General features: G+C 72.6%; 53 protein-coding genes, 1 tRNA gene, 1 pseudogene and 1 riboswitch. Of the genes and pseudogenes, 42 read left to right on the plus strand and 13 right to left on the minus strand.

Annotated features, from left to right (window positions below; all coding sequences use genetic code 11):
• Positions 1-74 precede the first annotated feature (74 nt).
• The 3 genes from ABZ899_RS33815 to ABZ899_RS33825 form a co-directional block, all read right to left on the minus strand.
• Positions 75-2,462: a Tex family protein gene (locus ABZ899_RS33815; RefSeq protein WP_361353927.1), complete on the minus strand. Its 2,388-nt coding sequence runs from the start codon at positions 2,460-2,462 to the stop codon at positions 75-77.
• Positions 2,463-2,563: 101 nt separating this feature from the next.
• The gene (locus tag ABZ899_RS33820) at positions 2,564-2,695 is read right to left on the minus strand and encodes an LPFR motif small protein (RefSeq protein WP_361353930.1); all 132 of its coding nucleotides are present in this window, start codon (positions 2,693-2,695) and stop codon (positions 2,564-2,566) included.
• A 104-nt stretch (positions 2,696-2,799) separates the two neighbouring features.
• Positions 2,800-3,669, minus strand: a complete 870-nt coding sequence (locus ABZ899_RS33825; protein ID WP_361353933.1) for a hypothetical protein — start codon at positions 3,667-3,669, stop codon at positions 2,800-2,802.
• A 113-nt stretch (positions 3,670-3,782) separates the two neighbouring features.
• Between ABZ899_RS33825 and ABZ899_RS33830 the strand changes: the two genes are divergently transcribed.
• Both ABZ899_RS33830 and ABZ899_RS33835 read left to right on the plus strand, forming a co-directional pair.
• Positions 3,783-4,754, plus strand: a complete 972-nt coding sequence (locus ABZ899_RS33830) for a DJ-1/PfpI family protein (RefSeq protein WP_361353936.1) — start codon at positions 3,783-3,785, stop codon at positions 4,752-4,754.
• Positions 4,755-4,780: 26 nt separating this feature from the next.
• Entirely contained in the window at positions 4,781-5,416 is a 636-nt protein-coding gene (locus ABZ899_RS33835; RefSeq protein ID WP_361353939.1) for a DJ-1/PfpI family protein, read from the plus strand.
• Here ABZ899_RS33835 and ABZ899_RS33840 read toward each other — a convergent pair.
• The gene (locus tag ABZ899_RS33840) at positions 5,403-6,158 is read right to left on the minus strand and encodes an enoyl-CoA hydratase/isomerase family protein (protein WP_361353942.1); all 756 of its coding nucleotides are present in this window, start codon (positions 6,156-6,158) and stop codon (positions 5,403-5,405) included. The two genes, ABZ899_RS33835 and ABZ899_RS33840, sit on opposite strands and share 14 nt — an antisense overlap.
• Positions 6,159-6,438: 280 nt before the next feature.
• Here ABZ899_RS33840 and ABZ899_RS33845 point away from each other — a divergent pair, with 280 nt between their 5' ends.
• Positions 6,439-6,954: an ATP-binding protein gene (locus tag ABZ899_RS33845; RefSeq protein ID WP_361354060.1), complete on the plus strand. Its 516-nt coding sequence runs from the start codon at positions 6,439-6,441 to the stop codon at positions 6,952-6,954.
• Positions 6,955-6,982: 28 nt separating this feature from the next.
• On the opposite strand, the gene idi is transcribed toward ABZ899_RS33845, so the two are convergent.
• From idi to galE, 3 genes are all read right to left on the minus strand, one after another.
• Positions 6,983-7,576 carry an isopentenyl-diphosphate Delta-isomerase gene (idi, locus tag ABZ899_RS33850; protein ID WP_361353944.1) on the minus strand — a complete coding sequence of 198 codons (594 nt, stop codon included), beginning with the start codon at positions 7,574-7,576 and terminating at the stop codon, positions 6,983-6,985.
• 198 nt (positions 7,577-7,774) lie between these two features.
• Positions 7,775-8,710 carry a cation diffusion facilitator family transporter gene (locus ABZ899_RS33855; RefSeq protein WP_361353947.1) on the minus strand — a complete coding sequence of 312 codons (936 nt, stop codon included), beginning with the start codon at positions 8,708-8,710 and terminating at the stop codon, positions 7,775-7,777.
• Between the two features lie 165 nt (positions 8,711-8,875).
• On the minus strand, positions 8,876-9,847 hold the full coding sequence (gene galE / locus ABZ899_RS33860) for a UDP-glucose 4-epimerase GalE (RefSeq protein ID WP_361353950.1): 972 nt from the start codon (positions 9,845-9,847) through the stop codon (positions 8,876-8,878).
• Positions 9,848-10,127: 280 nt separating this feature from the next.
• Between galE and ABZ899_RS33865 the strand changes: the two genes are divergently transcribed.
• From ABZ899_RS33865 to ABZ899_RS33960, 20 genes are all read left to right on the plus strand, one after another.
• Complete coding sequence (locus ABZ899_RS33865) at positions 10,128-11,966, plus strand: DUF5941 domain-containing protein (protein WP_361353953.1); 1,839 nt, start codon at positions 10,128-10,130, stop codon at positions 11,964-11,966.
• The gene (locus ABZ899_RS33870; RefSeq protein ID WP_361353956.1) at positions 11,963-12,715 is read left to right on the plus strand and encodes a phosphocholine cytidylyltransferase family protein; all 753 of its coding nucleotides are present in this window, start codon (positions 11,963-11,965) and stop codon (positions 12,713-12,715) included. Before ABZ899_RS33865 ends, ABZ899_RS33870 begins: the two co-directional genes overlap by 4 nt.
• Positions 12,703-13,764, plus strand: coding sequence for an iron-containing alcohol dehydrogenase family protein (locus ABZ899_RS33875; RefSeq protein WP_361353959.1), 1,062 nt, complete (start codon positions 12,703-12,705; stop codon positions 13,762-13,764). Before ABZ899_RS33870 ends, ABZ899_RS33875 begins: the two co-directional genes overlap by 13 nt.
• Positions 13,742-14,521, plus strand: coding sequence for a CDP-alcohol phosphatidyltransferase family protein (locus ABZ899_RS33880; protein WP_361353962.1), 780 nt, complete (start codon positions 13,742-13,744; stop codon positions 14,519-14,521). Before ABZ899_RS33875 ends, ABZ899_RS33880 begins: the two co-directional genes overlap by 23 nt.
• 5 nt (positions 14,522-14,526) lie before the next feature.
• Positions 14,527-15,399 carry a glycosyltransferase gene (locus tag ABZ899_RS33885; RefSeq protein WP_361354064.1) on the plus strand — a complete coding sequence of 291 codons (873 nt, stop codon included), beginning with the start codon at positions 14,527-14,529 and terminating at the stop codon, positions 15,397-15,399.
• Positions 15,400-15,495: 96 nt separating this feature from the next.
• Positions 15,496-16,425 (plus strand): ABC transporter permease, encoded by a 930-nt coding sequence (locus ABZ899_RS33890; protein WP_361353965.1) that lies wholly within the window; start codon positions 15,496-15,498, stop codon positions 16,423-16,425.
• Complete coding sequence (locus ABZ899_RS33895; protein WP_361353968.1) at positions 16,418-17,197, plus strand: ABC transporter ATP-binding protein; 780 nt, start codon at positions 16,418-16,420, stop codon at positions 17,195-17,197. The genes ABZ899_RS33890 and ABZ899_RS33895 overlap by 8 nt, the downstream gene beginning before the upstream one ends.
• A gap of 385 nt (positions 17,198-17,582) precedes the next feature.
• On the plus strand, positions 17,583-18,482 hold the full coding sequence (hpnC, locus tag ABZ899_RS33900) for a squalene synthase HpnC (RefSeq protein ID WP_361354067.1): 900 nt from the start codon (positions 17,583-17,585) through the stop codon (positions 18,480-18,482).
• Positions 18,479-19,429: a presqualene diphosphate synthase HpnD gene (gene hpnD, locus ABZ899_RS33905; protein ID WP_361353971.1), complete on the plus strand. Its 951-nt coding sequence runs from the start codon at positions 18,479-18,481 to the stop codon at positions 19,427-19,429. The genes hpnC and hpnD overlap by 4 nt, the downstream gene beginning before the upstream one ends.
• Positions 19,429-19,680 (plus strand): DUF6380 family protein, encoded by a 252-nt coding sequence (locus ABZ899_RS33910; RefSeq protein ID WP_361353974.1) that lies wholly within the window; start codon positions 19,429-19,431, stop codon positions 19,678-19,680. The genes hpnD and ABZ899_RS33910 overlap by 1 nt, the downstream gene beginning before the upstream one ends.
• Positions 19,677-21,104, plus strand: coding sequence for a hydroxysqualene dehydroxylase HpnE (hpnE, locus tag ABZ899_RS33915; protein ID WP_361353977.1), 1,428 nt, complete (start codon positions 19,677-19,679; stop codon positions 21,102-21,104). Before ABZ899_RS33910 ends, hpnE begins: the two co-directional genes overlap by 4 nt.
• Positions 21,105-21,175: 71 nt before the next feature.
• Positions 21,176-22,240 (plus strand): polyprenyl synthetase family protein, encoded by a 1,065-nt coding sequence (locus tag ABZ899_RS33920; RefSeq protein WP_361354070.1) that lies wholly within the window; start codon positions 21,176-21,178, stop codon positions 22,238-22,240.
• 143 nt (positions 22,241-22,383) lie between these two features.
• Positions 22,384-24,402 (plus strand): squalene--hopene cyclase, encoded by a 2,019-nt coding sequence (shc, locus tag ABZ899_RS33925; RefSeq protein WP_361353980.1) that lies wholly within the window; start codon positions 22,384-22,386, stop codon positions 24,400-24,402.
• On the plus strand, positions 24,399-25,040 hold the full coding sequence (locus ABZ899_RS33930) for a 1-hydroxy-2-methyl-2-butenyl 4-diphosphate reductase (protein ID WP_361353983.1): 642 nt from the start codon (positions 24,399-24,401) through the stop codon (positions 25,038-25,040). Before shc ends, ABZ899_RS33930 begins: the two co-directional genes overlap by 4 nt.
• A gap of 5 nt (positions 25,041-25,045) precedes the next feature.
• Positions 25,046-26,068: an adenosyl-hopene transferase HpnH gene (hpnH, locus tag ABZ899_RS33935; protein ID WP_361353986.1), complete on the plus strand. Its 1,023-nt coding sequence runs from the start codon at positions 25,046-25,048 to the stop codon at positions 26,066-26,068.
• Between the two features lie 4 nt (positions 26,069-26,072).
• Positions 26,073-27,248: a flavodoxin-dependent (E)-4-hydroxy-3-methylbut-2-enyl-diphosphate synthase gene (ispG, locus tag ABZ899_RS33940; protein WP_361353989.1), complete on the plus strand. Its 1,176-nt coding sequence runs from the start codon at positions 26,073-26,075 to the stop codon at positions 27,246-27,248.
• Positions 27,249-27,279: 31 nt separating this feature from the next.
• Positions 27,280-29,265 carry a 1-deoxy-D-xylulose-5-phosphate synthase gene (gene dxs / locus ABZ899_RS33945; RefSeq protein ID WP_361353992.1) on the plus strand — a complete coding sequence of 662 codons (1,986 nt, stop codon included), beginning with the start codon at positions 27,280-27,282 and terminating at the stop codon, positions 29,263-29,265.
• Positions 29,262-30,647, plus strand: coding sequence for an aspartate aminotransferase family protein (locus ABZ899_RS33950; RefSeq protein ID WP_361353995.1), 1,386 nt, complete (start codon positions 29,262-29,264; stop codon positions 30,645-30,647). The genes dxs and ABZ899_RS33950 overlap by 4 nt, the downstream gene beginning before the upstream one ends.
• A gap of 83 nt (positions 30,648-30,730) precedes the next feature.
• A complete protein-coding gene (locus ABZ899_RS33955) occupies positions 30,731-31,363 on the plus strand; it encodes an XRE family transcriptional regulator (RefSeq protein WP_361353998.1) in 633 nt (210 codons plus the stop codon).
• Positions 31,360-31,482 carry a DUF6126 family protein gene (locus ABZ899_RS33960; RefSeq protein WP_062668824.1) on the plus strand — a complete coding sequence of 41 codons (123 nt, stop codon included), beginning with the start codon at positions 31,360-31,362 and terminating at the stop codon, positions 31,480-31,482. The genes ABZ899_RS33955 and ABZ899_RS33960 overlap by 4 nt, the downstream gene beginning before the upstream one ends.
• 15 nt (positions 31,483-31,497) lie before the next feature.
• On the opposite strand, the gene ABZ899_RS33965 is transcribed toward ABZ899_RS33960, so the two are convergent.
• Complete coding sequence (locus tag ABZ899_RS33965; protein WP_361354001.1) at positions 31,498-32,295, minus strand: tyrosine-protein phosphatase; 798 nt, start codon at positions 32,293-32,295, stop codon at positions 31,498-31,500.
• A 583-nt stretch (positions 32,296-32,878) separates the two neighbouring features.
• A riboswitch (cyclic di-AMP (ydaO/yuaA leader) is annotated at positions 32,879-33,035 on the plus strand.
• A gap of 4 nt (positions 33,036-33,039) precedes the next feature.
• On the opposite strand from ABZ899_RS33965, the gene ABZ899_RS33970 reads away from it, so the two are divergent.
• A complete protein-coding gene (locus ABZ899_RS33970; protein WP_361354004.1) occupies positions 33,040-33,966 on the plus strand; it encodes a LysM peptidoglycan-binding domain-containing M23 family metallopeptidase in 927 nt (308 codons plus the stop codon).
• A 296-nt stretch (positions 33,967-34,262) separates the two neighbouring features.
• Positions 34,263-35,048, plus strand: a complete 786-nt coding sequence (locus ABZ899_RS33975) for an SGNH/GDSL hydrolase family protein (protein ID WP_361354073.1) — start codon at positions 34,263-34,265, stop codon at positions 35,046-35,048.
• 63 nt (positions 35,049-35,111) lie between these two features.
• Here ABZ899_RS33975 and ABZ899_RS33980 read toward each other — a convergent pair whose 3' ends face one another.
• A complete protein-coding gene (locus ABZ899_RS33980) occupies positions 35,112-35,723 on the minus strand; it encodes a TetR/AcrR family transcriptional regulator (RefSeq protein WP_361354076.1) in 612 nt (203 codons plus the stop codon).
• A gap of 67 nt (positions 35,724-35,790) precedes the next feature.
• On the minus strand, positions 35,791-36,969 hold the full coding sequence (locus tag ABZ899_RS33985; RefSeq protein ID WP_361354007.1) for a Glu/Leu/Phe/Val dehydrogenase dimerization domain-containing protein: 1,179 nt from the start codon (positions 36,967-36,969) through the stop codon (positions 35,791-35,793).
• 276 nt (positions 36,970-37,245) lie between these two features.
• On the opposite strand from ABZ899_RS33985, the gene ABZ899_RS33990 reads away from it, so the two are divergent.
• Entirely contained in the window at positions 37,246-38,439 is a 1,194-nt protein-coding gene (locus tag ABZ899_RS33990; RefSeq protein ID WP_361354010.1) for an MBL fold metallo-hydrolase, read from the plus strand.
• A 57-nt stretch (positions 38,440-38,496) separates the two neighbouring features.
• On the opposite strand, the gene ABZ899_RS33995 is transcribed toward ABZ899_RS33990, so the two are convergent.
• Complete coding sequence (locus ABZ899_RS33995) at positions 38,497-39,174, minus strand: DUF1275 family protein (RefSeq protein ID WP_361354013.1); 678 nt, start codon at positions 39,172-39,174, stop codon at positions 38,497-38,499.
• 602 nt (positions 39,175-39,776) lie between these two features.
• Between ABZ899_RS33995 and ABZ899_RS34000 the strand changes: the two genes are divergently transcribed.
• The 5 genes from ABZ899_RS34000 to ABZ899_RS34020 all read left to right on the plus strand — a co-directional run bounded on the left by ABZ899_RS34000 (position 39,777) and on the right by ABZ899_RS34020 (position 44,138).
• Positions 39,777-42,020 carry an ATP-binding protein gene (locus ABZ899_RS34000; RefSeq protein ID WP_361354016.1) on the plus strand — a complete coding sequence of 748 codons (2,244 nt, stop codon included), beginning with the start codon at positions 39,777-39,779 and terminating at the stop codon, positions 42,018-42,020.
• Between the two features lie 92 nt (positions 42,021-42,112).
• On the plus strand, positions 42,113-42,547 hold the full coding sequence (locus tag ABZ899_RS34005; protein WP_361354019.1) for a roadblock/LC7 domain-containing protein: 435 nt from the start codon (positions 42,113-42,115) through the stop codon (positions 42,545-42,547).
• A gap of 2 nt (positions 42,548-42,549) precedes the next feature.
• Positions 42,550-42,921: a DUF742 domain-containing protein gene (locus tag ABZ899_RS34010; protein WP_055619132.1), complete on the plus strand. Its 372-nt coding sequence runs from the start codon at positions 42,550-42,552 to the stop codon at positions 42,919-42,921.
• Positions 42,899-43,498, plus strand: coding sequence for an ATP/GTP-binding protein (locus ABZ899_RS34015; protein ID WP_361354022.1), 600 nt, complete (start codon positions 42,899-42,901; stop codon positions 43,496-43,498). Before ABZ899_RS34010 ends, ABZ899_RS34015 begins: the two co-directional genes overlap by 23 nt.
• A 61-nt stretch (positions 43,499-43,559) precedes the next feature.
• The gene (locus tag ABZ899_RS34020; RefSeq protein WP_361354025.1) at positions 43,560-44,138 is read left to right on the plus strand and encodes a GAF domain-containing protein; all 579 of its coding nucleotides are present in this window, start codon (positions 43,560-43,562) and stop codon (positions 44,136-44,138) included.
• Positions 44,139-44,248: 110 nt separating this feature from the next.
• Here ABZ899_RS34020 and ABZ899_RS34025 read toward each other — a convergent pair whose 3' ends face one another.
• A complete protein-coding gene (locus ABZ899_RS34025; protein WP_361354028.1) occupies positions 44,249-44,902 on the minus strand; it encodes a GPP34 family phosphoprotein in 654 nt (217 codons plus the stop codon).
• Between the two features lie 237 nt (positions 44,903-45,139).
• On the opposite strand from ABZ899_RS34025, the gene ABZ899_RS34030 reads away from it, so the two are divergent.
• From ABZ899_RS34030 to ABZ899_RS34080, 11 genes are all read left to right on the plus strand, one after another.
• Positions 45,140-46,087 carry a LysR family transcriptional regulator gene (locus ABZ899_RS34030; protein ID WP_361354031.1) on the plus strand — a complete coding sequence of 316 codons (948 nt, stop codon included), beginning with the start codon at positions 45,140-45,142 and terminating at the stop codon, positions 46,085-46,087.
• 131 nt (positions 46,088-46,218) lie between these two features.
• Entirely contained in the window at positions 46,219-46,932 is a 714-nt protein-coding gene (locus ABZ899_RS34035) for an SDR family oxidoreductase (RefSeq protein ID WP_361354034.1), read from the plus strand.
• A 33-nt stretch (positions 46,933-46,965) separates the two neighbouring features.
• On the plus strand, positions 46,966-47,340 hold the full coding sequence (locus ABZ899_RS34040) for an SgcJ/EcaC family oxidoreductase (RefSeq protein ID WP_361354037.1): 375 nt from the start codon (positions 46,966-46,968) through the stop codon (positions 47,338-47,340).
• Positions 47,341-47,539: 199 nt separating this feature from the next.
• Positions 47,540-48,568 (plus strand): L-threonine 3-dehydrogenase, encoded by a 1,029-nt coding sequence (gene tdh / locus ABZ899_RS34045; protein WP_361354040.1) that lies wholly within the window; start codon positions 47,540-47,542, stop codon positions 48,566-48,568.
• A gap of 49 nt (positions 48,569-48,617) precedes the next feature.
• Positions 48,618-49,811 carry a glycine C-acetyltransferase gene (locus ABZ899_RS34050; protein WP_361354043.1) on the plus strand — a complete coding sequence of 398 codons (1,194 nt, stop codon included), beginning with the start codon at positions 48,618-48,620 and terminating at the stop codon, positions 49,809-49,811.
• 98 nt (positions 49,812-49,909) lie between these two features.
• Complete coding sequence (locus ABZ899_RS34055; RefSeq protein ID WP_361354046.1) at positions 49,910-50,809, plus strand: LysR substrate-binding domain-containing protein; 900 nt, start codon at positions 49,910-49,912, stop codon at positions 50,807-50,809.
• A 46-nt stretch (positions 50,810-50,855) separates the two neighbouring features.
• The gene (locus ABZ899_RS34060; protein WP_361354049.1) at positions 50,856-51,440 is read left to right on the plus strand and encodes an XRE family transcriptional regulator; all 585 of its coding nucleotides are present in this window, start codon (positions 50,856-50,858) and stop codon (positions 51,438-51,440) included.
• Positions 51,437-51,970 carry a GNAT family N-acetyltransferase gene (locus tag ABZ899_RS34065; protein WP_361354051.1) on the plus strand — a complete coding sequence of 178 codons (534 nt, stop codon included), beginning with the start codon at positions 51,437-51,439 and terminating at the stop codon, positions 51,968-51,970. The genes ABZ899_RS34060 and ABZ899_RS34065 overlap by 4 nt, the downstream gene beginning before the upstream one ends.
• 30 nt (positions 51,971-52,000) lie before the next feature.
• Entirely contained in the window at positions 52,001-52,360 is a 360-nt protein-coding gene (locus tag ABZ899_RS34070) for an MmcQ/YjbR family DNA-binding protein (protein ID WP_361354054.1), read from the plus strand.
• A gap of 115 nt (positions 52,361-52,475) precedes the next feature.
• The gene (locus ABZ899_RS34075) at positions 52,476-53,795 is read left to right on the plus strand and encodes an MFS transporter (protein WP_361354057.1); all 1,320 of its coding nucleotides are present in this window, start codon (positions 52,476-52,478) and stop codon (positions 53,793-53,795) included.
• 81 nt (positions 53,796-53,876) lie between these two features.
• Positions 53,877-53,950, plus strand: a tRNA-Pro gene (locus ABZ899_RS34080).
• 66 nt (positions 53,951-54,016) lie between these two features.
• Here ABZ899_RS34080 and ABZ899_RS34085 read toward each other — a convergent pair.
• Positions 54,017-54,106: pseudogene (locus ABZ899_RS34085) on the minus strand (chitinase); the annotation flags it as partial.

Here is a 54,106-nt window from a genome sequence, read left to right on the forward strand (position 1 = left end):
TCAGCAAGAGCTTCCGGAAGGTCGAGATCTCGGTCAAATGGGATCCGAGTCCCGCCCGCCCCGGACCACGCCGGTCAGCGCTTGCCGTTCTTCCCGTCGAGCAGGCCCGCCTTGCGCAGGGCGTCCGCCATCGCGCTGTTCGCCGGGGCCGCTGCCTGGCGGGAGTTGCCGCCCTGGCCGCCCCGGCCGCCGCCCTGGCCGCCGCCCTGGCGCTGACGCTGCTGCGGCGGACGTCCGCCCCGCTGGCGTCGCTCGCCGCCGCCCTGGCGGTCCTGCGGGGCGGCCTCGTCGTCCAGCCGGAGCGTCAGCGAGATCCGCTTGCGCGGGATGTCCACGTCGACGACCTTCACCTTGACGATGTCGCCGGGCTTCACCACGTCCCGGGGGTCCTTCACGAACGTCTTCGACAGCGCGGAGACATGCGCGAGACCGTCCTGGTGGACGCCGATGTCGATGAACGCCCCGAATGCCGCCACGTTCGTGACGACACCCTCCAGGATCATCCCCGAGGACAGGTCGGAGATCTTCTCGACGCCCTCCTTGAAGGTCGCCGTCCGGAAGGCCGGGCGCGGGTCACGGCCGGGCTTCTCCAGCTCCTTGAAGATGTCCGTCACCGTCGGCAGACCGAACGTCTCGTCCACGAAGTCGTCGGGCCGCAGCGAGCGCAGCACCCCGGTGTTGCCGATCAGCGCGGCCACGTCCTGGCCCGACGTCTTCACGATCCGCCGCACCACCGGGTACGCCTCGGGGTGGACGCTGGACGCGTCCAGCGGGTCGTCGGCGTCGCGGATGCGCAGGAAGCCCGCGCACTGCTCGTAGGCCTTCGGGCCGAGCCGCGCCACCTTCTTCAGCTGCCCGCGAGAGGTGAAGGGGCCGTTGGCGTCCCGGTGGGACACGATGTTCTCGGCGAGACCGGAGGTGATGCCGGAGACGCGCGCGAGCAGCGGCGCCGACGCCGTGTTGACGTCCACGCCCACGCCGTTCACACAGTCCTCGACCACCGCGTCCAGCGAGCGCGAGAGTTTCACCTCGGACAGGTCGTGCTGGTACTGGCCTACGCCGATCGACTTCGGGTCGATCTTCACCAGCTCGGCCAGCGGGTCCTGCAGCCGGCGGGCGATCGACACCGCGCCGCGCAGCGACACATCCATGTCGGGCAGTTCCTGCGAGGCGAAGGCGGAGGCCGAGTACACGGAGGCGCCGGCCTCGGACACCATCACCTTGGTGAGCTTCAGCTCCGGGTGGCGGCTGATCAGCTCACCGGCGAGCTTGTCGGTCTCGCGGGAAGCCGTGCCGTTGCCGATCGCGATGAGCTCGACCGCGTGCTCCTTCGCCAGCCGGGCCAGCTTGGCGACGGCCTCGTCCCAGCGGTTGGCCGGGACGTGCGGGTGGATGACGTCGGTGGCGACGACCTTGCCGGTGGCGTCCACGACGGCGACCTTGACGCCGGTGCGGAAGCCGGGGTCGAGACCCAGCGTCGCCCGGGTGCCGGCCGGGGCGGCCAGCAGCAGGTCGCGGAGGTTGGCGGCGAACACGCCGACGGCCTCGTCCTCGGCGGCCGTCCGCAGCCGCAGCCGCAGGTCGATGCCGAGGTGGACGAGGACGCGGGTGCGCCAGGCCCAGCGGACCGTGTCCAGCAGCCATTTGTCGGCGGGACGGCCGCGGTCGGCGATCCGGAACCGGTGCGCGATCATCCCCTCGTACGAGGACGGGCCGTCGGTCGGCTCCTCCGGCTCCAGGACGAGGTCGAGGACCTCCTCCTTCTCGCCTCGGAGCATCGCCAGGACGCGGTGCGAGGGCAACTCGGTGAACGGCTCCGCGAAGTCGAAGTAGTCGGCGAACTTGGCGCCGGCCTCCTCCTTGCCCTCCCGCACCTTGGCCACCAGGCGCCCGCGCACCCACATGCGCTCCCGCAGCTCGCCGATCAGGTCGGCGTCCTCGGAGAAGCGCTCCGTCAGGATGGCCCGGGCGCCGTCCAGGGCGGCCTGCGGATCGGCCACCCCCTTGCCGGCGTCCACGAACGCGGACGCGGCGGCGAGCGGCTCGACCGTCGGGTCGCCGAGCAGCCCTTCCGCCAGCGGCTCCAGACCGGCCTCCCGGGCGATCTGCGCCTTGGTCCTGCGCTTGGGCTTGAACGGCAGGTAGATGTCCTCGAGCCGGGCCTTGGTCTCGGCGCCGCGGATCCGCGCCTCCAGCTCCTCGGTCAGCTTGCCCTGCTCGCGCACCGAGTCGAGGATCGCCGTGCGCCGCTCCTCCAGCTCCCGCAGATAGCGCAGCCGCTCCTCGATCGTGCGCAGCTGCGCGTCGTCGAGGGTCTCGGTCGCCTCCTTGCGGTAGCGGGCGATGAAAGGCACCGTCGAGCCGCCGTCGAGCAGCTCCACGGCAGCCTTCACCTGCCGCTCCCGTACGCCGAGCTCCGCGGCGATCCTGCCTTCGATGGACCCTACGAGGGGTGTCGTCACGATCCCGTCCCGCCTTCTGACTGAGGTTGCGCGGCAATTGTGGCAGGTGGCGCCGACAACCGGGGATCAGGGCGGGCCCGGGCCCGTCGTGGCGGGTGGGATCAGGCCGAGCGGCCGCGGGTGCTGCTCGACGCCCCGCCGAACAGCCGGGCGATCGCCCGGAACGGCAGTGTCACCACGGTGGCGACGGCGCCGCCGATCTGGCGCAGGACATCTGCGATGGCACGGAACACGTCGTTCACCTCTTCTCGACGGCCGCCGGTCGGCCGTCACCCGCACGGGTACCGCGCGCGGGTGACGTCATGCACGGCGGGGCGTGCGCGGGGCCGGCTGCTTCTCAGGCCTTGCCGAGCAGATCCGCCGGGAACGCGCCGGCCATGGCCGCCGTGCGCGCGAACCCGGCGCCCAGCTCCGTCAGCCGTGCCACACCCTCCGCCCCGAGTCGCCGGTACGGCGCCGTGTCGAGGCGGTCCGTCTCGGCCTCGATCTCCTTGCGCAGGGCGACCCCCTCGGGCGTCAGCTCGCCGGTCTCGTCCAGCAGGCCGCGCTCGCGCAGCCGGCCGCGGGCGGCGTCCCAGTCCTCCTGGGACCAGCCGCGGGTCGCGAACACCCACTTCGGGGTCATGCCCTTGCCGGTCGCGGTGTGGGTGACCACGGCCTCCAGACCGTCCAGCTCCGCCGCCATCAGGACGGCCAGATGTCCGTCGCCCCGGTGCTCGCGTAGCAGCGTCGTCGCGTGGAAGTACGCGAGGTGCGGCTGTTCGGGCACGGGCAGGTCCGCGTACGCCGAGTACAGCGGCCGGGCGCCGCGGGAGCACCCCTCGGTGGCGCGGAGGGCGAGCCGGGCCGCCTCGGCGATCTCCGCCGACGCCACCGCCTCCTCGCCGAGCAGCCGGCGCAGCGTCCGGTCCACCGCACGCGCGCGGGCCGCGAGAACGGCCTCGGGCGAGGCGACCGACCAGACCGCGGGGACGTGCCGGGCCACCGCCTCGTGCTTGTAGTTGTAGAACGCCGCCGTCACCGCGCCCGCGCCGACCGGGCCCATCGCGGCCGCCCGCACCGCGAAGTTGACGGCCTTGGGATGCGTGATCCCGAGAGCGCCCAGCTCCTCGCCCGTCTCGGGCGCGAAGTACAGGGTCGCGTGCAGGGAGTTGAGCATGGTGTGGCAGCGGCGGCCGGCACGGGGCTCCAGGGCGGCAGTAGTCATGGCCCGAGGTTACCAACCGCTTGGTACGCCGCCAGGGGGGTGCGCCGGCGATGGCAGGAAAGGTGGGGTACCCGTCATTGCGGCCGTCCGTCGGGCCCCGAAGAATCGAAGGCATGGCCCAGCGAACCGTTCTCTTCGTGCTCTTCGACGGCGTCCTGAGCCTGGACGTCAGCGGTCCGCTGGAGGTCTTCGCCGGGGCCGAGACCTACCGTCCGGGCTCCTACCGCATCCGCACGGCCTCCCTGGACGGCGGCCCCGTCCGCACCTCCGGCGGCCTGACCCTCGTACCGGACCGGGCGCTCGGCGACCGGCTCGACGCGCACACCCTCGTCGTCCCGGGCGGCCGGGGCACCCGCGAACCGGACCCGGCCCTCACCGACTGGCTGCGCGCCCACGCCCGCGGCGCCGAACGCCTCGTCTCCGTCTGCACCGGCTCCCTGCTGCTGGCCGGCGCCGGGCTCCTGGACGGGCGCCGCGCCACGACCCACTGGGCGTACTGCGGCAAGCTGGCGCGCGACCACCCGGAGGTCGCGGTCGAGCCCGACCCCATCTACGTGCGCGACGGGCAGGTGTCCACCTCCGCCGGCGTGACCTCCGGCATCGACCTCGCCCTCGCCCTGGTCGAGGAGGACCTCGGCCGGGACATCGCGCTCGGGATCGCCCGCCACCTCGTCGTCTTACTGCGCAGGCCCGGCAACCAGGCCCAGTTCAGCGCCCAGCTCGCCGCCCAGCTCGCCGCCCAGACCGCGCGGCGCGAGCCGCTGCGTGACGTGCAGCGCTGGATCACCGAGCACCCCGAGGCCGACCTCGCGGTGGAGGCGCTCGCCGCCCGCGCCGGCCTCTCCCCGCGCCACTTCGCCCGCGCCTTCCAGCACGAGACCGGCACGACCCCCGGCCGCTACGTCGACCGGGTCCGCCTCGAACACGCCCGCCGCCTGCTGGAGGACACCACCGGCGGTGTCGAGGAGATCTCCCGGTCCAGCGGCTACGGCACCCCCGAGGCGATGCGCCGCGCCTTCGTGCGCACCCTCGGCGTGTCCCCGGCCGAGTACCGCCGCCGCTTCCGCCCGGCGTCCACGCCCTGACCCCCGTCCGACCCGAAAGGAACACCATGCGGATCGCCATGGTCCTGTACGACCGCTTCACCGCCCTCGACGTCGTCGGCCCCTACGAGGCGCTGAGCCGCATCCCGGACGCGCGGGTCGACTTCGTCGCCGAGACCGCCGGACCGGTCCGCGCCGACACCGGCTTCCTCACCCTCGTGGCCGACCGCTCCCTGGCCGACGTACCGCACCCCGACGTCGTCGTGGTGCCCGGCGGCCCCGGGACGTTCACCGAGATCGAGAACGAGACCCTGCTGGACTGGCTCCGGACCGCCGACGCCACGACCGCCTGGACGACCTCGGTCTGCTCCGGCTCGCTGCTCCTGGCCGCCGCCGGCCTGCTCAGGGACCGCCGTGCCGCCTCGCACTGGCTGACCCTGGACTTCCTGCCGCAGTACGGCGCCGAGCCCACCGCCGACCGGGTCGTCACGGACGGCAAGTACGTCACCGCGGCCGGCGTCTCCGCCGGGATCGACATGGCGCTCACCCTGGTGGGCCGGATCGCCGGCGACGAGCACGCCCAGGCCGTCCAGCTGCTGACCGAGTACGACCCGCGGCCGCCCTACGACGCGGGCTCGCCGCTCAAGGCGCCCGCGCACCTCGTGGAGGAGTTCCGCACCGGCAGCCGGTTCACCCTCGTGTAGACACGGTCCAGGTGAAACGGGGCTGCCTGCGCTCCAGGAAGGCGGCGACCCCCTCCGCGGTGTCGCCGCTCTCGCGCGCCCGCTGCGCCCAGTGGCCGTCGCGGTCGGTGCGGCCGTTCGCGAACTCCTTGGCGGCGGCCTGCGTCAGCAGCGACCGCGACGCCAGGACGCGGGTGAACTCCCCGACCCGCTTGTCCAGTTCGCCCTCGGGCAGCACCTCGTCCACCAGGCCCGTGCGCAGCGCACGCTCCGCGTCGATCAACTCGCCGGAGAACAGGAGGTACTTGGCGGTGGCCGGACCCACCAGCGACACCAGCCGCCGGGTGGAGGACGCCGGGTAGACGATCCCGAGCTTCGCGGGCGTCACCCCGAACAGCGCGCCCTCCTGCGCGAACCGCAGATCGCACGCCGCCGCCAGCTGGGCGCCACCGCCCACGCAGTGCCCGCGGATCGCCGCCAGCGTCGGCTTCGGGAAGGCCGCCAGGGCCTCCTCGGCGGCCACGGCCAGCTCCTGCGCCTCCCGCGGGGACCCCCGCAGTGTCGAGATGTCGGCGCCCGCGCAGAAGGTCCCGCCCTCGCCGGTCAGCACCAGCGCCCGGACGGCCGGGTCGGCGGCCAGCGTGTCGAGCAGCGGGGGCAGCGCCCGCCACATCGCGGCCGTCATCGCGTTGCGCTTGGCCGGGTGGTGGACGACGACGGTGGCGACCGCGTCGGCGACGCGGTGCAGCAGCTGGGGCTCCATGCGGCGGATGCTATCCGCCGGCGCCGGGCGGGCCTCCGGAGAGGGTCCACCGCCGGGGAGATCGCCCGTGCTCCACACTCACCCAAACCCGTACAACCCGAATAGTTCGCCAAGTCGGCATCCGGCGGGTCAACAGTGGTCCCACATCTGACCGTGTCATACGCCAACGGTCATAATCGCTCGATACCTGCTGACTTCTGTTCAGTACTCCGGTCCGGACCGATGCGTTCCCAACACTCGACGTGTGGTGACAATCGAGCGCAAGGGTGGCGACCGGACGATGGACAACCACGGGCGCGGGTCCGGCCCACGCCCAGTGGGCGGCGCGGAGGACTCCCTGGACACGCGGCCGCCGGACCCACTGCCGTACGAAGGCGTCTGGCGGTTCACCGCCCCCGCCGTGGAGGCATCCGTCCCGCAGGCACGGCACGCCGTGCGGGACCTGCTGTACCGCCAGGGCGTACCGGTCCCGGACGACCTGGTCCAAGGGCTGCTGCTGATCGTCTCGGAGCTGGTGACGAACGCCGTACGGCACGCGGCGCTGCTGTCACCGATGCTCGCCGTGGAGGTCGCCGTCGGCGCGGAGTGGCTGCGGGTGTCCGTCGAGGACAACCACCCCTACCGGCCGACGGCCCTGGAGGCCGACTACGGGCAGACCGGGGGCCGGGGGCTGCTCCTGGTCCGCGAGATCACCCGGGAGGCGGGCGGCGTCTGCGACGTCGAGCACACGGCGAGCGGCGGGAAGGTGATCTGGGCCGCCGTCCCGCTCGAACCGGTCCGGGACCCGTACCTCTAGGCCGGGCCCCGGGCGGCCTGCGGGGGACTCACCAGCCGGCCGACGGGCCAGTCAGCTCGCGGACGGCGGGGCGGGCCGCGTCCAGCACGGTCATGAACCAGGACGAGAACGGGTCCTTCGCGTGCCGCTCGGCCAGCTCGGCCGCCGTGACGAACGCGGTGTCGCCGACCTCCTCCGGGTCAGGCCGCGGTGCGGCCTGCACCAGGCCGACGAAGAGATGGTTGTACTCCTGCTCCACCAGGCCCGAGTCGGGGTCCGGGTGGTTGTAGCGGACCGTGCCGGCCTCCGCCATCAGCGAGGGGGAGACGCCGAGCTCCTCGAACGTGCGCCGGGCCGCGGCCGTGAAGGGGGCCTCCCCGGGGTAGGGGTGGCCGCAGCAGGTGTTGGACCAGACGCCGGGGGAGTGGTACTTGCCGAGCGCGCGCCGCTGGAGCAGCAGCCGGCCCCGCTCGTCGAAGAGGAACACGGAGAACGCGCGATGCAGCTGCCCGGGCGGCTGATGGGCGGCGAGCTTCTCCGCGGTGCCGATCGTCACACCGTTCTCGTCGACCAGTTCCAGCAGAATCGCGTCAGCGGCGCCCTTCGACGGACTCTGCGTCGAGGTGGCAGGTGTGATCGGCATACCCATCCTTCACATCGGTGTTGCGCCCCAAGTCTGCCGTACGAATCCGGCACTCCCGGCAAGTGATCGTGCCCGGCGCGGCGGGTGGGGAACCGCCCGCCGGGGCGCCGCGGCACGGGGACGCCGGGGGGACCACCGGATCGCTGTACCCACGTTCGTACGGGCGTCTTGTCCGACCGTACGCCTGTTCCTGCCGGGTCAGTGACAGAGCCGGTTCTCGTGCGGCGCGTGGCCGGCCGGCTCCAGCTGGAAGGTGCAGTGCTCCACGTCGAAGTGGTGGCCGAGGCAGCCCTGGAGTTCGTGCAGCACCTTCTCGTGGCCGATGGCGTTCAGGACGTCGGAGCGCACCACCACGTGGGCGGACAGCACCGGCATCCCTGAGGTGATCGTCCACGCGTGCAGATCGTGGACGTTCTCGACGCCGTCCACGGCGAGGATGTGGGCCCGCACCGCGTCCATGTCGACCCCCTTCGGCGCCGACTCCAGCAGGACGTCGAGGGTCTCGCGCAGCAGCTTGAGGGTGCGCGGCACGATCATCACGCCGATGACCAGCGAGGCGATCGGGTCGGCGGCCCGCCAGCCGGTGCCGAGGATCACCGCGGCGGAGACGATCACCGTCAGCGAGCCGAGGGTGTCCGCCGCCACCTCCAGGAACGCGCCGCGCACGTTCAGGCTCTCCTTCTGGCCCCGCATCAGCAGGGACAGCGAGATCAGGTTGGCGACCAGGCCGACCGCGCCGAACACGATCATCAGGCCGCCCTCGGTGTCCGCCGGCGTGAAGAACCGCTCGACGGCCTCGTACAGGACGTACCCGCCGACGCCGAGCAGCAGCAGGCAGTTGGCGAGGGCGGCGAGGATCTCCGCGCGGGCGTAGCCGAAGGTGCGCGTCGTGCTCGCCGGCCGGTTCGCGAAGTGGATCGCGAGCAGCGCCATCCCGAGGCCCACCGCGTCCGTCGCCATGTGCGCCGCGTCCGCGACCAGGGCCAGCGAGTCCGCGGCCACGCCGCCGACGATCTGCACCACCATGACGGCGAGTGTGATCGCCAGCGCGACCCGCAGCCGTCCCCGGTAGGCGGCGGCCGCCGTACCGGTCGGGGGCGCGTGCGCGTGCCCGTGATCGTGCCCAGCCCCCATGGGAAGCCGCCCTTCTGGTCGTACGACGATCGCAACCGTCCGTCCGGGGTGACAGTCAACTACGGGTAGGGGGTATCCGGCAACGCGGCGTTGAATACCGTTGTCATGTGCCGTGACCTGCGGAAACGTTCCGCAGGTCAGCGCCGCGCACCCGGCCGGGGCCGCTCAGCCGCCGTGGTGGTGCCGCCAGCCGGCCCACGCCGACTCGACCATGTCGCGTACCCCGCGCCGGGCCGTCCACCCGAGCTCCCGGGCGGCCAGCTCGGCCGAGGCGACCGCGCGCGGCGCGTCCCCGGGCCGGCGCCCCTCCACCACGGGAGGCCGCCGGTCGCCGGTCACCTCACCGATCACGCCGATCAGCTCGCGGACGGAGACCCCCGCACCGCTGCCGATGTTCAGCGTGAGGTCGCCGCCCGCGTCCGCCGCGGACAGGCGCCGGGCCGCCGCCAGATGCGCCTCGGCGAGGTCGGCGACATGGATGTAGTCACGGACGCAGGTGCCGTCCGGCGTCGGGTAGTCGTCGCCGAAGATCCGCGGCGCCTCGTCGCGGGTGAGCCGGTCGAAGACCATGGGCACGATGTTGAAGACGCCGGTGTCCGCGAGCTCGGGCGCCGCGGCGCCCGCCACGTTGAAGTAGCGCAGGCACACCGTCGCGATGCCGTGCGCCTGCCCCGCCGCCCGCACCAGCCACTCCCCGGCCAGTTTGGTCTCGCCGTACGGGTTCACCGGTGCGCACGGGGTCCGCTCCGTGATGAGGTCCACATCCGGGTTGCCGTACACGGCGGCGGACGACGAGAACAGCAGGCGCCGGATCCCGGCCTCCGCGACCGCGTCCAGGAGCGTGGCGAGACCGCCCACGTTCTCCCGGTAGTAGCGGGTGGGCTGCGCCACCGACTCCGCCACCTGCTTACGGGCCGCGAGATGCACCACACCGGTCACCCCGTGCTCGGCGAAGACCCTCTTGATCAGGTCGCCGTCCAGGGACGAGCCGCGCACCAGCGGCACCTCGGCCGGCAGCCGCGCCGGGTACCCGGCCGAGAGGTCGTCCAGGGCGAGGACCCGCTCCCCGGCGTCCGTCATGGCCCGCGCCACATGTGCTCCGATGTAGCCGGCCCCGCCTGTGATCAGCCATGTCATGGTGGCCCACCCTATGTCGACCCACGGCGGCCTCCCGCAATGCCCCCGGTGCCCCGCTATGTCCGGGCGGGTTTGTGGGCGGCCCCCGCGATCCCCGATGATGATCGCGGCGAAGCACCGGGCGAACCACGTCGATCCTCACGCCGAACGGCCGGTGAACGTCGGCTTCCCGTCATCCGATAGCCTCTGCCGACACGCCGCCCGGACGCCACCGGCAAGGGGCGCCGCCACCATGCACATGACCGGCGCCAGCACGCCGGCACCCAGGGAGTGAGTTCGGTTGCCGACCGCCATCCTCACCGGTCAGCCGGTCCCCGGATCGTCGATCGAGGGCGATCTGCGGTCCCTCGGCTACGACGTCCGGATCGCCTCGGACCCGGCCGACGCCGAGACCCTTCTCGCCCAGGTCCCCGGTGACCAGCGCGTCGCCCTGGTCGACGCCCGCTTCGTCGGGCATCCGCACGCCCTGCGTCTGGGCCTGACCGACCCCCGCTTCCCGCTCGCCGCGATCCCCGGCGCCGTCACCGCCCAGCCCGCGGGACGGCAGGCGCTCACCCGCGCCGTGGCCCGCGAGACGTCCGCCGGCGGCGGCACGGCCGACGGGGGCGCCCCCGCGCGAGCGAAGTCGAGCGTCGTGGACGTCGACAGCCTCGCCGACCGCGTCGCCACCGCCCTCGCCACCGAGGGCACCGACGTCCACCGTCCCGAGCTCGGCAGCCTCGTCGCCGCGGTCCCGGCCGACCCGCAGGCCCGCAACGAGGCCCGGCAGTCCGTCGCCTCCGTCGACGACGAGGCCATACGCCTGAAGTCGGCGGTGAAGGCCCGCGACGGCTTCTTCACGACCTTCTGCATCAGCCCCTACTCGCGCTACATCGCCCGCTGGTGCGCCCGCCGGGGCCTGACCCCGAACCAGGTCACCACCGCGTCCCTGATCACCGCTCTGATCGCGGCGGGCTGCGCGGCCACCGGCACCCGCGGCGGGTTCGTCGCGGCCGGCCTGCTGCTGATCCTCTCGTTCGTGCTCGACTGCACCGACGGCCAGCTCGCCCGCTACTCCCTGCAGTACTCCACGCTCGGCGCCTGGCTGGACGCCACCTTCGACCGGGCCAAGGAGTACGCCTACTACGCGGGGTTGGCACTGGGAGCGGCCCGCGGCGGCGACGACGTATGGGCCCTCGCGCTCGGCGCGATGATCCTGCAGACCTGCCGCCACGTCGTCGACTTCTCCTTCAACGAGGCCAACCACGACGCCACCGCCAACACCAGTCCCACCGCCGCCCTCTCCGACAAGCTGGACAGCGTCGGCTGGACGGTGTGGGTCCGCCGGATGATCGTGCTGCCGATCGGTGAGCGCTGGGCGATGATCGCGATCCTGACGGCGGCCACGACGCCCCGGATCACCTTCTACGCCCTGCTCATCGGGTGCGCGTTCGCGGCGACGTACACGACGGCGGGGCGGGTGCTGCGGTCGCTGACGCGCAGGGCCCGCCGGACGGACCGGGCGGCCCGGGCGCTGGCCGACCTCGCGGACAGCGGACCGCTCGCCGAGCTGATCGCCCGCCACCTGCCGAGCCCGGTGCGCAGGGCCGCGCCGCTCAGCGCCGCCGCCGGCGCGATCGCCGTGGTGCTGGCGGCCTGGCTCTGGGGTCCCGCCTGGCAGGTGGTCCTGCTCGCGGGGCTCTACGTCCTGCTGTCGGCCGAAGCCGTCTCGCACCCCCTCAAGGGCGCCCTCGACTGGCTGATCCCCCCGTTCTTCCGGGTGGCCGAGTACTGCACCGTCCTGGTCCTGGCAGCCAGAGCGGACGTGAACGGGGCCCTTCCTGCGGCTTTCGGCCTGGTGGCGGCCGTCGCCTACCATCACTACGACACGGTGTACCGCATCCGCGGTGGCGCCGGCGCGCCCCCCGCCTGGCTGGTGCGCACCATCGGGGGGCACGAAGGACGGACCCTGCTCGTCACCCTCCTCGCCGCGGTGCTCACCGCGGCGCAGTTCACGGTCGCGCTCACGGCCCTCGCCGTGGCCGTGGCCCTGGTGGTGCTCGTCGAGAGCATCCGCTTCTGGGTGACCGCCCACAAGGGCGGCGCACCCGCCGTACACGATGAAGGAGAACCCGCATGATCGGCCTCGTGCTGGCGGCCGGCGCCGGACGGCGTCTGCGCCCCTACACCGACAGCCTCCCGAAGGCTCTGGTGCCGGTGGGCCCCGCGGGCATAGAGGGCGAACCGACGGTTCTCGACCTCACCCTCGGCAACTTCGCCGAGATCGGCCTCACCGAGGTCGCGATCATCGTCGGCTACCGCAAGGAGGCCGTGTACGAGCGCAAGGCGGCGCTGGAGGCGAAGTACGGCCTCGAGCTCACCCTCATCGACAACGACAAGGCCGAGGAGTGGAACAACGCCTACTCCCTGTGGTGCGGCCGTGACGCCCTCAAGGACGGCGTGATCCTCGCCAACGGCGACACCGTGCACCCGGTCTCCGTCGAGAAGACGCTGCTCGCCGCCCGCGGCGAGGGCAAGAAGATCATCCTCGCCCTGGACACCGTGAAGTCCCTGGCCGACGAGGAGATGAAGGTCGTCGTCGACCCCGCCAAGGGGATGACGAAGATCACCAAGCTGATGGACCCCGCCGAGGCCAGCGGCGAGTACATCGGCGTCACCCTCATCGAGGGCGACGCCGCCCCCGAGCTGGCCGACGCCCTGAAGACGGTCTGGGAGACCGACCCGCAGCAGTTCTACGAGCACGGCTACCAGGAGCTCGTGAACCGCGGCTTCCGTATCGACGTGGCGCCGATCGGCGACGTCAAGTGGGTGGAGATCGACAACCACGACGACCTCGCCCGTGGACGGGAGATCGCGTGCCAGTACTGACCCGGCTCATCCCCTCGCCGGTCGTCGTGGACATCCGCCAGGGTGCCCTCGACGACCTGGCCTGCGTCCTCGCCGACGAGCGCATCTCCCACTCCGGCAAGCTCGCCGTCGCCGTCAGCAACGGCTCCGGCGCCCAGCTGCGGGAGCGGCTCACCCCCGCGCTGCCCGGCGCCTCCTGGTACGAGGTCGGCGGCGGCACCCTGGACGACGCGGTCCGGCTGGCCGGCGACATAAAGGCCGGCCACTACGACGCCGTCGTCGGGCTCGGCGGCGGCAAGATCATCGACTGCGCCAAGTTCGCGGCGGCCCGCGTGGGCCTGCCCCTGGTCGCCGTCCCGACGAACCTCGCGCACGACGGGCTGTGCTCGCCGGTCGCCACGCTCGACAACGACGCCGGCCGCGGCTCCTACGGCGTGCCGAACCCGATCGCCGTCGTCATCGACCTCGACGTCATCCACCAGGCCCCGGCCCGCTTCGTGCGCGCCGGCATCGGGGACGCGATCTCCAACATCTCCGCCATCGCCGACTGGGAGCTCGCCCACCGCGTCAAGGGCGAGAAGATCGACGGCCTCGCCGCCGCGATCGCCCGCCAGGCCGGCGAGGCCGTCCTGCGGCACCCCGGCGGCATAGGGGACACCGGCTTCCTCCAGGTGCTGGCCGAGGCGCTGGTGCTCAGCGGTATCGCCATGTCGGTGTCGGGCGACTCCCGTCCCTCCTCCGGCGCGTGCCACGAGATCAACCACGCCTTCGACCTGCTGTTCCCGAAGCGCGCCGCCGCCCACGGCGAGCAGTGCGGACTGGGCGCGGCCTTCGCCATGTACCTGCGCGGGGCGCACGACGAGTCGGCCTTCATGGCCGGGGTGCTGCGCCGGCACGGCCTGCCCGTGCTGCCGAGCGAGATCGGGTTCACGGACGACGAGTTCGTCCGCGCCGTGGAGTTCGCTCCGCAGACCCGGCCCGGCCGGTACACGATCCTCGAACACCTCGACCTGACCACCGACCAGATCAAGGACGTCTACGCCGACTATGTCAAGGCCATCGGTAGCTGAACTACGCCCCGTCGTTCACCCCGCGGGGGTGAAGGACCGGCGCAGCGGTGAGCACTGGATGGGACGCCTCTACATGCGAGAGGTGTCCCTGCGGGTCGACCGCTACCTGGTCAACACCAGGGTCACACCCAACCAGCTCACGTACCTGATGACCGTCTTCGGTGTGCTCGCGGCCCCGGCACTCCTCGTGCCGGGGATCCCGGGCGCCGTGCTGGGCGTCGTGTGCGTCCAGATGTACCTGCTGCTCGACTGCGTCGACGGCGAGATCGCGCGCTGGCGCAAGCAGTACTCCCTCAGCGGCGTCTACCTCGACCGGGTCGGTGCCTACCTCACCGACGCCGCGGTGCTGACCGGCTTCGGGCTGCGCGCCGCCGACCTGTGGGGCGGCGGCCGTATCGACTGGCTGTGGGCCTTCCTCGGCACGCTGGCCGCGCTCGGCGCCGTCCTGATCAAGGCCGAGACCGACCTCGTCGGCGTCGCCCGCCACCAGACCGGCAAGGAGCCGGTCAAGGAGGCCGCCGCCGAGATGCGCTCCTCGGGCATGGCACTGGCCCGCCGGGCCGCCGCCGCCCTGAAGTTCCACCGGCTGATCCTCGGCATCGAGGCGTCGCTGCTCATCCTGGTCCTCGCGATCGCCGACCAGGTCCGCGGCGACCTGTTCTTCTCCCGGCTCGGCGTCGCCGTGCTCGCCGGCATCGCCCTCGTGCAGACCGTGCTGCACCTCGTGTCCATCCTCGCTTCGAGCAGGCTGAAGTGAGCGGCATGAAGGTCGGCGCGGTCGTCATCACGATGGGCAACCGCCCCGAGGAGCTGCGCGCCCTGCTCGACTCGGTCGCCAAGCAGGACGGCGACCCGGTCCAGGTCGTCGTGGTCGGCAACGGCTCACCCGTCCCGGACGTCCCCGAGGGCGTGCGCACCGTCGAGCTGCCCGAGAACCTCGGCATCCCCGGCGGCCGCAACGTCGGCATCGAGGCCTTCGGCCCGAGCGGCCGGGACGTCGACGTCCTGCTCTTCCTCGACGACGACGGACTGCTGGCCCGGCACGACACCGCCGAGCTGTGCCGCCAGGCCTTCGAGGCCGACCCGGGGCTCGGCATCATCAGCTTCCGCATCGCCGACCCCGAGACCGGGGTCACCCAGCGCCGCCACGTCCCGCGGCTGCGCGCCTCCGACCCGATGCGCTCCTCGCGGGTCACCACCTTCCTCGGCGGCGCCAACGCCGTGCGCACCCAGGTCCTCGCGGAAGTCGGCGGCCTGCCGGACGCATTCTTCTACGCGCACGAGGAAACCGATCTGGCATGGCGGGCCCTCGACGCGGGCTGGATGATCGACTACCGGTCCGACATGGTGCTGTACCACCCCACGACCGCGCCCTCGCGGCACGCGGTCTACCACCGCATGGTCGCCCGCAACCGGGTCTGGCTCGCCCGCCGCAACCTGCCCGCGCCGCTGGTCCCCGTCTATCTCGGCGTGTGGCTGCTGCTCACCCTTCTCCGGCGCCCCTCGGCACCGGCGCTGAAGGCGTGGTTCGGGGGTTTCCGGGAAGGCTGGAGGACTTCGTGCGGTCCCCGCCGTCCCATGAAGTGGCGTACGGTGTGGCGGCTGACCCGACTGGGCCGGCCCCCTGTCATCTGACAGGTTCGGCCCTGAGGAGCACCGGCCCGCACCCCGGCCGCAGGTACATGCCAGACCCGCACAGGCTGCGCATCTCGAAGACGAAAGTTTCAACTGGTGAGTGAGACAACGCACGACGGCCCGGTCGCGGTGAGCGCGCCGCCGTCGCCCGACGAGGGACTCACGGCGGCCGAGCTGGCCGCCAAGTACGGGCTGTCCGTGAGCGGCGCCCGGCCCTCGCTGTTCGAGTACGTCCGCCAGCTCTGGGACCGGAGGCACTTCATCCTCGCGTTCTCGCGGGCGAAGCTGACCGCCCAGTACAGCCAGGCCAAGCTCGGGCAGCTCTGGCAGGTGGCCACCCCGCTGCTGAACGCCGCCGTGTACTTCCTCATCTTCGGTCTGATCCTGCAGGCCGACCGCGGCATGTCCCGCGAGGTGTACGTGCCGTTCCTGGTCACGGGCGTCTTCGTGTTCACCTTCACCCAGAGCTCGGTGATGGCGGGGGTCCGCGCGATCTCCGGCAACCTCGGGCTGGTGCGCGCGCTGCACTTCCCGCGGGCCTCGCTGCCCATCTCCTTCGCGCTCCAGCAGCTCCAGCAGCTGCTGTTCTCGATGGTCGTGCTGTTCGTCGTGGCGGTGGCCTTCGGCAGCTACCCCTCGCTGTCCTGGCTCCTGATCGTCCCGGTGCTGGTGCTCCAGTTCTTCTTCAACACCGGCCTCGCGATGATCATGGCGAGGGCCGGTGCCAAGACCCCGGACCTCGCCCAGCTGATGCCGTTCGTGATGCGCACCTGGATGTACGCGTCCGGCGTGATGTTCTCCATCCCGATCATGCTGGAGGGCAAGCCGGAGTGGATCGCCACGGTCCTGCAGTGGAACCCGGCCGCGATCTACATGGACCTGATGCGCTTCGCCCTGATCGACGGCTACGGCTCCTCCAACCTGCCGGACCACGTGTGGATGGCCGCGCTCGGCTGGGCCGTGCTGTTCGCCGTCGGCGGCTTCGTGTACTTCTGGAAGGCGGAGGAGAGGTACGGCCGTGGCTGAGCAGAAGCCGGGGGAGCTCGTCCCCACCGTCATCGCCGACGAGCTGCACATCGTGTACCGCGTCAACGGCGCCAAGTCCGGCAAGGGCAGCGCCACCGCGGCCCTGAGCCGCATCCTCAAGCGCGGCGAGGAGCGCGGGGTGCGCAAGGTGCACGCCGTGCGCGGTGTCTCCTTCGTCGCCTACCGGGGCGAGGCCATCGGCCTCATCGGCTCCAACGGCTCCGGCAAGTCCACCCTGCTGCGGGCCATCGCCGGGCTGCTCCCGGCCGAGAAGGGCAGGGTCTACACCGACGGGCAGCCCTCGCTGCTCGGTGTGAACGCCGCCCTGATGAACGACCTCACCGGCGAGCGCAACGTCATATTGGGCGGGCTCGCCATGGGTATGACCCGCGAGCAGATCAAGGCGCGCTACCAGGACATCGTCGACTTCTCCGGCATCAACGAGAAGGGCGACTTCATCACCCTGCCGATGCGCACCTACTCGTCCGGCATGGCCGCCCGGCTGCGGTTCTCCATCGCCGCCGCCAAGGACCACGACGTCCTCATGATCGACGAGGCGCTGGCCACCGGCGACCGCAAGTTCCAGAAGCGCTCCGAGAACCGCATCCGCGAGCTGCGCAAGGAGGCCGGCACGGTCTTTCTCGTCAGCCACAACAACAAGTCGATTCGCGACACCTGCAACCGCGTCCTGTGGCTGGAACGCGGCGAGCTCCGGATGGACGGACCGACGGACGAGGTCCTCAAGGAGTACGAGAAGTTCACGGGCAAGTAGTCCACCCCGTGGTGGGCCGTGTGGCCCAGAACGCTTCGCATGGCCCCGCCGGAACTGCTCCGGTGGGGCCGCGCGTCTGCAAAGGAAACGTCAACTCCGGCTGGTGCGAGGAATCTTGGCGCCAATCGGTGTGTTCTTGTGATGTGCAGGACACCCCCAGGAGCCGTGCAGGGTTGTACAACGTAAGCTGTACCGGTACCGAAACACGCAAGTGGGGCGATAACACGTGATGTCTGCCTCCGGGCCGCGGCACGGAGGCCCGGGCGGCGTGTCCGAAATAGTGCGCATCGGGTCTGCGGTGTAGAACGGGAGATGTGACGGCAATGGCTACGGAAACTCCCCAGCTCCACGCAGCGTGCGCCGTCCTCGCGCCGGGCAGTCCGCGGTGACGGGTGCCGACGCGCTCACCGCCGATCCGGAGCGCGCCACCCTCCACAAGGCCGCCGCGGAGAACTTCCCCGTGGCGCCGTTCTTCCTGCCCAGGGCCTGGCGCACCGACCTCATGGCCGTCTACGGCTTCGCCCGCCTCGTCGACGACATCGGCGACGGCGACCTCGCGCCCGGCGGAGCCGACGCCCGCCTGCTCGGCGTGTCCGCCGCGGACGCCGACGACCGCCTCGTCCTGCTGGACGCCTTCGAGGCCGACCTGCGCCGCGTCTTCGACGGCACCCCCCGCCACCCCCTGCTGCGCCGCCTCCAGCCGACGGTCCGCCGCCGCTCGCTGACCCCCGAGCCCTTCCTCCGCCTGATCGCCGCTAACCGCCAGGACCAGCTCGTCGGCCGGTACGAGACCTACGACGACCTCCTTGCCTACTGCGAACTGTCCGCCAACCCCGTCGGCCGGCTCGTCCTCGCCGTCACGGGGACCACCACACCCGAGCGCGTCCGCCGCTCCGACGCGGTGTGCACCGCGCTGCAGATCGTCGAGCACCTTCAGGACGTCGCCGAGGACCTCGGCCGTGACCGGATCTATCTGCCCGCCGAGGACATGAAGCGCTTCCACGTCGGCGAAACCGACCTGGCGGCGAAAACAGCGGGCGCGTCGGTGCGCGCACTGGTTGCATACGAAGCCGAACGCGCCCGGAACCTCCTGAATGAAGGCACGCCCCTCGTGGGTAGCGTCCACGGCAGGCTCAAGCTGCTGCTGGCGGGTTTCGTGGCGGGGGGAAGGGCGGGCGTCGAAGCGATCGCCGCCGCCGAATACGACGTACTCACAGGCCCGCCCAAGGCCGGCAAGCTCCGGCTGCTGCGCGAGGTGGGCGGGACCCTGCGAGGAGAGGGGTGATCCGGACCGTGGAGTCTGCACCACACGTGTCCGCACCGGTACTCGCCGCCTACAGCTACTGCGAGACCGTCACCGGACGGCAGGCCCGGAACTTCGCCTACGGCATCCGGCTGCTCCCCACGCCCAAGCGCCGGGCGATGTCGGCGCTGTACGCGTTCTCGCGCCGGGTCGACGACATCGGCGACGGCGCCCTGCCCGGCGACGTCAAGGCCGCCCGGCTCGAGGACACCCGCAAGGCGCTGACCCGGATCCGCGAGGGCGAGATCGACGAGGACGACACCGACCCCGTCGCCGTCGCGCTCGCGCACGCCGCCGCCACCTTCCCGATCCCGCTCGGCGGCCTGGACGAGCTGATCGACGGCGTGCTCATGGACGTCCGGGGCGAGACCTACGAGACCTGGGACGACCTCAAGGTCTACTGCCGCTGCGTCGCGGGCGCCATCGGCCGCCTCTCCCTCGGTGTCTTCGGCACCGAACCGCACGCGCGCGGCGCCGAACGCGCCCCCGAGTACGCCGACACCCTGGGCCTGGCCCTCCAGCTCACCAACATCCTGCGCGACGTCCGCGAGGACGGCGAGGGCGGCCGTACCTATCTGCCCTCGGACGACCTCGCCAAGTTCGGCTGCTCGGCCGGCTTCCACGGGCCCACCCCGCCGGAGGGCGCCGACTTCGCCGGCCTCGTGCACTTCGAGGTGCGCCGCGCCCGCGCCCTGTTCGCCGAGGGCTACCGGCTGCTCCCCATGCTCGACCGGCGCAGCGGCGCCTGTGTCGCCGCCATGGCCGGCATCTACCGCCGCCTCCTGGACCGCATCGAACGCGACCCGGAGGCCGTCCTGCGCGGCCGCGTCTCCCTGCCCGGCCGGGAGAAGGCCTACGTGGCCGTCCGCGGGCTGTCCGGCCTCGACTCCCGGCACGTGACCCGGCGAGCGGTCAGGAGGCGTGCCTGATGGACCACGCGCTGGGAGGAAAGAGCCTGGGTCGTGTCCGCAAGGTCCCGCCCGCCGTCCGGCCCGCCGGGAGCGCGCACCGGACCCCGCTCGGCCCGCCCTCCGGGCGGACGACGCGCCTTTGCGGACAGGACCGAGGCGGAGAACGGCGGGCAACCCTCCGCGGCCGTACCGCGTCCCTGACCACGACGACCGGCCGAACGGCGTCCGGACGCACGCACGGCGGTCGCACGGGGGAGGGCGCGCGATGACCGACGGCACACGGTCCGAGGGACCGCTCGCCGGCGCCCCGGACCGCTTCGGACGGGACGCCGTCGTCATCGGCGGCGGGCTCGCCGGCGTCACCGCCGCTCTCGCGCTCGCCGACGCCGGTGTGCGCGTCACCCTGCTGGAGGGCCGGCCCCGGCTCGGCGGCCTCGCCTTCTCCTTCCGGCGCGGCGACCTGACCGTCGACAACGGACAGCACGTCTACCTGCGCTGCTGCACCGCCTACCGCTGGTTCCTCGACCGGATCGACGGGGCCGCGCTCGCTCCCCTGCAGGAACGTCTCGACGTGCCCGTCGTCGACCTCGGCAAACCCGAGGGACGGCGGCTCGGCCGGCTGCGCCGCGACCCGCTCCCCGTCCCCCTGCACCTCGGCCGCAGCCTGGCCGCCTATCCGCACCTGTCGCTCGCCGAGCGGGCGAGGGTCGGACGCGCCGCGCTCGCGCTCAAGGGCCTCGACCCGGCCGACCCGGACCTCGACGGCCAGGACTTCGGCAGCTGGCTGGCCGCGCACGGGCAGTCCCCGCGCGCCGTCGAGGCCCTGTGGGACCTGGTCGGCGTCGCCACCCTCAACGCCGTCGCGGGCGACGCCTCGCTGGGGCTCGCCGCCATGGTGTTCAAGACCGGCCTGCTGTCCGAACCGGGCGCCGCCGACATCGGCTGGTCCCGCGTCCCGCTGGGCGACCTGCACGACGGGCTGGCCCGCAAGGCCCTCGACTCCGCGGGCGTGCGCACCGAGCTGCGCACCCGCGCCACCGCCCTCTCCCGGGACGCCGACGGACGCTGGAGCGTCCAGGTGCCCGGCGAGACGCTCCACGCGGACGCCGTCGTCCTCGCCGTGCCCCAGCGCGAGGCCCACGGCCTGCTGCCCGACGGCGCCCTCGACGCCCCCGAACGGCTGCTGCGCATCGGCACCGCGCCGATCCTCAACATCCACGTCGTCTACGACCGCAAGGTCCTCGCCGCCCCCTTCCTGACGGCCCTCGGCACCCCGCTGCAGTGGGTCTTCGACCGCACCGAGGCGGCCGGACTCACCGAGGGCCAGTACCTCGCCGTGTCCCAGTCGGCCGCGCAGGACGAGATCGACGCACCCGTGGCCACCCTGCGCGAGCGGTACCTGCCCGAACTGGAGCGGCTGCTGCCGCGCGCCCGGGACGCCCGCGTGAAGGACTTCTTCGTCACCCGCGAACGCACCGCGACGTTCGCCCCGACCCCCGGCGTCGGGCGGCTGCGGCCCGGCGCCCGCACCAAGGCACCCGGCCTGTACCTGGCCGGAGCGTGGACCGCCACCGGGTGGCCCGCGACCATGGAGAGTGCGGTCCGCAGCGGCGTCGGAGCGGCCGAGGCCGCCCTCGGCGCCCTCGGCCGGCCCCGCCCCGGCCATCTCTTCGCCATCGAGGAGGCGGCCTGATGCTGAACGAGCACGCGGCGGCAGGCTCCCGCACCCCCGGTACCGCAACAAGAGGAGAGACCGTGCCCACTGTGCCCCCGGCCGAGATGGCCGCTCGAGAGACCGCGGTCGACGTGACCGCGCTCCTGGAGCGCGGGAGGACCCTGGCCACACCGGTACTGCGGACGGCGATCGACCGCCTGGCCCCTCCCATGGACACCGTCTCCGCCTACCACTTCGGCTGGATCGACGCCGACGGCAACCCCACGGCCGGCGACGGCGGCAAGGCCGTACGCCCCGCCCTGGCGGTGCTCTCCGCCGAGGTCACCGGCGCCGCCCCCGAGGTCGGCATCCCCGGGGCCGTCGCCGTCGAACTGGTCCACAACTTCTCCCTGCTGCACGACGACCTGATGGACGGCGACGAGCAGCGCCGGCACCGCGACACCGTCTGGAAGGTGCACGGCCCCGCCCAGGCCATCCTCGTCGGCGACGCCCTGTTCGCCCTCGCCAACGAGGTCCTGCTCGAACTCGGCACCGTCGAGGCCGGCCGCGCCGCCCGCCGGCTCACCACCGCCACCCGCGCCCTGATCGACGGTCAGGCCCAGGACATCTCCTACGAGCACCGCGACCGCGTCAGCGTCGAGGAGTGCCTGGAGATGGAGGGCAACAAGACCGGCGCCCTGCTGGCCTGCGCCTCCTCCATCGGCGCGGTCCTCGGCGGCGCGGACGAGCGGACCGCCGACACCCTGGAGAAGTACGGCTACCACCTCGGCCTCGCCTTCCAGGCCGTCGACGACCTGCTCGGCATCTGGGGCGACCCGGACGCCACCGGCAAGCAGACCTGGAGCGACCTGCGCCAGCGCAAGAAGTCCCTGCCGGTCGTCGCCGCGCTCGCCGCGGGCGGCAGCGCCTCGGACCGGCTCGGCGAGATGCTCGCCGCCGACGCCAAGAGCAGCGACTTCGAGAACTTCTCCGAGGAGGAGTTCGCGGCCCGCGCCGCCCTGATCGAGGAGGCGGGCGGCCGCGAGTGGACGGCCGGGGAGGCACGCCGCCAGCACACCATCGCCGTCGAGGCCCTCGACGCCGTCGACATGCCCGAGCGCGTCCGGGCGCAGTTCACGGCGCTCGCCGACTTCGTGGTCGTCCGCAAGAGATGAACACCACCGGGGGAAGAGAGATGATCGGTATCGGTCGAATAGTCCTCGCGTAGTCGCCGGCCGGTGGCGCTGGACGCAGCGCCCCGGCCGACGGCGGACCCACAGCAGACGCACCGCTTGCAGCACTGCACGAAGGGGAAGCCATGACAGCGACGACCGACGGAAGCACCGGGGCCCCGCCGCCCCGGGCCGCCGCGGCCAGTGACATCCACAGCGAGACCCCCCTGGCGGCCGGGGCGCACGAGGCCGCCGAACGCGCCGTCCGCCGCGCCACCGACTTCCTCCTGGCCCGCCAGGACCCCGAGGGCTGGTGGAAGGGCGACCTCGAGACGAACGTCACCATGGACGCCGAGGACCTGCTGCTGCGTCAGTTCCTCGGCATCCGGGACGAGGAGACCACCCGAGCCGCCGCGCTCTTCGTCCGCGGCGAGCAGCGCGACGACGGGACCTGGGCCACCTTCTACGGCGGTCCGGGCGAACTGTCCACCACCATCGAGGCGTACGTCGCCCTGCGGCTGGCCGGCGACGCGCCCGACGCGCCGCACATGGCGAAGGCCTCCGCCTGGATCCGGGCACAGGGCGGCATCGCCGAGGCCCGGGTGTTCACCCGTATCTGGCTGGCCCTGTTCGGCTGGTGGAAGTGGGAGGACCTGCCCGAACTCCCGCCGGAGCTCATCTACTTCCCCACCTGGGTACCGCTCAACATCTACGACTTCGGCTGCTGGGCCCGGCAGACCATCGTCCCGCTGACGATCGTCTCCGCGAAGCGCCCGGTGCGCCCCGCGCCCTTCCCGCTCGACGAGCTGCACACCGACCCGGCGCACCCCAACCCGCCCAAGCCGCTCGCGCCGGTGGCGAGTTGGGACGGCGCCTTCCAGCGGCTGGACAAGGCCCTGCACCAGCTGCGCAAGATCGCGCCGCGCAGACTGCGCAAGGCGGCCATGAACAGCGCCGCCCGCTGGATCATCGAACGCCAGGAGAACGACGGCTGCTGGGGCGGCATCCAGCCCCCGGCGGTGTACTCGATCATCGCGCTGCACCTGCTCGGCTACGACCTCCAGCACCCGGTCATGCGCGAGGGACTGGCGTCCCTGGACCGCTTCGCCGTGTGGCGCGAGGACGGCGCCCGGATGGTCGAGGCGTGCCAGTCACCGGTGTGGGACACCTGTCTGGCCACCATCGCGCTGGCGGACGCGGGACTGCCGGCCGACCACCCGCAACTCGTCAAGGCCGCCGACTGGATGCTGGGCGAGGAGATCGTCCGGCCCGGCGACTGGGCGGTCCGGCGTCCCCAACTGCCGCCCGGCGGCTGGGCCTTCGAGTTCCACAACGACAACTATCCCGACATCGACGACACCGCCGAGGTGGTCCTCGCGCTGCGGAGGGTCCGCCACCACGACCCCGAGCGGATGGAACGCGCGATCGGCCGCGGGGTGCGCTGGAACCTCGGCATGCAGTCCCGCGACGGGGCCTGGGGCGCCTTCGACGTCGACAACACCAGCCCCTTCCCGAACCGGCTGCCGTTCTGCGACTTCGGCGAGGTCATCGACCCCCCGTCGGCGGACGTGACGGCGCACGTCGTCGAGATGCTCGCCGTCGAGGGGCTCGCCCACGACCCGCGCACCCGGCGCGGCATCGCGTGGCTGCTCGCCGAACAGGAGTCTGACGGCTCGTGGTTCGGGCGCTGGGGCGTCAACTACCTCTACGGCACCGGGTCCGTCGTCCCGGCCCTGGCGGCCGCCGGCTTCCCCGGCTCCCACCCGGCGATCCGCCGGGCCGTCGCCTGGCTGGAGTCCGTCCAGAACGAGGACGGCGGCTGGGGCGAGGACCTGCGCTCCTACAAGTACGTCAAGGAGTGGAGCGGCAGAGGCGCCTCGACGGCGTCGCAGACGGCCTGGGCGCTGATGGCGCTCCTGGCGGCGGGGGAGAGGAACTCCAAGGCCGTCGAGCGCGGCGTCGAGTGGCTCGCCGCCACCCAGCGGCCGGACGGCTCCTGGGACGAGCCGTACTTCACCGGCACCGGCTTCCCCTGGGACTTCTCGATCAACTACCACCTCTACCGGCAGGTCTTCCCGCTGACCGCGCTCGGCCGGTACCTGCACGGAGAACCCTTCGCCGGCAAGGCGACCGCCCCCGCGGCCGACGCCGAGGGGAGCGGATGACCTCACAGCCCGCCCCGGCCCCGCTGCTGATCGCCTGCGCGCTCGGCATCGAGCAGATCGCCCTGCGCACCGGCGACCGGGGCGGGGCCGGCGGGCCGGTCACCGTGCTGCGCACCGGCATGGGCCCCCGATCGGCCGAGCGCTCGGTGACCCGTCTGCTGGCCGGTCCGGCGCTGGCCGGGGCCGCCGTCCTCGCCACCGGCTTCTGCGCGGGCCTCGCCCCCGGGATGCACCCCGGCGACCTCGTGGTCGCCGAGGAGACCCGGGATCCGGCGGGAACCGTTCCGTGCACGGGGACCGACCTACTGGTCGAAGCACTCACGCGGTCCATCCCGGGCCGCACCGTCCACACCGGACCGCTCACCGGCTCGGACCATGTCGTCCGTGGTCAGGAACGGTCCGATCTGCTCACGACCGGCGCGATCGCGGTCGACATGGAGTCCGCGGCCACGCTCCTGAGCGCCGTACGCACGGGCGAGCGCCCGGTTGCGGCCGTCCGGGTGGTCGTGGACGCTCCAGAACATGAGCTCGTCCGGATCGGCACATTGCGCGGTGGAATATCGGCCTTCCGCGTTCTTCGTTCCGTTCTGCCCGCTTTCTATGAATGGCACCGTTCCTTGCTGCTCCCCAGGAGGTGAGCCAGATGGCCATGCCGCTGCGCCAGTCCATCAAGGTCGCTACTTACTTGGCCGAACAGAAGCTCCGCAGGCGCGACAAGTTCCCCCTCATCGTCGAGCTGGAACCCCTGTTCGCCTGCAACCTCAAATGCGAGGGCTGCGGCAAGATCCAGCACCCGGCGGGCGTCCTGAAGCAGCGCATGCCCGTGGCACAGGCCGTGGGCGCGGTGCTGGAGTCCGGTGCGCCGATGGTGTCCATCGCCGGCGGTGAGCCGCTGATGCATCCGCAGATCGACGAGATCGTGCGGCAGCTCGTGGCCAAGCGCAAGTACGTCTTCCTGTGCACCAACGCCATGCTGCTGCGCAAGAAGATGGACAAGTTCACGCCGTCGCCGTACTTCGCGTTCGCCGTGCACATCGACGGCCTGCGCGAGCGCCACGACGAGTCCGTGGCGAAGGAGGGCGTCTTCGACGAGGCCGTCGAGGCGATCAAGGAGGCCAAGCGGCGCGGCTTCCGGGTCACCACCAACTCGACGTTCTTCAACACCGACACCCCGCAGACCGTCATCGAGGTGCTCAACTTCCTCAACGACGACCTCCAGGTCGACGAGATGATGATCTCGCCCGCCTACGCCTACGAGAAGGCCCCCGACCAGGAGCACTTCCTCGGCGTCGAGCAGACCCGCGAACTGTTCAAGAAGGCCTTCGCCGGCGGCAACCGCCGCAGGTGGCGGCTGAACCACTCGCCGCTGTTCCTCGACTTCCTCGAGGGCAAGGTCGACTTCCCGTGCACGGCCTGGGCGATCCCGAACTACTCGCTCTTCGGCTGGCAGCGCCCCTGCTACCTGATGAGCGACGGCTACGTCCCGACGTACCGCGAGCTGATCGAGGACACCGACTGGGACAAGTACGGCCGCGGCAAGGACCCGCGCTGCGCCAACTGCATGGCGCACTGCGGCTACGAACCCACCGCCGTCCTCGCCACCATGGGCTCGCTGAAGGAGTCGCTGCGCGCCATGCGTGAGACCGTCTCCGGAAACCGGGAGTGACCCCATGACCGCCATCTCCTTGGGCGTCCCCGAGGTACCGGCCCGGCCGATCGCCGAGCGACGCGCGTCCCGGCAGATCCAGGTCGGCCCGGTGGCGGTCGGGGGCGGCGCCCCGGTGTCGGTGCAGTCGATGACGACGACGCGCACGTCCGACATCGGTGCGACGCTGCAGCAGATCGCGGAGCTGACGGCGTCGGGCTGCCAGATCGTGCGGGTGGCGTGCCCGACGCAGGACGACGCGGACGCGTTGGCGACGATCGCCCGCAAGTCGCAGATCCCGGTGATCGCGGACATCCACTTCCAGCCGAAGTACGTGTTCGCGGCGATCGAGGCCGGTTGTGCGGCGGTGCGGGTGAACCCGGGCAACATCAAGCAGTTCGACGACAAGGTCAAGGAGATCGCGCGGGCCGCGAGGGACCACGGCACGCCGATCCGGATCGGGGTGAACGCCGGGTCGCTGGACCGGCGGCTGCTGCAGAAGTACGGCAAGGCGACGCCGGAGGCGCTGGTGGAGTCGGCGCTGTGGGAGGCGTCCCTGTTCGAGGAGCACGACTTCCGGGACATCAAGATCTCGGTGAAGCACAACGACCCGGTGATCATGATCGAGGCGTACAAGCAGCTCGCCGCCCAGTGCGACTACCCGCTGCACCTCGGCGTGACCGAGGCCGGCCCGGCGTTCCAGGGCACCATCAAGAGCGCGGTGGCGTTCGGTGCCCTGCTGTCGCAGGGCATCGGCGACACCATCCGGGTGTCCTTGAGCGCCCCGCCCGCGGAGGAGGTCAAGGTCGGCATCCAGATCCTGCAGTCGCTCGGGCTGCGGGAACGGCGCCTGGAGATCGTCTCCTGCCCGTCGTGCGGCCGGGCGCAGGTCGACGTCTACAAGCTGGCCGAGGAGGTCACCGCGGGTCTGGACGGCATGGAGGTGCCGCTGCGGGTGGCGGTCATGGGGTGTGTCGTCAACGGCCCCGGCGAGGCCCGCGAGGCCGACCTCGGCGTCGCCTCCGGCAACGGCAAGGGCCAGATCTTCGTCAAGGGCGAGGTCATCAAGACCGTCCCCGAGTCCAAGATCGTGGAGACCCTGATCGAGGAGGCCATGAAGCTGGCCGAGCGGATGGAACGGGACGGGGCCGCATCGGGCGTCCCCACCGGCACGGGGAAACCGGCAGTGACGGTGAGTTGAAGCACGGCACGGACCGAGAGGGGGCCCGAGCATGACGATTCTGGAGAGCATCCGGGGACCACGTGACCTGAAGGCGCTGTCCGAGGCGGAACTCGGTGAACTGTCCGACGAGATCAGGGAGTTCCTGGTGCACGCGGTCGCCAGGACCGGGGGCCATCTCGGGCCCAACCTGGGGGTGGTGGAACTGTCCGTCGCGCTCCACCGGGTCTTCGAGTCGCCGGTCGACCGCATCGTGTGGGACACCGGTCACCAGAGCTACGTGCACAAGCTGCTGACGGGGCGTCAGGACTTTTCCAAGCTGCGGGGAAAGGGGGGCCTGTCGGGCTACCCCTCCCGTGAGGAGTCCGAACACGACATCGTGGAGAACAGCCACGCCTCCACCGCCCTCGGCTGGGCCGACGGGCTCGCCAAGGCCCGCCACGTGCAGGGGGAGAGGGGGCACGTCGTCGCGGTCATCGGCGACGGGGCGCTGACCGGCGGCATGGCCTGGGAGGCGCTGAACAACATCGCGGCCGCCAAGGACCGCCCGCTGATCGTCGTCGTCAACGACAACGAGCGTTCGTACGCACCGACCATCGGCGGCCTCGCCAACCACCTGGCGACCCTGCGCACCACCGACGGCTACGAGAAGGTGCTGGCCTGGGGCAAGGACGTCCTGCTGCGCACGCCGCTGGTCGGCCACACGGTCTACGAGTCCCTGCACGGCGCGAAGAAGGGCTTCAAGGACGCCTTCGCGCCCCAGGGCATGTTCGAGGACCTGGGCCTGAAGTACGTCGGCCCCATCGACGGTCACGACGTCGGGGCCGTCGAGTCGGCGCTGCGGCGTGCCAAACGCTTCCACGGCCCGGTGCTGGTCCACTGCCTCACGGAGAAGGGACGCGGCTACGAACCCGCCCTCGCCCACGAGGAGGACCACTTCCACACCGTCGGCGTGATGGACCCGCTGACCTGCGAACCGCTCGCGCCGTCCAACGGGCCGTCCTGGACCTCGGTGTTCGGCGACGAGATCGTCCGGATCGGCGAGGAGCGCGAGGACGTCGTCGCGATCACGGCGGCCATGCTGCATCCCGTCGGCCTCGGCAAGTTCGCGGAGCGGTTCCCGGACCGGGTCTGGGACGTCGGGATCGCGGAGCAGCACGCGGCCGTCTCGGCGGCCGGCCTCGCCACGGGCGGGCTGCACCCGGTCGTCGCCGTCTACGCGACCTTCCTCAACCGCGCCTTCGACCAGTTACTGATGGACGTCGCGCTGCACCGCTGCGGGGTGACGTTCGTCCTGGACCGGGCCGGTGTCACGGGCGTCGACGGACCTTCGCACAACGGCATGTGGGACATGTCGATCCTCCAGGTCGTCCCCGGCCTCAGGATCGCCGCGCCCCGGGACGCCGACCAGCTGAGGGCGCAGCTGCGGGAGGCCGTGGCCGTGGACGACGCCCCGACGCTGGTGCGGTTCCCGAAGGAGTCGGTCGGACCGTCGATCCCGGCCGTCGACCGGCTGGGCGGGCTGGACGTCCTGCACCGCGGCGGACCCGGGCAGGACGTCCTCCTCGTCGCCGTCGGAGTGATGGCCCCGGTGTGCCTCCAGGCGGCCGACCTGCTCGAGGCGCGCGGCATCGGCTGCACCGTCGTCGACCCCCGCTGGGTCAAGCCCGTCGACCCGGCGCTCCCGCCGCTGGCCGCCCAGCACCGGCTGGTGGCCGTCGTCGAGGACAACAGCCGCTCGGCCGGGGTGGGCAGTGCCGTGGCGCTCGCCCTCGGCGACGCCGACGTGGACGTGCCGGTGCGGCGGTTCGGCATCCCGGAGCAGTTCCTCGCGCACGCCAAGCGGGGTGAGGTGCTGGCCGACATCGGACTCACGCCCGTCGAGGTCGCCGGCCGGATCAGCGCGAGCCTGGCCCTGAAGGAAGCCGCGGGCGGTTCGTCCGACCCGTCCGACGGCGACGGGGCGGCCGGTGGCCCCGCCGACGCCGGCCGCCCCGCCGGCCGTCCCGTCGCGTCAGTCAAGGAGAAGGCTGAATGACCACCGAGTTCGACCTCGGCAGACTCCTCGCCGAGCGCGGAGCCGAGCGCTACGAGCTGCACACCCGGTACCTCAACCACCAGCTCCCGCGCATGCTGCACACCATCGGCTTCGACAAGGTCTACGAGCGGGCCGAGGGCGCCTATTTCTGGGACGCCGACGGCGACGACTACCTCGACATGCTCGCCGGGTTCGGGGTGATGGGCCTGGGCCGCCATCACCCCGTCGTCCGCAAGGCGCTGCACGACGTGCTGGACGCCCAGCTCGCCGACCTCACCCGCTTCGACTGCCAGCCGCTGCCCGGGCTGCTGGCGGAGAGGCTGCTCGCCCACAGCCCCCACCTGGACCGGGTGTTCTTCGGCAACAGCGGCACGGAGGCGGTGGAGACCGCCCTGAAGTTCGCGCGGTTCGTCACGGGCCGGCCCAGGGTGCTGTACTGCGACCACGCCTTCCACGGGCTGACCACCGGCTCCCTGTCCGTCAACGGCGAGTCGGGTTTCCGGGACGGCTTCGCGCCGCTGCTGCCCGACACGGCCGTCCCGCTCGGCGACATCGACGCCCTGGCGCGGGAGCTGAAGAAGGGCGACGTGGCCGCGCTGATCGTCGAACCGATCCAGGGCAAGGGCGTGCACGAGGCCCCGCCCGGCTATCTGCGGGCCGCCCAGGAGCTGCTCCACCGGCACAAGGCGCTCCTCATCGCCGACGAGGTGCAGACCGGCCTCGGCCGCACCGGCTGCTTCTACGCGTACCAGCACGAGGAGGGTGTCGAACCGGACCTGGTGTGCGTGGCCAAGGCGCTCTCCGGCGGCTATGTGCCGGTCGGCGCCACGATCGGCAAGGACTGGATCTTCAAGAAGGTCTACTCGTCCATGGACCGGGTGCTCGTCCACTCGGCGAGCTTCGGCTCCAACGCGCAGGCCATGGCGGCCGGGCTCGCCGTCCTGTCCGTCATGGAGGACGAGCAGATCGTCGCGGGCGTCCGGGCCACCGGCGAGCTGCTGAAGTCACGGCTGGCCGCACTCACCGGCAAGTACGAGCTGCTCGCCGACGTGCGCGGACGCGGCCTGATGATCGGCATCGAGTTCGGCCGCCCGGACTCGCTCAAGCTGCGCAGCCGCTGGACGATGCTCCAGGCCGCGCGCAAGGGCCTGTTCGCCCAGATGGTGGTCGTGCCGCTGCTGCGGCGGCACCGGATCCTCACGCAGGTCTCCGGGGACCACCTGGAGGTCATCAAGCTGATCCCGCCGTTGATCATCGGCGAACGCGAGGTGGACCGGTTCGTCGACGCCTTCACGGACGTCATGGACGACGCCCACAACGGCGGGGGCCTCATGTGGGACTTCGGCAAGACGCTGATCAAGCAGGCGGTCGCCAACAGGTGAGCGCGGGGCGGCCCGCCCCGGACCGGCTTTGCCCCTGAGGCAAAAAATTTGCCCGTGAGGCAAGTCTGCTGCTCAATGGGAGCATGAACGCTCCCGAGAACCAACCCGGTGACGGAGCGACCGGGCCGGCCGAGTCGCTGCCGGCCGTCGCGCCGCAGCTGCGGGCCCTGCGCCGCCGGGCGGCCCTCACCCTGGAGGGCGCGGCCCGCGCCGCCGGGTTGTCGGCCGCCCATCTCTCCCGGCTCGAGACCGGGCAGCGCCAGCCGTCGCTGCCGATGCTGCTGGCGCTCGCCCGCGTCTACGGTACGACGGTCGGCGAGCTGCTCGGCGAGAGGGTCCCGGACCGGGACGCCGTCGTGCGCGCCGCCGACATGGAGCCCACCGCCGCCGGCGGCTGGACGTACTGGCAGGCCGGAGTTCCCGGCCGCGGGATGCAGGCCCTCCGGGTCCATGTGCCGTACGGCTCGCAGGGCGACATCGTGCGCGTGCACCCCGGCGAGGAGTGGCTCCACGTCCTCAAGGGGCGGCTGCGGCTGCGCCTCGGGGACACCACGCACCGGCTCGGCCCCGGGGACAGCGCGCACTTCGACTCGCTCACCCCACACCTGCTCGCCGCCGAGGACGACGGCGGCGCCGAGCTCCTCTTCGTCCACACCCTGTTGCAGAGCCCCACGGCCACCCTGTGCCTGGGCCCCACCTTTGGAGAGACGTCATGACCGACATGGAGGAGAAGTTCCCCCGCGCCCTGTGGGTGCGGCTCATCATCTACATCGCGGTGGGGCACGTCTTCGCCGCCTTCGTCTACTTCCTCTTCGAGGCGGGCGGCGGGAAGTAGGCGCACCCCGCGCCCTCAGTCGAGAAGCCGCTCCCGCAGGCGCTCCCGCGCCTCGGGGGTGAGCCGCAGACCCTGCTCCAGGTAGGTGTCCACGTCGCCCCACGTCTCGTCGATCGTGTCGAAGGCGGCCTTCAGGTACTCCGCCCGTGCGTCGAAGAGGGGGCTCAGCAGCTCCATGACCTCGGGCGAGTAGGCCGAGGGGGCGCTGCTGCCGCGCCGCACCTTGTAGCGGCGGTGCTTCTCGTTGGACTTCAGATAGTCGGCGACGATCGCCTCCCGCTCGACGCCGACGGCGAGCAGCGTGACCGCGATGGACAGGCCGGCGCGGTCCTTGCCGGCCGCGCAGTGCATCAGCGCCGGGACGCTGTCCTCCACCAGGGAGCGCAGCACCTGGGAGTGCTCGCCGGTGCGCTCCGTGACGATGGAGCGGTAGGAGGCGATCATCCGGGCCGCGCCCTTGCCGTCCGCCAGGATCTCCCGCAGCTGGTCGAGGTCGCCGTCGCGGACCATCTTCCAGAACTCCGCGCCGTCCGCGGGGTCGGACAGCGGCAGGTTCACATTGCGGACACCCGGCAGCTCGACGTCGGGGCCCTCCAGCTTCTGGTCCGCCGCGTTGCGGAAGTCGAAGATCGTGTGCAGCCCCAGCGACTCGAGGAAGGCGGCGTCCTCGGGGGTGGCGTGGGCGAGGTGGCCGCTGCGGAACAGCACGCCGTGCCGCACCCGTCGTCCGTCCACGGTGGGCAGACCGCCCACGTCGCGGAAGTTGCGCACACCGGCCAGTTCGGGCTCGGTCGACGGGATCTGCTGCGTCACGGGGGCTCCTCCCGGTGGGCCCCGCCGGCGCGGCTCGGCGGTGAGGCCGGCGAGGTGCGCCTCTGACGATACGACATGACTGTGTGCGCCATTCAGTTGTCCACAGGCGACAGCTCAGGATCAATGGCCCGAAACGGGCAAAGTCGCCGTATGTCATCATCAATGGCGGGCGTTTCATCCCGATTCGACTGCAGTGCGGCGTGACTCCCTCTGGGATTCCGGCCGGATTCGCGCCGAAGGTTCGATGTGCCGGATATCCGTTGACGTCGCATCTAGGCTTTCTGTCCGAATTGATGCCTTCATTCCAACTCGCTCCGGAATAAGGAAACCTGGAGCGACGTCACGTGAGGAGCGTCATACTGGTGACGGTGCGTCGCCCGTCATGTTCACGTAATCGGCCTGCCGCGCATGGGAATTCGAGGGTGGCGACCTCTTCGAAATACACGGAGTGTGACCGGTGGATCCCGTAAGGGATCAAGACGAACGCATTCGGTCGGAACCCCTCACTTGTTCCCATGCGTCTTTCTCGCTTACGTTCGCCACCAATCCGGACGGACGCCGAATCCTGCCGCCGACCGGAATCCGCGCACACTCACCCGTCCACGGCAGGAGCGGGGGACCCACAGGTACATCGCCTGTTCCGGTCCCGGAACAGGCTTGGGGTCAAGTCGCGTCCCGACGCGACCGGGCATCTCCAGCCCGCACCCGACAGCTCACCTCGCAGGCGCCGGAGAGGAATTCGCCATGCCCGCCAAGGGTAAGCATCGCCGTCCCAAGTCCCTGCGCTTCACCCGGACGATCGCCGTCGCCGGAACCGGTGGCGCCGCTCTCGCGCTGCCGCTGATCGGGGCCACCGGCGCCCACGCCGCGACCGGCCAGTCCGTCCCGGAGAAGGCGGTCCAGTCCGTCCAGGTCGCCGCCGAGAAGGCCCCGGCGCAGAAGACCTCCGCCCAGAAGACGCGCACCTACGAGGTGCAGCGCGGCGACTACCTGGCGAAGATCGCCGACGAGCAGGACGTCCGCGGCGGCTGGAAGAAGCTCTACGCCGACAACCGCGAGGCCGTCGGCGCCGACCCGTCGCTCATCCACCCGGGTCTGAAGCTCTCGATCGGCGACAAGGCCGCGACCGCCGCACCCAAGGCGTCGGCCCCGTCCACCTCCCGGTCCGAGCCGTCCGCGAAGCCCGCCGCGCCGAAGAAGGCCACCGCGCCGAAGAAGGCCGCCACGGCCGCGCAGAGCGCCGACGAGGCGAGCACCGTCAACGGCTTCACCGCCCCGGTGTCCACCGCCGCCGTCGGCACCTCCTACAAGGTCGCCGGCAGCATGTGGTCCAGCGGCTACCACACCGGCGTGGACTTCTCCGCCGCCACCGGCACGCCCCTGAAGGCGGTCGGCGCCGGCACCGTCGTCTCCGCCGGCTGGGGCGGCGCGTACGGCAACCAGGTCGTCATCCGGCTCGCCGACGGCTACTACGCCCAGTACGCCCACCTGTCCTCGCTGTCCGTCTCCAGCGGCCAGACGGTGACCGCGGGCCAGCAGATCGGCCTCTCCGGCGCGACCGGCAACGTGACCGGCCCGCACCTGCACTTCGAGATCCGCACCACGCCCGACTACGGCTCGGACGTGGACCCGGTGGCCTACCTCCGCTCCAAGGGCGTCGCCATCGGCTGACCGCCCCACCGCACGGCGCGCACCACCTGCCTGACACGCACGCGCACCACCTGCCTGACACGCAGCCGAAGGCCGGACCCCGATCCCCGGGGCCCGGCCTTCGGTCGTCCCGGGTGTGCACGGGTCGCGTTCCGGCGCTCAACGTCCCGCCCAGAGGCCGTATTCCGGCTTTGGTGAAGGCTTTGGCAGTGGCTTATCTCACCGTTCGTCAACCTCTTCCTACGGTCGCGTAGGTCACATCGGAAGGTGAATCATGTCCCGACGTGGCAGACGATTCGAAGAGTGACAGCAGAGCAGTGATCGGGTCGTACGTCGCGGTGGGGGACAGCTTCACCGAGGGCGTCGGCGACCCCGGCCCCGACGGGGCGTTCGTCGGCTGGGCCGACCGGTTCGCGGTCCTTCTGGCCGACCGGCGTCCCGAGGGCGACTTCCGGTACACGAACCTCGCCGTGCGCGGCAGACTGCTCGACCAGATCGTGGCGGAACAGGTCCCCAAGGCCGTCGAGTTCGCCCCCGACCTCGTGTCGTTCTGCGCGGGCGGCAACGACATCCTGCGGCCCGGCACCGACCCCGACGAAGTGGCCGAACGGTTCGAACGGGCCGTCGCCCGGCTCGCCTCGGCCGCGGGCACGGTGATGGTGACGACGGGCTTCGACACCCGTGGCGTGCCCGTGCTGAAGCACCTGCGCGGCAAGATCGCCACCTACAACGGGCACGTACGCGCCATCGCCGACCGCTACGGCTGCCCGGTGCTCGACCTGTGGTCCCTGAAGACCGTCCAGGACCGCCGGGCCTGGGACAGCGACCGGCTCCACCTCTCACCCGAGGGGCACACGCGCGTGGCGCTGCGCGCGGGCCAGGTCCTCGGGCTGGAGATCCCGGCCGACCCGGACCAGCCCTGGCCGCCGCTCCCGCCCCGCGGGACCCTGGAGATCCGGCGCGACGACGTCCAGTGGGCGCGCGAGTACCTGGTGCCGTGGATCGGGCGGCGCCTGCGCGGCGAGTCGTCGGGCGACCACGTGACGGCCAAGGGGGCGCTGTCGGCGTACGACATCAAGATGCGCATCGCGGCGGTGGCCTGAGCCCGGCGGCACGGCCGGGGGAGCGCGCAGCCGCCCGGGACCGTCATGGTCGCGGGCGGCCGCTCACCGTGATGAGGCGGTCAACGCCGTCCGCTCCAGGCCCAGTTCCCGGGCCAGCGCCTCGTCCACCCACTCCAGGGCCCGCGCGCGGGACAGCGCCCCGGGATACGACGTCAGCTGCACGGCGAGACCGTCCAGGAGCGCGGTCAGGCGCAGCGCGGCGGCCGCCGGGTCCGGGCAGCTGAACTCGCCCGCGGCCGCGCCCTCCGCGAGGACCCCGGCGAGCGCGCTCTTCCACTGCAGGTCGAGCTCACGCGTGACCTCCCGCAGGGCCGTCTCGCGCAACGCGGCCGCCCAGCCCTCGATCCACAGCCGCCAGCCCTTGGCCTGTCCGGTCGGCGCGTACCAGCGCACGGCCGCCCGCAGCCGCCGTACCGCCGTCGTGCGGCGGCCCAGGATCCTGCGCAGCCGCGCCAGGTCGCCCTCGGCGGCGTGCGCGAACGCGGCCGCGACCAGCTTCTCCTTCGTGGCGAAGTGGTAGAGCACCAGCGCGTTGCTCACCCCGAGCGCCGAGGCGACGTCGGCGATCCTGACCGCCGCCACCCCCCGCGCCTCTATCTGCTCCACGGCGGCGCGCAGCAGTTCCGCCCGCCGCTCCGCCACGCTCAGCCGCACTCTCGCCCTCGCCACGCGGTCACCCTACGGCCTGGCCGCACCGCCCCAGGGGGTGCACCCCCGGTCGTCAGCGGTGCCGGCCGAACCGTTCGGTGATCACCGGGAGCAGGTCCGCGGCGATGGCGTGCGCGGCGGCACGGGGAGTCGTCCCGTCGGCCTCCGCGCGGGCCAGCGTGCGATCGGTCAGGGCCCGCATCGCACGCCGCGTGTGGGCGAACGCCTCGTCCGGGTCCGGGCCGATGTCCCCGAACAGCGTCCACCACCACCACGCGTTCGTGGCCGAGTTGACGACGACGTCCGGCAGCACCGTGACCCCCCGCGCGGCCAGCAGCAGCTCCGCCTCCGGCAGGACGGGCATGTTCGCCGCCTCGGCGATCCAGCGGGCGCTGATCCGGCCCTGGTTGGCGGCGTCCACCGCGTACGACACGGCCGCCGGCACCAGGACCTCCGCCTCGGTCGACAGCCAGGCGTCCCCCGGCAGCTCACGGTCGCCGGGGCGCAACGCCGCACGGTCCACCGTCCCGTAGCCGTCCCGCGCCGCCAGCAGCGCCTCCACGTCCAGCCCCGCCGGGTTGGCGATGGTCCCCTTGATGTCGGCGACGGCCACCACGGTGAGCCCCGCGCGCGCGAGGAACCGCGCGGTGGCCCCGCCCATCGTGCCCAGGCCCTGCAGGGAGACCCGGGTCCGCCGGCGGGGCACCCCGGCCCGGTCCAGCGCGGTGAGCACCGACTCGGCCACGCCGCAGCCGCCCACCAGCTCGTCGAGCCCGATGCCGTCGACGTCCACCGCGAACGCCTCGGCCAGCCGGCGACGGGCGGCGGCCTCGTCGTCCAGCAACGGGTACACGGCTTGCACGGACGAGACGAGCCCCGCCTCCCGGGCCGCCCGGTCGACCACGTCCTGGCTGAGCCCCAGGTCCTCACCCGTGGTCCACAGCGTCTCGACGTACGGCCGCATCGCCCGCAGGTAGCGCACCAGCAGTCCGTACGCCTCCGGGTCCCGCGGGTCGCAGTCGATGCCGCCCTTGGCGCCGCCCAGCGGGACGTACCGGGCGTCCGGGTCGTAGTGCAGCGCCTCCTTGAGGGTCATGCCCGCGGCCAGTCCGGCGATCTCCTCCAGCGTGCAGTCCGGCCGCATCCGCAGTCCGCCGCTGGAGACGCCGCGCACCAGCCGGTCCACGACCAGGAAGCCCTGGCGGCCCGTGACGTGGTCGGTCCAGGTGAGGGACAGGAAGGGCGAGGTCATGCGAACTCCGGGGTCGGCGGCGGTCTGCGCGGTCGTCCGCGAGGTGACGGGGCGCCCGGGAGGCCGGGAGAGAGCCGCTTCGCTCCTGAACGACGGGTCAGTATCACGAGGGAGGAAAGGACATGTCAACGGATGCGGCGCGTGCGCCGCCGGACCGCGGGAACGATCGCCGGGGACCCGGCGTTCGGGATGACAGGGGCTGTCGGCCGGTGATCGCGGGGGACCGTCGGTGGGCCGACCATAATGGAAGCCCCACCGACTCCACCTGGAGGTACTGTGGCCGGTTCCCGATTCCCGAGCGCCGGGCTGAGCGCCCTGCGGCCCACGGCCTTCGGCGCGGACCCCAGCGGTGAGCGCATGGCGCGCATCCGCCGATCGCCGCACTTCCGGGACGGCGTGTTCCAGAACCCAGGCGGGACCGCGCGGATCAGACCGTCCGGCTCGATGCTGGAGTTCGCGAAGGTCTTCTTCGACAAGGACACCCGGCCCCTGCGCGTGCCGCAAGGCACCGTCCCGGTACACCCCACCACCTACGCCGACCTCGCGAAGCCGCCCGTCACGGGACTGCGCCTGACCTGGATGGGGCACTCCAGTGTCCTCGCCGAGATCGACGGCCACCGCGTGCTGTTCGATCCCGTGTGGGGCGAGCGCTGCTCGCCGTTCCCGTTCGCCGGGCCCAAGAGACTGCATCCCGCGCCGCTTCCGCTCGCCGCGCTCGGCCCGGTCGACGTCGTCGTCATCTCGCACGACCACTACGACCACCTCGACCTCCCCACGATCAAGGCGCTGGCCGGCACCGGCACCCTCTTCGCCGTCCCGCTCGGCGTCGGCGCCCACCTCGAGCACTGGGGCGTCCCCGCCGACCGGCTGCGCGAACTGGACTGGCACGAGACGACCAGGGTCGGCGGCCTCACCCTCACCGCCACCCCCGCCCGCCACTTCTGCGGCCGCGGGCTGCGCAACACCCAGCACACGCTCTGGGCGTCCTGGGTCGTCGCCTCGCAGGAGCACCGGATCTACCACAGCGGTGACACCGGCTACTTCGACGGCTTCCGCGACATCGGCGCCGCACACGGGCCCTTCGACGCCACGATGATCCAGGTCGGCGCCTACTCCGACTTCTGGCCGGACATCCACATGACGGCCGCCGAGGGCGTGAGGAGCCACCTCGATCTGCAGGGAGGCACCCCCGGCGGGGTGCTGCTCCCCATCCACTGGGGCACGTTCAACCTGGCACCGCACGCGTGGGCGGAGCCGGGGGAGTGGATGAGGGACGCCGCCGAGGAGGCGGGCCAGGCGGTGGCCTTCCCGCGGCCCGGTCAGCCGTTCGAACCGGCGGGGGAGCCGCCCCTGGAGCCGTGGTGGCGGACCGTGTCGGGTCCCGTCCCGCGGACCTGGCAGCCTCCCCGGAGCACCGACGGCGGGACCACGACGGCCACGGGCGGCCTCGACCTCGCGAGCGGGCGCTGACCGCGACCGGGGACGGTGACCCGACCCGGACGGCCTGACCCGAGCGGGCGGCGGGCGTCACGGCCTGGGGCTGCCCGTCCTCGGGAGGGCGAGGATCGCGACGGCGGTGCCGGCGGCCGCCACGGCGGGACCGAGGCGGGCGTCGACCGCCATGGCCCCGGACGCCGCCAGAGCGCCCAGGACCAGCATCACCACGACGCCCACCCGGACGCCCGCATGCCGGGAGCTGCCGTCGGCGGCGTCCTGCGCCAGGCTGGTCAGGGTGCCGGTCACGAAGGTCGTGGTCACACCCGCGCCGTGCGCCGACCGTTTGACGGCGGCGGTCTGGGCGCCCATCGCTCCCGCGGCCGCCGCGAGCATCAGCAGCCGGAGGGCGGTGCCCGGGGTGGACTGCGCCGACCTGAGGATCAGCACCACGAGGTCGAGCGCCACCACGGCCAGCAGCACGGCCCTGATACGGCCCCACCCCGCGCCGGGGCGTCTCGGTGTGGCCTTGGACGCCAGGTACACCGCGATCAGGAAGGCTCCCAGTGCGGTGGCCGCCCCCGCCACCAGGGACCCGTACCCCGGTCGGCTCGTCAGGCCCGACAGGACGAGGCTGCCGGTCATGTTGGCGGTGAACACGCCCCCGAGCTGGACGAACGCGAACGCGTCACCGGCTCCCGCGGCGAACGACAGAAGCACGGCCACCACGGACAGACGCGTCGGTGCCGGCGTCACCGCCGGGGTCGACACGGGTCAGGCTTCCCGCGTCGGAGGAGCCGTCGGCCGGCCGAAGAAGATCATCGATCACCCTTCCCGAACGCCTTCCCTCAAAGGTGGCACGGGGCGTCGTCAGGCGCACAGCCGGGCACTGCGCCGAGCGTGTGAAGGCGCGCGGGGGCGCTCGGATCGCCGAGTGCGCCGCTACAGCCGGTGACGCTCTGGGGTGCGCGCGGTCGGTACGCCGGATGCCTCGACGCTTCGCGGGAGGTCCTCGCGGCGTGAAGGCCGTGACCCCGGCCGGGAACGACCGTCGCGTCGGATGCCTGCGCCCTTGGCCTCGGTGGCTGCTTCTGACCAGCTCTGATCGTTCGTTGTTGCTTTCCGGACGAGTGTCGTGACCGGTTATCGGTCTGTCGTACGAGCCCTCATACCAGAGCGGGACGCCGCCTGCCGGAGTTTGTCAACTGCCCACCGCACATGATGCGGAGGCGACTACTGTGAGTGTCCGTCGGGCGACACGCAGCCGAATCCCCTCGGTTCCGTCGACCGGCACCGAGAAGGCGCACACCCCGGGCCGCGCAGACCGCGTGCACCCCCAGGCCCCCGACCGACGGACCAGTACGAGGACCCCGATGTCTCAACTCCGCGCCCCGGCCCCACGCGCTGACCGCCGTGAGGGCGGGAGGCACGGGCGCCCCGCCGCCCGTACCGCACCCGCGCTGCCCGAGACCCAGATACGGCCCCAACTGCTCCGCCTGGCCGTCCTGCCGCCCGTGGCGGTGTCCCTGAGCGCCAGCGCCGCGGTGCTGTTCGTCGTGCGCTCCACCGGAGCACGGCCGAACCCGGTCCTGTGGGTCGTCTTGGCCGGCGCGCTCTCGGTGACCCTCGCGGGCATCGCCATCGCCGCCGTCGCCGCCGACCGCGCCGCCCGGACCGTGAGCCGGCGGATCGGCGCCCTGCGCCGCGCCAGCGCCCGGGGCGAGGCCGAACTGCGCTCCCTCGTCGAGGCGTTGCGGCGCGGCGACGGCCCGCCGAAGCGCACACCCCGCAACGGACCGCCCGACGACGCCGACGACTTCGACCTCCTCGCCGCCGACCTGGCCCGCGCCCACGACGGAGCGGTCCGCGCCGTCGTGCAGGCCGCCCAGCTGTCCAGCCAGGCCGGCAGCGATCAGAAGCTGGAGGTCTTCGTCAACCTCGCCCGGCGCCTGCAGTCCCTCGTGCACCGGGAGATCTCCATTCTCGACGAGCTCGAGAACGAGATGGAGGACCCGGACCTCCTCAAGGGGCTCTTCCACGTCGACCACCTCGCGACCCGCATCCGGCGGCACGCCGAGAACCTCGCCGTGCTCGGCGGCGCCGTCTCCCGGCGGCAGTGGAGCAACCCCGTCCCGATGACCGAGGTGCTGCGCTCGGCCATCGCCGAGGTCGAGCAGTACTCCCGGGTCAAGCTGGTGCCGCCGATCGACGGCACCCTGCGCGGCCACGCGGTCGCCGACGTCATCCACCTCCTGGCCGAACTGGTCGAGAACGCCACGGTGTTCTCCGCCCCGCACACCCAGGTGCTGCTGCGGGCCAACCTGGTGACGTCCGGACTGGCCGTCGAGGTCGAGGACCGCGGGCTCGGCATGCCCGTCGGCGAACAGGCCCGTATGAACGCGCTGCTCGCCGACCCCGACCAGGTCAACGTCGCCAGCCTCCTGTCGGACGGGCGCATCGGCCTGTTCGTCGTCTCGCAGCTCGCCAAGCGGCACGGCATCCATGTGCGCCTGCAGACCAACATCTACGGCGGCGTCCAGGCCGTCCTCGTCGTCCCGCAGGGGCTGCTGGGCGCGGGGCCCGGTGCCCCCGCCGGGGCGCCCAGGGCCCAGGAACCCCGGACCGCGGAGGCATCGGGGGGCCGGCCCGCCGGTCCCGTCGCACCGGTGCCGCCGCCACCGCGGCCGGGCGTACGGCAGACGGCGGCGAGGCCACCTCAGCACCGGCGGCCCGACCCGGAAACGGCCACGGACGGCGCCCGGGGCGCGTCCGAGCCCGGCCGGACGGCGTCCCACCAGGCGCGCCCGCGCACCAACACGCGGGGCACCGTCCCGGCACCGGCCCAGGGCGAGGGACCGCCGCTGCCCGTGCGCGGCGCCCACCAGGGGCGGGCCAACCCGGCGGAGGCGGTGCCCGGCATCAGCGCCGACGACCGCCGCCAGCTCGCCGAGAACGGCGTCGGACCGCTGACACCACGCAGCGGCGCCGTCCGCGGCACCATGGGCAGACCCCAACTGCCCCGGCGCCGCGCCCAGGAGCACATCGCGCCGCAACTGCGGGACGGCCCGGTGGCACGCCAGGAGTCCGACCAGGTCGCCGGGCACGACCCGGGACTCATGGCGGCCTTCCAGCGCGGCATCGGACTCGCCGAGACCCAGCAGCACATGGAGTCGACGCACACGTCCGCGGCCCATATGGACACAAGCCACCACCTCCCCGTGGTCCACATGGGTTCAGGGCACACAACCCCGCCCCCCATGGAGGCGGCACACGGTCAGGCAGGGCACGGGGACACCTCCCCCTCCGTCCGCCTGACATCGCTGGATGCGCGGCACACAGACGTGCCCCAGATGACCGGCCTGCCGTCCATGGAGGAGACACCCATGGACGCGTCCCCCACCGAGACGTCCCCCCGGAACGCGTCCACCCTGGGCGCCTCCTCCCTGGACAACTCGCCCATGGGCGTCCCACCCATGGGTGCCTCGCCCATGGGCCCACCCTCCATGGACGCGGGCACGTCACCCACCGGCCCGGCCCCGACGGCCGAGACCGACCCCGGACAGCCGTCCGGTACCGACCAGCCCACTTGGCCCGACGGGAGCGCACCGGCCGGATGACCACGTCCCCGCCCCACTCGGCGTCCGCCCGGATTCCCACCCCCGCGCCCAGCGCTCCCGCAGACCTACGTACCTCAAGGAGTCGATCCATCATGGCGAGCGAAGCGCCGACCGCCCATGTGTCCGACCTCGACTGGCTGATGAGCGGCCTCGTGCAGCGCGTGCCGCACACCACCAGCGCGGTCCTCCTGTCCTGCGACGGGCTCGTGAAGTCGGTCCACGGGCTCGACCCCGACAGCGCCGACCACATGGCGGCCCTCGCCTCCGGTCTGTACTCCCTCGGCCGCAGCGCCGGCGTCCGCTTCGGGGACGGCGGCGACGTGCGCCAGGTCGTCGTCGAGCTCGACTCCGCCCTGCTGTTCGTCACCACGGCCGGGTCCGGCACCTGTCTCGCGGTCCTGGCCGGCCGGGAGGCCGACGCGGCGGTGCTGGGCTACGAGATGGCGATGCTCGTCAAGAGCGTCCGCCCGTACCTGGTCACCGCGCCCCGGCAGCACCCCGTCGACCCCTCGGCGCTGAGGCCTTGAACGTGACGGCGGCCGGCGACGGGCCCTGGCTCGACGACGCGGCCGGACGGCTGGTGCGCCCCTTCACGGTCAGCAACGGCCGCACCCGGCCCACCGTCGCGCTCGATCTCATGTCACAGGTCATGGCCACCGGGGCGACCCCCCTCGGCTATCTGGGCCCCGAGCACGAACAGGCCCTCGACCTGTGCCGCGCCCCGGTCTCGATCGCCGAGGTCGCCGCCCACCTGAAGCTGCCGGCGGCGGTCACCAAGGTGCTGCTGTCGGACCTCGTCGACTGCGGGGCGCTCACCACCAAGCCCCCCGAGTTCCACCACAACCCGACAGACCGGGCTCTTCTGGAGGCAGTGCTCGATGGACTACGACGACAGCTCTGATCCGTTCCCCACCGCGTTGAAAATCCTGGTGGCGGGAGGGTTCGGGGTAGGCAAGACCACCTTCGTCGGCGCGGTGAGCGAGATCGCGCCGCTCAGCACAGAGGAGCTGCTCACCACCGTCAGTGCCGCGACCGACAACCTGGAGGGCGTGGAGAACAAGGTCGAGACGACGGTCGCCATGGACTTCGGCCGCATCACCCTCGACCCGGAACACGTCCTGTACCTCTTCGGCACCCCCGGACAGGAGCGCTTCTGGTTCATGTGGGACGAGCTCTCCGAGGGCGCGCTCGGCGCGGTCATCCTCGCCGACACCCGGCGCCTGGAGGACTGCTTCGCCGCCGTGGACTTCTTCGAGCAGCGGGGCCTCGGATTCATCGTCGCCGTCAACGAGTTCGACGGCGGCTACCGGTACGACCCCGAGGAGGTCCGGGCCGCCATCGACCTCGACCCGGAGATCCCGGTCGTCCGCTGCGACGCCCGGATCTCCAGTTCGGGCGTCCAGACCCTGCTCACCCTGGTCCGGCACCTCCTCGCCCACGCGCCGGCCCACGCACCGAGCCACGGCGCCCACAGGTGACATCCGCACACACCCGCACGGAGCCGCATATGACCCGCGTCCACAGCGACGGAATCCGCCCATGAGCTACGGCCCACCGCACCCGGTCGCCCGTCTCCTGCTCACCCCGGAGGACAAGGAGGCCCCCGCCCGCGCACAGCGGTTGCTCGACATGGGCCTCGGGGAGCATCCCGACCCGGCCCTGGACGTGTTCGCGGACCATCTCGCCGAGCTCACCGGGGCGCCGTACGCCATGGTGAACTTCGTGGGGCAGAGCCAGCAGTTCCTCGCCGGACTGCATGTGCGGCCCGCCGTGAGTCTCGCGCGGGCCGGTGACAGCAAGCCGCAACTCGGTCGGCGTATGGGGCGCGACCATGGGTTCTGCCCCCATGTGGTCGTCCGCCGCAAGGCGCTGGTGCTGGAGGACGTCCGCGACTACCCCCGGTTCGCCGGGAACCCGATCGTCGACGAGTTCGGTGTCCGCTCGTACCTGGGGGCCCCGCTGATCGACTCCACCGGCATGGTGCTCGGCACCGTGTGCGTCGTCGACATGGAACCGCGGCCGTGGGGGAAGGCCGGGCTGGAGACCATCAAGGCGTCGGCGGTGGACCTGGTGGCCCGGCTGGAGCGACGGCAGGCGGACGGGCTGCCCCTGCTGTGAGCCGAGCTGGGGCCTTTCGTTCGGATCATCCCGGCGTCGCGGGGTCTGGCACGCGCGGGCACGTCACCATGTCCCGTCGGCCACAGCCGGGCTGATCCAAACGAAAGGCCCTAGAAGCCCCGCCACACGTTGTCGAAGGCGGAGTCCTCGATCGCCCGCCGCTGGCGCACGGCCTCCAGTTCCATCACCGCGTCGCCGAGCGCGGCCAGCACGGTCGCGGAGGTGTCGTCGGCGAGAGCGTCCGTGCTCTCCGAGCCCTTCGACCCCTCCCCGTCGTCCGGTGCCTCCGTCCCGCCCGCCATCGGTTCGGTGCCGACCCCGGCGGCGGCGCCCAGGGCGGTGAGCAGCGGCTCGCGCGACGTCCAGCGCTCCTCGGCCCGCTGCCGGGCGGCCGAGTCGACCGGCACCGTCCGCGCGGCGCGCAGCGAAAGACGGAATCCCCGCGACCGGGACGTGGCCCCCGTCTGCTCCAGGTCCTCGACGTACGCGGCGGACAGCCCGCGCCCGCGCCGCCACAGCCAGTCCTCGACCGACTCGTACGGTTCCTGCCGTATGAGCGAGGAGGCCGCCTCGTCCAGCAGCCGGTCACCCGTGGGGGCCTGCGCGTTCGGGACGATCCGGTCCTCGGCGAGGGTCAGGGCCCCCGCGTCGAGGAGGTCGAACACCTCGGCCGCCGCCAGCGCCAGGGACAGCTCGCCCTGCTCCACGCGGTGGTCCTGCGCCAGGTCCAGGGCGACGATCGCGAGGTCCCGTGCGGTGTTCATGAGCGGCTCCCGGTCGGTCGGCCGGCCGGGGTGCGCGGGCGGGTGCCCGGCACCGGCGGTCGGGTGTCCTGCGTCGATTGTCGCCGGGATCGGGCGACAGCGGGGCCTTCTACGACCATGGGCCGCGACGGACCGATCCGCGGCACGGCGCGGGCCGTCACCGGGTGCCCGGGTCGTCTTCACCGCCACGACCGGCGTCCTCGCCGCTGGGAGGCGCGGCCTCCCGGTCCGCGTAGCATGACCGGCGTGGAGCTGCGTCAACTGCGGTACTTCGTCGCCGTCGCCGAGGAACTGAACTTCGGGCGGGCCGCCGAGCGTCTGCTGATCGCGGGGCCGTCCCTCTCGCAGCAGATCAAGGCGCTCGAACGGGACCTCGGGGTGCGCCTGTTCGACCGTGACCGGCGCTCGGTCTCCCTCACGCCCGCGGGTGCCGCGCTGCTGCCCGCCACCCGTGACCTGCTGGAGCGCGCGGACGAGCTCAGGCGCCGGGCCGGCCGGCTGTCGGGCTCGGAGTCGGTCCGGCTCGGGTACGTCAACTGGCTCCCCGCGGACCTGACCACGCGCACCGCCGCGGTCGCCCGGCTGCACATCGACGCATGGGTGGCGCCCTCGCACACGCAGGCGGCCCGGGTGGCCGACGGCAGCCTCGACCTCGCGGTGTGCTGGGTGCCGGCCGAGGACCTGGAACGGCTGGGGCTGCGGGCCCGGCTCCTCGGGGCCGACCGTCTGTACGCCGTCGCCAAAGGGACGGACATCGGCGAGGTGGCGGCGGGGGACACGGACGTCCTCATCGACGACGACCTCACCTCGTGGGCGTCGTGGAACGCGTACGCCGAGCGGCTGACCGAGGACCTCGGGGCCCGCGCGGTGCGCATCTCGGACGGGGCGATCACCGGACCCGCGTTCTTCGACCACGTACGCCGCTGCACACGGCCCGTGCTGAACTCGCCCAAGGGGCAGACCAGTCCACTGCCGCCCGACCTGGTCCGCCGGGAGGTCGCCGGGCCGAAGGTCTACTGGACGTGGTCCCTGGTGTGGCGGGCGAGCGAGGCCCGTGCCGGTGTGCTGGGCGTGGTGGACGCCCTGAGCGAGGACGTCGGGGACCTCGGCGTCCACGCGCCGGACGCCTGGCTCCCGGGCAACGATCCGCACGCGCTCCCCGGCCGGCCCGCACTGGGAGCCTGAGCCTCCCAGGCAGGAGGAAACGGGTTCCGCGAAAGGGCCCACGATCCTTTGACCGCAGCCGGGCGCCCGCCTTACCTTCCACATAGTCGACCGGTCGGCTAGTCCGGTCATCCATCAGGAGGTTCGACATCATGAGCGCAGGCAACCAGAAGGTCGCGATCGTCACCGGCGCCTCGCAGGGCATCGGGGCCGCCGTCGTCGAGGGCTACCGCAAGCTCGGGTACGCGGTCGTCGCGACCTCGCGCACCATCGGCCCGGCCGATGACCCCGGCATCCTGACCGTGCGGGGCGACATCGCCGACCCGGCCACGGCGGACCGGGTCGTCACCGCCGCCCTCGAGCGGTTCGGCCGGATCGACACCGTGGTCAACAACGCGGGCATCTTCGTCGCCAAGCCGTTCACGGACTACACCGCCGAGGACTACGCAGCCGTGACCGGGATCAACCTGGACGGTGTCTTCCACCTCACCCAGCGGGCCGTGCCGCACCTGCTGGCCCAGGGCGGCGGGCACATCGTCAGCATCACCACCAGCCTGGTGGACAACGCCGACTCCCGCGTCCCGTCCGTCCTGGCCTCCCTGAGCAAGGGCGGCATCCAGGCCGCGACCAAGTCCCTCGCCGTGGAGTACGCGACCCGCGGCATCCGCGTCAACGCCGTGTCGCCCGGCACCATCAAGACGCCGATGCACCCGGAGGAGACGCACGAGTTCCTCTCCGCCCTCCACCCGGTCGGGCGGATGGGCGAGATGGGCGACGTCGTCGACGCCGTGCTCTACCTGGAGTCGGCGCCGTTCGTCACCGGCGAGATCCTGCACGTCGACGGCGGTATGAGCGCCGGCCACTGAACGGCGGACGGCATACCGGGAAAGGAGGGGGCCATGAGCGCCACCACCGATGACGAGACCGTCCTGCGCGAGGTGCTGGAGCGCTGGCGGACGGCCGTGGACGCCCACCGGCCACAGGACGTGGCCGCCGTCTTCACCGAGGACGCCCTCTTCCAGGGACTGCACCCCTACGGGGTGGGCCGGGACGCCGTGGCCGCGTACTACGCCGCCCAGCCCCCGGGGATGCGGGCCGGCTACCGGATCCTGGAGACCCGGCGGTACGCGGACGACCTGGTGCTCGGATACCTGGACGTCGCGTTCACGTTCACCGACCGCGATCCGGTCGCCGTCAAGCTCGCCGTCCTCGCCCGGCGGCAGGAGGACGGCTGGGCCCTCGCGCACTACCAGGTCTCCCGCCTGGGCCGGTAGGCACGTCCTCCGCGGGGGTGCGGCACAGGCTGTGCCGCACCCCCGGCGGGTGTGAAGAAGAGCTGTGGCGCCGCTTAAGAAATCCTCGATGGACCGGCGCGCCGCGGTGCGGCAGATTGCTACGCGATTCCACCCCTCTTCCCGGGCCCGGGCCTTCTCGGCATGCCCGCGTCCGGGACTCACCCTCAGGAGCCGTAGCGTGAAGGCGCTGGTCAAGGAGAAGGCGGAGCCCGGACTCTGGCTCGCGGACGTCCCGGAGCCCTCCATCGGGCCCGGCGACGTACTGATCAAGGTGCTGCGCACCGGCATCTGCGGCACCGACCTGCACATCCGCTCCTGGGACGGCTGGGCGCGGCAATCGATCCGCACCCCCCTCGTCGTCGGCCACGAGTTCGTCGGCGAGGTCGTGGGGACCGGCCGGGACGTCGCCGACATCAAGCCCGGCGACCGGGTCAGCGGCGAGGGCCACCTGGTGTGCGGCAAGTGCCGCAACTGCCTGGCCGGCCGCCGTCATCTGTGCCGGGCCACGGTCGGCCTCGGCGTCGGACGCGACGGCGCCTTCGCGGAGTACGTCGCCCTGCCCGCCACCAACGTGTGGGTGCACCGGGTCCCCGTCGACCTGGACGTGGCCGCGATCTTCGACCCGTTCGGCAACGCCGTGCACACCGCGCTGTCGTTCCCGCTGGTCGGTGAGGACGTCCTGATCACCGGCGCGGGACCGATCGGCCTGATGGCGGCGGCCGTCGCCCGGCACGCGGGTGCGCGCCACGTCGTCGTCACCGACGTCAGCGAGGAGCGGCTGGACCTCGCCCGCAAGATCGGTGCGACCCTGGCGCTGAACGTGTCCGAGGCGGGCATCGCCGAAGGGCAGCGCGCGCTCGGTCTGCGGGAGGGCTTCGACATCGGCCTGGAGATGTCCGGCCGCCCCGAGGCCCTGCGCGACATGATCGCCAACATGACGCACGGCGGCCGGATCGCCATGCTCGGCCTGCCCGCCGAGGAGTTCCCCGTCGACTGGTCCCGGATCGTCACCTCGATGATCACCCTCAAGGGCATCTACGGCCGGGAGATGTTCGAGACCTGGTACGCGATGTCCGTGCTGCTCGAAGGCGGCCTCGACCTCGCGCCTGTCATCACCGGCCGCTACGGCTACCGGGACTTCGAGGCGGCGTTCGCCGACGCGGCGAGCGGCCGCGGCGGCAAGGTCATCCTCGACTGGACCGCGTAGCCACCGCGTACGTCACGCGTCAGCCACCTGCATCCCTGGGAGCTTTGAGATGTTCGACTCCGTGCGCGACGACCTGCGCGCCACCCTCGACGAGATCCGCGCCGCCGGCCTGCACAAGCCGGAGCGGGTGATCGGCACTCCGCAGTCCGCGACCGTCGACGTCACCGCGGGCGGCCGCCCCGGCGAGGTCCTCAACTTCTGCGCCAACAACTACCTCGGCCTCGCCGATCACCCCGACGTGATCGCCGCCGCCCACGAGGCGCTGGACCGCTGGGGCTACGGCATGGCCTCGGTCCGCTTCATCTGCGGCACGCAGGAGGTGCACAAGCAGCTGGAGGCCAGGCTGTCGGCGTTCCTCGGCCAGGAGGACACGATCCTGTACTCCTCCTGCTTCGACGCCAACGGCGGTGTCTTCGAGACCCTGCTCGGCCCGGAGGACGCGGTGATCTCCGACGCCCTCAACCACGCCTCCATCATCGACGGCATCCGCCTGTCCAAGGCCCGCCGCCTCCGCTACGCCAACCGCGACCTGGCGGACCTGGAAGCCCAGCTGAAGGACGCGTCCGACGCGCGCCGCCGGCTGATCGTCACCGACGGCGTGTTCTCGATGGACGGCTATGTGGCGCCGCTGCGCGAGATCTGCGACCTCGCCGACCGCTACGACGCCATGGTCATGGTCGACGACTCGCACGCCGTCGGCTTCGTCGGCCCCGGCGGCCGGGGCACCCCCGAGCTGCACGGCGTCATGGACCGCGTCGACATCGTCACCGGCACCCTCGGCAAGGCCCTCGGCGGCGCGTCCGGCGGCTATGTGGCGGCCCGCGCCGAGATCGTCGCCCTGCTGCGCCAGCGCTCCCGGCCGTACCTGTTCTCCAACACCCTCGCCCCGGTGATCGCCGCGGCCTCGCTGAAGGTCCTGGACCTGCTGGAGTCCGCGGACGACCTGCGGGTCCGGCTCGCCGAGAACACCGCGCTGTTCCGCCGCAGGATGAGCGAGGAGGGCTTCGAGATCCTCCCCGGCGACCACGCCATCGCGCCCGTGATGATCGGCGACGCGTCGAAGGCCGGCCGGCTGGCGGAGCTGCTGCTGGAGCGCGGCGTCTACGTGATCGGCTTCTCGTACCCGGTCGTGCCGCAGGGGCAGGCCCGGATCCGCGTCCAGCTGTCCGCCGCGCACTCGACGGACGACGTGAACCGCGCCGTCGACGCCTTCGTCTCCGCGCGCGCGGAACTGGAGGGCTGAGGCCGGACGACGACGCCGGGCGCGGACCGGCCGACGTCCGGTCCGGCCGACGTCCTGTCCGGCCGGCCCGCGTCCGGCGTCTTGCGATAATCGATCCCATGATCGAAGCGCGGCGGCTCCACATCCTCCGTGCGGTGGCCGACCACCGCACCGTGACCGCGGCGGCCGCCGCGCTCTACCTCACCCCGTCGGCGGTGTCCCAGCAGCTCACGGCCCTGGAGCAGGAGACGGGCCACCGCCTGGTGGAGCGCGGCGCCAAGGGCGTACGGCTGACCCCGGCCGGCGAGATCCTGCTCAGCCACACCAACGCCGTCCTCGCCCAGCTGGAGCGGGCCGAGGCGGAGCTCGCGGCCTACAGCTCGGGCGCGGCCGGCACGGTCACCGTCGCCTCCTTCGCCACCGGCATCGCCCTCGTCGTCGCGCCCGCCGCGGCCCACCTCGCCCGGACGTCCCCCGGTATCCGCCTGCGGGTCCTGGACGCGGAGGGCGACGCCAGCCTGCCGATGCTGCTGGACCGCCAGATCGACGTCGCCGTGGCCGTCGAGTACCGGGGAGCGCCGGCCGACGACCCCCGGCTGGCCCATGTGCCGCTGTACGCGGAGCCCTTCGACGCGGTCGTCCCGGTCGGCCACCGGCTGGCCGGCGCCGAGGTCGTCCCGCTCGCGGAGCTGGCCAAGGACACCTGGATCGGCCCGTACCCCGGCAACCCCTGCCACGACGTGGTGGTGCTGGCCTGCGAGAGCGCCGGGTTCCAGCCCCGCCTCGACCACTCCTCCGACGACTTCCGCGCGGTCGTCGCCCTCGCCTCGGCCGACGCCGGAGTGGCGCTCGTCCCGCGCTCGGCGCTGCGCGGCATGGACCTGACCGGGGTCGTGGTCCGCCCCGTGGACGGGGTCGCGCCCACCCGCCGGGTCTTCGCCGCCGTACGGCGCGGCGCGGAGGAGCACCCCCTGATCAGCCCGGTCCTCGACGCGCTCGGCGCGGCGGCGCGGGAGTGAGGCTTCCGTAACACCGCCGTCTCATCCGCGGGATAGCGTCCCGGACATGAGAGAGACGGCGACCGGCCGGACCGTGGACGCGGTCGGCACCGGGCTGGCCGCGCGGCTCGCCGAACTGCGGGCCGAGCGCGGCTGGTCCCTGGACGAACTGGCGGACCGCAGCGGGATCAGCCGCTCGACCCTCTCCCGGGCCGAGCGCGCGGAGACCAGCCCAACGGCGGCCCTGCTCAACCGGCTGTGCCAGGTGTACGGCCGCACCATGTCCCGCCTGCTCAGCGAGGTCGAGTCGGCCCCCGCCCCGGTGGTGCGGGCGGCCGAGCAACAGGTGTGGCAGGACCGCCCCTCCGGTTTCGTACGGCGGTCCGTGTCACCCCCGCACGCCGGGCTGCGGGCGGAACTGGTGGAGGGACGGCTCGGCGCGGGCGCCGACATCGCCTACGACCGGCCGCCCGTACCGGGGCTGGAGCAGCACCTGTGGGTGCTGGACGGGGTGCTGGAGGTGACCGTGCAGGAGAGCGAGTACCGGCTGGAGGCGGGGGACTGCCTGCGGGCACGGGTGTGGGGGGCCGCACGGTTCCGGTGCCCGGGTCCCGGCGGGGTCCGCTACCTGCTGGCGGTGGTGCTGCCGTGATCGTGACACGCCTGGACGGCACCCGGCTGCGCGCGAGCGCACGGGACCTGGCCGCCCTCCTGGTGGACACCGTGGCGGGCGGGTCCTCGGTCGGCTTCCTCGCCTCCCTGGACCTCGCCGCCGCAGAGACCTGGTGGACGGGGCGCGCGGGCGCGGTGGACGGCGGACACCTCGCGGTGTGGGCGGCGTACGACGGCCCGCACGCCGTCGGGACGGTGAGCCTGGCCTTCGCCGACAAGGCCAACAGCCGGCACCGCGCCGAGCTGGTCAAGCTGATGGTGCACCGCCGGGCCCGCGGCCGGGGCCTGGGCCGCACCCTGCTGACGACCGCCGAGACGGCCGCGGCCGCCGCCGGGATCACCCTGCTCCACCTGGACACCGAGACCGGCAGTCCCGCCGAACGCCTGTACGGCTCGGCTGGCTGGACACGCGCCGGCGTCATCCCCGACTACGCGACGAGCCCGCGGGGAGAGCCGCGCCCGACGACGATCTACTACAAACGCCTGGGCGTCCCCGCTCCCCCCGGGTGAGTGTCAGTGCCGGGCGCTACGGTTCCGCCTATGCCGGACGCCGAAGACGTACGCCGTATCGCCCTGTCCCTCCCGGACACGACGGAGAAGACCGCCTGGAGCATGCCCACGTTCCGGGTCGCGGGCAAGATGTTCGCCACCCTGCCCGAGGACGAGACCTCCCTCGCGGTGCGCTGCCCGAAGGAGGAGCGCGACGAACTGGTCCTGGCCGAACCGGACAAGTTCTGGATCGCCGGCCACGAGGCCCAGTTCGCCTGGGTGCGGGCCCGCATCGCCGCCCTCGACGACGAGGACGAACTGCGCGCCATCCTCGCCGACTCCTGGCGCCAGGCCGCGCCGACGCGTCTGCTGGACGCCCACCCCGAACTGGGACCGCCCCTGGGGGAATGAGATCGCCCTGCCGCGTCGCCGGTCCCGCGTGCGATCATCCCGAGGCGAGGGGAGAGCCGGGACGGAGGGGGCCGCGGCTCGCACTCCTGGCGAGGGACGGGGAGGGATCGTGGGGATGCGCGGGACGCCGCCGCGGACGCCGCCGGGCGGGACCCGGGACGGGGCGCGGAACCCGTCGCCGGGGACGGGCAAGGGCCGGCCGAGGCCGGTGTGGTCACGGGACTTCGCCCTGTTCTTCGGGGCCCGGGCCGTGGCCCAGCTCGGTGACACCATGCTGCCCGTGGCACTCGCGGCGGGCCTGCTCCAGCAGGGGTACGGCGCCGGTGCCGTCGGTCTCGCCCTGGCCTCGACGTCCGCCGCGTTCGCCGGGCTGATCGTCTTCGGCGGGGTCGTCGCCGACCGCTTCGACACCCGCCGGCTGATGATCGGCGCCGACCTGGTCCGCGTCGTCACCCAGTCCCTGGCCGCCGCGCTGTTCTTCTCGGGGCACGTCGTGCTCTGGCAGATCTGCGCGATCGGCTTCGTCAACGGTGTGGCGGGCGCCGTGTTCCAGCCCGGCGTCGCCGGTACCGTGCCCCGCCTCGCCGTCGACGTCCAGGGCGCGAACGGCGCCATCCGCATCGCCGAGGCCGTGGCCCAGCTCGCCGGTCCCGCCCTCGCGGGCGTACTCGTCGGATTCGCCTCACCCGGCGGGGTGTTCGCCGCCCACGCCGCCACCTACACCGTGAGCGCCGGCTGCCTCCTGCTGCTGCGCCTGCCCCCGCGGATCCGGTCCGGCGCCGTCCGCGTCCTGACCGGCGGCCGGGCCTTCCGGGCCGATCTGGTGGAGGGCTGGCGGGAGTTCAGGTCCCGCACCTGGCTGTGGGGCGTCATCGCCGTCTGGTGCGTCTACATGATCACCGTGTGGGGCCCGACGACCCCGCTGGTGGCGGCCGAGATCGTCCAGCACCACGGGGCGCGCTCCTACGGCCTGGTCAACTCCGCCCTCGGCGCGGGCACCGTGATCGGCGGTCTCCTCGCCCTGCGGCTGCGTCCGCGCCGCATGCTGCGCGCCGGCGCCTTCGGCGTCTTCGCCTTCGCCGCGTTCCCGGTGACGGTCGGCGCGGGTCTGCCCGTCGCGGCCATGGCGGCCGGAGCGGCGGTGGCCGGCGTCGGCATGGCGTTCTGGAGCGTGATGTGGGCGACGAGTGTGCAGACACAGGTCCCGGCGGACGTCCTCAACCGCATCCACGCCTACGACGTGGCGGGCTCCCTGGCGATGATGCCGGTCGGCCAGTCCCTGGCGGGTCCGGCGGCGGGAGCCTTCGGGTCCGGACACGTGCTGCTGGCGGCGGGAGGCATGAGCTTCGTCGTGGCGGCCTCGCTGCTCTGCGTGCGCGCGATACGCGGCCTGGTCCGGGCGGACGCCCCCGCGGCCCCGGTCCCACGGCCGTAAACGGGTGCGCGACCACCGACCCGAGTGCGGTAGAGTTTCCCTGCACGTTCGGCCAGGGGAAACCCCAGGTCAGCGGGGCACCGGGACGTGGCGCAGCTTGGTAGCGCACTTGACTGGGGGTCAAGGGGTCGCAGGTTCAAATCCTGTCGTCCCGACGGTGCGAAGGGCTTCCGCGGGATGAAACCGCGGAAGCCCTTCTTCGTGCGTCCTGGCAGCGGTGGTCAGCAGTAGAGGTTGGCGCCGGGGGAGACGCCGAGGATCTGGGTGAAGCGCTGGTAGGCGTCGACGCGGCTCTGGACCTGGGCGGGGTT

The organism is Streptomyces sp. NPDC046859 (genome assembly GCF_040645135.1).
In the GTDB taxonomy this organism is placed as follows: domain Bacteria; phylum Actinomycetota; class Actinomycetes; order Streptomycetales; family Streptomycetaceae; genus Streptomyces.

Coding starts and splice junctions, on each gene's coding strand:
- ABZ899_RS33825 (WP_361353933.1), bottom strand. CDS start 3,669: ATGACTACTGCCGCCCTGGAGCCCCGTGCCGGCCGCCGCTGCCACACC.
- ABZ899_RS33830 (WP_361353936.1), top strand. CDS start 3,783: ATGGCCCAGCGAACCGTTCTCTTCGTGCTCTTCGACGGCGTCCTGAGC.
- ABZ899_RS33835 (WP_361353939.1), top strand. CDS start 4,781: ATGCGGATCGCCATGGTCCTGTACGACCGCTTCACCGCCCTCGACGTC.
- ABZ899_RS33840 (WP_361353942.1), bottom strand. CDS start 6,158: ATGGAGCCCCAGCTGCTGCACCGCGTCGCCGACGCGGTCGCCACCGTC.
- ABZ899_RS33845 (WP_361354060.1), top strand. CDS start 6,439: ATGGACAACCACGGGCGCGGGTCCGGCCCACGCCCAGTGGGCGGCGCG.
- idi (WP_361353944.1), bottom strand. CDS start 7,576: ATGCCGATCACACCTGCCACCTCGACGCAGAGTCCGTCGAAGGGCGCC.
- ABZ899_RS33855 (WP_361353947.1), bottom strand. CDS start 8,710: ATGGGGGCTGGGCACGATCACGGGCACGCGCACGCGCCCCCGACCGGT.
- galE (WP_361353950.1), bottom strand. CDS start 9,847: ATGACATGGCTGATCACAGGCGGGGCCGGCTACATCGGAGCACATGTG.
- ABZ899_RS33870 (WP_361353956.1), top strand. CDS start 11,963: ATGATCGGCCTCGTGCTGGCGGCCGGCGCCGGACGGCGTCTGCGCCCC.
- ABZ899_RS33880 (WP_361353962.1), top strand. CDS start 13,742: ATGTCAAGGCCATCGGTAGCTGAACTACGCCCCGTCGTTCACCCCGCG.
- ABZ899_RS33885 (WP_361354064.1), top strand. CDS start 14,527: ATGAAGGTCGGCGCGGTCGTCATCACGATGGGCAACCGCCCCGAGGAG.
- ABZ899_RS33910 (WP_361353974.1), top strand. CDS start 19,429: ATGGACCACGCGCTGGGAGGAAAGAGCCTGGGTCGTGTCCGCAAGGTC.
- hpnE (WP_361353977.1), top strand. CDS start 19,677: ATGACCGACGGCACACGGTCCGAGGGACCGCTCGCCGGCGCCCCGGAC.
- shc (WP_361353980.1), top strand. CDS start 22,384: ATGACAGCGACGACCGACGGAAGCACCGGGGCCCCGCCGCCCCGGGCC.
- ABZ899_RS33930 (WP_361353983.1), top strand. CDS start 24,399: ATGACCTCACAGCCCGCCCCGGCCCCGCTGCTGATCGCCTGCGCGCTC.
- hpnH (WP_361353986.1), top strand. CDS start 25,046: ATGGCCATGCCGCTGCGCCAGTCCATCAAGGTCGCTACTTACTTGGCC.
- ispG (WP_361353989.1), top strand. CDS start 26,073: ATGACCGCCATCTCCTTGGGCGTCCCCGAGGTACCGGCCCGGCCGATC.
- dxs (WP_361353992.1), top strand. CDS start 27,280: ATGACGATTCTGGAGAGCATCCGGGGACCACGTGACCTGAAGGCGCTG.
- ABZ899_RS33950 (WP_361353995.1), top strand. CDS start 29,262: ATGACCACCGAGTTCGACCTCGGCAGACTCCTCGCCGAGCGCGGAGCC.
- ABZ899_RS33955 (WP_361353998.1), top strand. CDS start 30,731: ATGAACGCTCCCGAGAACCAACCCGGTGACGGAGCGACCGGGCCGGCC.
- ABZ899_RS33960 (WP_062668824.1), top strand. CDS start 31,360: ATGACCGACATGGAGGAGAAGTTCCCCCGCGCCCTGTGGGTGCGGCTC.
- ABZ899_RS33970 (WP_361354004.1), top strand. CDS start 33,040: ATGCCCGCCAAGGGTAAGCATCGCCGTCCCAAGTCCCTGCGCTTCACC.
- ABZ899_RS33985 (WP_361354007.1), bottom strand. CDS start 36,969: ATGACCTCGCCCTTCCTGTCCCTCACCTGGACCGACCACGTCACGGGC.
- ABZ899_RS34000 (WP_361354016.1), top strand. CDS start 39,777: ATGTCTCAACTCCGCGCCCCGGCCCCACGCGCTGACCGCCGTGAGGGC.
- ABZ899_RS34005 (WP_361354019.1), top strand. CDS start 42,113: ATGGCGAGCGAAGCGCCGACCGCCCATGTGTCCGACCTCGACTGGCTG.
- ABZ899_RS34015 (WP_361354022.1), top strand. CDS start 42,899: ATGGACTACGACGACAGCTCTGATCCGTTCCCCACCGCGTTGAAAATC.
- ABZ899_RS34020 (WP_361354025.1), top strand. CDS start 43,560: ATGAGCTACGGCCCACCGCACCCGGTCGCCCGTCTCCTGCTCACCCCG.
- ABZ899_RS34025 (WP_361354028.1), bottom strand. CDS start 44,902: ATGAACACCGCACGGGACCTCGCGATCGTCGCCCTGGACCTGGCGCAG.
- ABZ899_RS34030 (WP_361354031.1), top strand. CDS start 45,140: ATGACCGGCGTGGAGCTGCGTCAACTGCGGTACTTCGTCGCCGTCGCC.
- ABZ899_RS34035 (WP_361354034.1), top strand. CDS start 46,219: ATGAGCGCAGGCAACCAGAAGGTCGCGATCGTCACCGGCGCCTCGCAG.
- ABZ899_RS34040 (WP_361354037.1), top strand. CDS start 46,966: ATGAGCGCCACCACCGATGACGAGACCGTCCTGCGCGAGGTGCTGGAG.
- ABZ899_RS34050 (WP_361354043.1), top strand. CDS start 48,618: ATGTTCGACTCCGTGCGCGACGACCTGCGCGCCACCCTCGACGAGATC.
- ABZ899_RS34055 (WP_361354046.1), top strand. CDS start 49,910: ATGATCGAAGCGCGGCGGCTCCACATCCTCCGTGCGGTGGCCGACCAC.
- ABZ899_RS34060 (WP_361354049.1), top strand. CDS start 50,856: ATGAGAGAGACGGCGACCGGCCGGACCGTGGACGCGGTCGGCACCGGG.
- ABZ899_RS34070 (WP_361354054.1), top strand. CDS start 52,001: ATGCCGGACGCCGAAGACGTACGCCGTATCGCCCTGTCCCTCCCGGAC.
- ABZ899_RS34075 (WP_361354057.1), top strand. CDS start 52,476: ATGCGCGGGACGCCGCCGCGGACGCCGCCGGGCGGGACCCGGGACGGG.